General features: G+C 61.5%; 51 protein-coding genes and 1 tRNA gene (1 of these 52 only partly in view). 29 read left to right on the plus strand and 23 right to left on the minus strand.

What is annotated here, in order from left to right:
- The 3 genes from V7Q10_RS02665 to pdxH all read right to left on the minus strand — a co-directional run.
- Positions 1-110, minus strand: partial view of a DUF192 domain-containing protein gene (locus V7Q10_RS02665; RefSeq protein WP_333867493.1) — the start only. It extends 373 nt beyond the left edge of the window; only the first 110 of its 483 coding nucleotides appear in the window; it begins with the start codon at positions 108-110; the stop codon falls past the left edge of the window.
- Positions 86-613: a cold-shock protein gene (locus V7Q10_RS02670; protein ID WP_333867494.1), complete on the minus strand. Its 528-nt coding sequence runs from the start codon at positions 611-613 to the stop codon at positions 86-88. The genes V7Q10_RS02665 and V7Q10_RS02670 overlap by 25 nt, the downstream gene beginning before the upstream one ends.
- A 119-nt stretch (positions 614-732) precedes the next feature.
- On the minus strand, positions 733-1,335 hold the full coding sequence (pdxH, locus tag V7Q10_RS02675; protein ID WP_333867495.1) for a pyridoxamine 5'-phosphate oxidase: 603 nt from the start codon (positions 1,333-1,335) through the stop codon (positions 733-735).
- Between the two features lie 94 nt (positions 1,336-1,429).
- Here pdxH and fabI point away from each other — a divergent pair, with 94 nt between their 5' ends.
- The 5 genes from fabI to V7Q10_RS02700 all read left to right on the plus strand — a co-directional run bounded on the left by fabI (position 1,430) and on the right by V7Q10_RS02700 (position 5,139).
- Positions 1,430-2,251 carry an enoyl-ACP reductase FabI gene (gene fabI, locus V7Q10_RS02680; RefSeq protein ID WP_333867496.1) on the plus strand — a complete coding sequence of 274 codons (822 nt, stop codon included), beginning with the start codon at positions 1,430-1,432 and terminating at the stop codon, positions 2,249-2,251.
- On the plus strand, positions 2,248-2,862 hold the full coding sequence (locus V7Q10_RS02685) for a LysE family translocator (protein ID WP_333867497.1): 615 nt from the start codon (positions 2,248-2,250) through the stop codon (positions 2,860-2,862). Before fabI ends, V7Q10_RS02685 begins: the two co-directional genes overlap by 4 nt.
- 74 nt (positions 2,863-2,936) lie before the next feature.
- Positions 2,937-3,443 (plus strand): xanthine phosphoribosyltransferase, encoded by a 507-nt coding sequence (gene gpt / locus V7Q10_RS02690; protein WP_333867498.1) that lies wholly within the window; start codon positions 2,937-2,939, stop codon positions 3,441-3,443.
- 10 nt (positions 3,444-3,453) lie between these two features.
- Positions 3,454-3,951, plus strand: a complete 498-nt coding sequence (locus V7Q10_RS02695) for a DUF2127 domain-containing protein (RefSeq protein WP_333867499.1) — start codon at positions 3,454-3,456, stop codon at positions 3,949-3,951.
- A 9-nt stretch (positions 3,952-3,960) separates the two neighbouring features.
- Complete coding sequence (locus tag V7Q10_RS02700; RefSeq protein WP_333867500.1) at positions 3,961-5,139, plus strand: aminotransferase; 1,179 nt, start codon at positions 3,961-3,963, stop codon at positions 5,137-5,139.
- On the opposite strand, the gene V7Q10_RS02705 is transcribed toward V7Q10_RS02700, so the two are convergent.
- From V7Q10_RS02705 to iolC, 3 genes are read right to left on the minus strand one after another with little or no spacing between them, the layout of a single operon-like run.
- The gene (locus V7Q10_RS02705) at positions 5,136-5,963 is read right to left on the minus strand and encodes a class II fructose-bisphosphate aldolase (RefSeq protein ID WP_333867501.1); all 828 of its coding nucleotides are present in this window, start codon (positions 5,961-5,963) and stop codon (positions 5,136-5,138) included. The genes V7Q10_RS02700 and V7Q10_RS02705 overlap by 4 nt on opposite strands.
- Positions 5,960-6,802, minus strand: coding sequence for a 5-deoxy-glucuronate isomerase (locus V7Q10_RS02710; protein WP_333867502.1), 843 nt, complete (start codon positions 6,800-6,802; stop codon positions 5,960-5,962). The genes V7Q10_RS02705 and V7Q10_RS02710 overlap by 4 nt, the downstream gene beginning before the upstream one ends.
- An 8-nt stretch (positions 6,803-6,810) precedes the next feature.
- Positions 6,811-7,863 (minus strand): 5-dehydro-2-deoxygluconokinase, encoded by a 1,053-nt coding sequence (gene iolC / locus V7Q10_RS02715; RefSeq protein WP_333867503.1) that lies wholly within the window; start codon positions 7,861-7,863, stop codon positions 6,811-6,813.
- A 63-nt stretch (positions 7,864-7,926) separates the two neighbouring features.
- Here iolC and V7Q10_RS02720 point away from each other — a divergent pair, with 63 nt between their 5' ends.
- Genes V7Q10_RS02720 through V7Q10_RS02730 form a run of 3 tightly spaced genes read left to right on the plus strand, consistent with a single transcriptional unit; the run spans position 7,927 to position 11,096 of the window.
- Positions 7,927-9,027, plus strand: a complete 1,101-nt coding sequence (locus tag V7Q10_RS02720) for a Gfo/Idh/MocA family protein (RefSeq protein ID WP_333867504.1) — start codon at positions 7,927-7,929, stop codon at positions 9,025-9,027.
- A 13-nt stretch (positions 9,028-9,040) separates the two neighbouring features.
- Complete coding sequence (locus tag V7Q10_RS02725) at positions 9,041-9,925, plus strand: TIM barrel protein (protein WP_333867505.1); 885 nt, start codon at positions 9,041-9,043, stop codon at positions 9,923-9,925.
- Positions 9,926-9,938: 13 nt separating this feature from the next.
- Positions 9,939-11,096 carry a Gfo/Idh/MocA family protein gene (locus tag V7Q10_RS02730; protein WP_333867506.1) on the plus strand — a complete coding sequence of 386 codons (1,158 nt, stop codon included), beginning with the start codon at positions 9,939-9,941 and terminating at the stop codon, positions 11,094-11,096.
- Here V7Q10_RS02730 and V7Q10_RS02735 read toward each other — a convergent pair.
- Entirely contained in the window at positions 11,093-12,082 is a 990-nt protein-coding gene (locus V7Q10_RS02735) for a LacI family DNA-binding transcriptional regulator (RefSeq protein WP_333867507.1), read from the minus strand. The two genes, V7Q10_RS02730 and V7Q10_RS02735, sit on opposite strands and share 4 nt — an antisense overlap.
- 240 nt (positions 12,083-12,322) lie before the next feature.
- Between V7Q10_RS02735 and V7Q10_RS02740 the strand changes: the two genes are divergently transcribed.
- The 6 genes from V7Q10_RS02740 (at position 12,323) to lexA (ending at position 17,160) form a co-directional block, all read left to right on the plus strand.
- Positions 12,323-12,910 (plus strand): aminodeoxychorismate/anthranilate synthase component II, encoded by a 588-nt coding sequence (locus V7Q10_RS02740; protein ID WP_333867508.1) that lies wholly within the window; start codon positions 12,323-12,325, stop codon positions 12,908-12,910.
- Positions 12,907-13,920 (plus strand): anthranilate phosphoribosyltransferase, encoded by a 1,014-nt coding sequence (trpD, locus tag V7Q10_RS02745; RefSeq protein ID WP_333867509.1) that lies wholly within the window; start codon positions 12,907-12,909, stop codon positions 13,918-13,920. The genes V7Q10_RS02740 and trpD overlap by 4 nt, the downstream gene beginning before the upstream one ends.
- A 13-nt stretch (positions 13,921-13,933) precedes the next feature.
- Positions 13,934-14,746, plus strand: coding sequence for an indole-3-glycerol phosphate synthase TrpC (gene trpC / locus V7Q10_RS02750; RefSeq protein ID WP_333867510.1), 813 nt, complete (start codon positions 13,934-13,936; stop codon positions 14,744-14,746).
- The gene (gene moaC, locus V7Q10_RS02755) at positions 14,743-15,219 is read left to right on the plus strand and encodes a cyclic pyranopterin monophosphate synthase MoaC (protein WP_333867511.1); all 477 of its coding nucleotides are present in this window, start codon (positions 14,743-14,745) and stop codon (positions 15,217-15,219) included. Before trpC ends, moaC begins: the two co-directional genes overlap by 4 nt.
- Positions 15,216-16,394, plus strand: coding sequence for a molybdopterin molybdotransferase MoeA (locus V7Q10_RS02760; RefSeq protein ID WP_333867512.1), 1,179 nt, complete (start codon positions 15,216-15,218; stop codon positions 16,392-16,394). The genes moaC and V7Q10_RS02760 overlap by 4 nt, the downstream gene beginning before the upstream one ends.
- Before the next feature lie 79 nt (positions 16,395-16,473).
- Positions 16,474-17,160 (plus strand): transcriptional repressor LexA, encoded by a 687-nt coding sequence (lexA, locus tag V7Q10_RS02765; RefSeq protein ID WP_333867513.1) that lies wholly within the window; start codon positions 16,474-16,476, stop codon positions 17,158-17,160.
- Here the strand turns inward: lexA and V7Q10_RS02770 are convergent.
- On the minus strand, positions 17,134-19,215 hold the full coding sequence (locus V7Q10_RS02770; protein ID WP_333867514.1) for a ComEC/Rec2 family competence protein: 2,082 nt from the start codon (positions 19,213-19,215) through the stop codon (positions 17,134-17,136). The two genes, lexA and V7Q10_RS02770, sit on opposite strands and share 27 nt — an antisense overlap.
- Before the next feature lie 87 nt (positions 19,216-19,302).
- Here V7Q10_RS02770 and gltX point away from each other — a divergent pair, with 87 nt between their 5' ends.
- From gltX to V7Q10_RS02785, 3 genes are all read left to right on the plus strand, one after another.
- Complete coding sequence (gene gltX / locus V7Q10_RS02775; protein WP_333867515.1) at positions 19,303-20,697, plus strand: glutamate--tRNA ligase; 1,395 nt, start codon at positions 19,303-19,305, stop codon at positions 20,695-20,697.
- Positions 20,698-20,771: 74 nt separating this feature from the next.
- Positions 20,772-22,067 carry a citrate synthase gene (locus V7Q10_RS02780; RefSeq protein WP_333867516.1) on the plus strand — a complete coding sequence of 432 codons (1,296 nt, stop codon included), beginning with the start codon at positions 20,772-20,774 and terminating at the stop codon, positions 22,065-22,067.
- Positions 22,068-22,138: 71 nt separating this feature from the next.
- Positions 22,139-22,849: a heparan-alpha-glucosaminide N-acetyltransferase gene (locus V7Q10_RS02785; RefSeq protein ID WP_333867517.1), complete on the plus strand. Its 711-nt coding sequence runs from the start codon at positions 22,139-22,141 to the stop codon at positions 22,847-22,849.
- Here V7Q10_RS02785 and aguB read toward each other — a convergent pair.
- The 4 genes from aguB to V7Q10_RS02805 all read right to left on the minus strand — a co-directional run bounded on the left by aguB (position 22,833) and on the right by V7Q10_RS02805 (position 28,299).
- Positions 22,833-23,714: an N-carbamoylputrescine amidase gene (gene aguB, locus V7Q10_RS02790; protein ID WP_333867518.1), complete on the minus strand. Its 882-nt coding sequence runs from the start codon at positions 23,712-23,714 to the stop codon at positions 22,833-22,835. The genes V7Q10_RS02785 and aguB overlap by 17 nt on opposite strands.
- Positions 23,715-23,717: 3 nt before the next feature.
- Entirely contained in the window at positions 23,718-24,692 is a 975-nt protein-coding gene (locus V7Q10_RS02795) for a DUF2235 domain-containing protein (protein WP_333867519.1), read from the minus strand.
- 85 nt (positions 24,693-24,777) lie between these two features.
- Positions 24,778-27,063 (minus strand): xanthine dehydrogenase family protein molybdopterin-binding subunit, encoded by a 2,286-nt coding sequence (locus tag V7Q10_RS02800; protein WP_333867520.1) that lies wholly within the window; start codon positions 27,061-27,063, stop codon positions 24,778-24,780.
- Between the two features lie 90 nt (positions 27,064-27,153).
- A complete protein-coding gene (locus V7Q10_RS02805; protein WP_333867521.1) occupies positions 27,154-28,299 on the minus strand; it encodes a type III PLP-dependent enzyme in 1,146 nt (381 codons plus the stop codon).
- A 211-nt stretch (positions 28,300-28,510) separates the two neighbouring features.
- Between V7Q10_RS02805 and V7Q10_RS02810 the strand changes: the two genes are divergently transcribed.
- The 3 genes from V7Q10_RS02810 to V7Q10_RS02820 all read left to right on the plus strand — a co-directional run bounded on the left by V7Q10_RS02810 (position 28,511) and on the right by V7Q10_RS02820 (position 33,218).
- On the plus strand, positions 28,511-28,942 hold the full coding sequence (locus V7Q10_RS02810) for an Lrp/AsnC family transcriptional regulator (protein ID WP_333867522.1): 432 nt from the start codon (positions 28,511-28,513) through the stop codon (positions 28,940-28,942).
- A 132-nt stretch (positions 28,943-29,074) separates the two neighbouring features.
- Positions 29,075-31,918: a valine--tRNA ligase gene (locus tag V7Q10_RS02815; RefSeq protein WP_333867523.1), complete on the plus strand. Its 2,844-nt coding sequence runs from the start codon at positions 29,075-29,077 to the stop codon at positions 31,916-31,918.
- Positions 31,919-32,111: 193 nt separating this feature from the next.
- Positions 32,112-33,218 (plus strand): pyridoxal phosphate-dependent aminotransferase, encoded by a 1,107-nt coding sequence (locus V7Q10_RS02820; RefSeq protein WP_333867524.1) that lies wholly within the window; start codon positions 32,112-32,114, stop codon positions 33,216-33,218.
- Here the strand turns inward: V7Q10_RS02820 and V7Q10_RS02825 are convergent, their stop codons facing one another.
- Both V7Q10_RS02825 and gatB read right to left on the minus strand, forming a co-directional pair.
- Positions 33,219-33,620: a DUF4177 domain-containing protein gene (locus V7Q10_RS02825; protein ID WP_333867525.1), complete on the minus strand. Its 402-nt coding sequence runs from the start codon at positions 33,618-33,620 to the stop codon at positions 33,219-33,221.
- A gap of 67 nt (positions 33,621-33,687) precedes the next feature.
- Positions 33,688-35,199, minus strand: a complete 1,512-nt coding sequence (gene gatB, locus V7Q10_RS02830; RefSeq protein WP_333867526.1) for an Asp-tRNA(Asn)/Glu-tRNA(Gln) amidotransferase subunit GatB — start codon at positions 35,197-35,199, stop codon at positions 33,688-33,690.
- Positions 35,200-35,379: 180 nt separating this feature from the next.
- Between gatB and V7Q10_RS02835 the strand changes: the two genes are divergently transcribed.
- On the plus strand, positions 35,380-35,949 hold the full coding sequence (locus V7Q10_RS02835; protein WP_333867527.1) for a lytic transglycosylase domain-containing protein: 570 nt from the start codon (positions 35,380-35,382) through the stop codon (positions 35,947-35,949).
- Here V7Q10_RS02835 and pepN read toward each other — a convergent pair.
- Positions 35,946-38,510: an aminopeptidase N gene (pepN, locus tag V7Q10_RS02840; protein ID WP_333867528.1), complete on the minus strand. Its 2,565-nt coding sequence runs from the start codon at positions 38,508-38,510 to the stop codon at positions 35,946-35,948. The two genes, V7Q10_RS02835 and pepN, sit on opposite strands and share 4 nt — an antisense overlap.
- Before the next feature lie 220 nt (positions 38,511-38,730).
- On the opposite strand from pepN, the gene V7Q10_RS02845 reads away from it, so the two are divergent.
- Entirely contained in the window at positions 38,731-40,068 is a 1,338-nt protein-coding gene (locus V7Q10_RS02845) for an FAD-binding domain-containing protein (protein WP_333867529.1), read from the plus strand.
- On the opposite strand, the gene V7Q10_RS02850 is transcribed toward V7Q10_RS02845, so the two are convergent.
- Both V7Q10_RS02850 and V7Q10_RS02855 read right to left on the minus strand, forming a co-directional pair.
- Entirely contained in the window at positions 40,057-40,500 is a 444-nt protein-coding gene (locus V7Q10_RS02850) for an SRPBCC domain-containing protein (RefSeq protein ID WP_333867530.1), read from the minus strand. The genes V7Q10_RS02845 and V7Q10_RS02850 overlap by 12 nt on opposite strands.
- A complete protein-coding gene (locus V7Q10_RS02855; RefSeq protein WP_333867531.1) occupies positions 40,500-40,964 on the minus strand; it encodes an SRPBCC family protein in 465 nt (154 codons plus the stop codon). Before V7Q10_RS02855 ends, V7Q10_RS02850 begins: the two co-directional genes overlap by 1 nt.
- Before the next feature lie 195 nt (positions 40,965-41,159).
- On the opposite strand from V7Q10_RS02855, the gene V7Q10_RS02860 reads away from it, so the two are divergent.
- Complete coding sequence (locus V7Q10_RS02860) at positions 41,160-43,304, plus strand: malate synthase G (protein ID WP_333867532.1); 2,145 nt, start codon at positions 41,160-41,162, stop codon at positions 43,302-43,304.
- On the opposite strand, the gene V7Q10_RS02865 is transcribed toward V7Q10_RS02860, so the two are convergent.
- Positions 43,291-43,548 carry a BolA family protein gene (locus V7Q10_RS02865; RefSeq protein ID WP_333867533.1) on the minus strand — a complete coding sequence of 86 codons (258 nt, stop codon included), beginning with the start codon at positions 43,546-43,548 and terminating at the stop codon, positions 43,291-43,293. The genes V7Q10_RS02860 and V7Q10_RS02865 overlap by 14 nt on opposite strands.
- A gap of 73 nt (positions 43,549-43,621) precedes the next feature.
- Between V7Q10_RS02865 and V7Q10_RS02870 the strand changes: the two genes are divergently transcribed.
- The gene (locus tag V7Q10_RS02870; protein ID WP_333867534.1) at positions 43,622-44,254 is read left to right on the plus strand and encodes a DnaJ domain-containing protein; all 633 of its coding nucleotides are present in this window, start codon (positions 43,622-43,624) and stop codon (positions 44,252-44,254) included.
- A 1-nt stretch (position 44,255) separates the two neighbouring features.
- Here the strand turns inward: V7Q10_RS02870 and V7Q10_RS02875 are convergent, their stop codons facing one another.
- Complete coding sequence (locus V7Q10_RS02875; protein WP_333867535.1) at positions 44,256-45,902, minus strand: glycosyltransferase family 4 protein; 1,647 nt, start codon at positions 45,900-45,902, stop codon at positions 44,256-44,258.
- 309 nt (positions 45,903-46,211) lie between these two features.
- On the opposite strand from V7Q10_RS02875, the gene cobS reads away from it, so the two are divergent.
- From cobS to V7Q10_RS02890, 3 genes are all read left to right on the plus strand, one after another.
- Positions 46,212-47,186, plus strand: a complete 975-nt coding sequence (cobS, locus tag V7Q10_RS02880) for a cobaltochelatase subunit CobS (RefSeq protein WP_333867536.1) — start codon at positions 46,212-46,214, stop codon at positions 47,184-47,186.
- Between the two features lie 72 nt (positions 47,187-47,258).
- Positions 47,259-49,127 carry a cobaltochelatase subunit CobT gene (gene cobT / locus V7Q10_RS02885; RefSeq protein ID WP_333867537.1) on the plus strand — a complete coding sequence of 623 codons (1,869 nt, stop codon included), beginning with the start codon at positions 47,259-47,261 and terminating at the stop codon, positions 49,125-49,127.
- Between the two features lie 24 nt (positions 49,128-49,151).
- Positions 49,152-50,957, plus strand: a complete 1,806-nt coding sequence (locus tag V7Q10_RS02890; protein WP_333867538.1) for an aminopeptidase P family protein — start codon at positions 49,152-49,154, stop codon at positions 50,955-50,957.
- Here the strand turns inward: V7Q10_RS02890 and V7Q10_RS02895 are convergent.
- Positions 50,954-51,361: a SufE family protein gene (locus V7Q10_RS02895; RefSeq protein WP_333867539.1), complete on the minus strand. Its 408-nt coding sequence runs from the start codon at positions 51,359-51,361 to the stop codon at positions 50,954-50,956. The two genes, V7Q10_RS02890 and V7Q10_RS02895, sit on opposite strands and share 4 nt — an antisense overlap.
- A 120-nt stretch (positions 51,362-51,481) precedes the next feature.
- On the opposite strand from V7Q10_RS02895, the gene V7Q10_RS02900 reads away from it, so the two are divergent.
- Complete coding sequence (locus tag V7Q10_RS02900) at positions 51,482-51,937, plus strand: hypothetical protein (protein WP_333867540.1); 456 nt, start codon at positions 51,482-51,484, stop codon at positions 51,935-51,937.
- Positions 51,938-51,946: 9 nt separating this feature from the next.
- Here V7Q10_RS02900 and rnd read toward each other — a convergent pair whose 3' ends face one another.
- The 3 genes from rnd to purM all read right to left on the minus strand — a co-directional run bounded on the left by rnd (position 51,947) and on the right by purM (position 54,953).
- The gene (rnd, locus tag V7Q10_RS02905) at positions 51,947-53,104 is read right to left on the minus strand and encodes a ribonuclease D (RefSeq protein ID WP_333867541.1); all 1,158 of its coding nucleotides are present in this window, start codon (positions 53,102-53,104) and stop codon (positions 51,947-51,949) included.
- A gap of 215 nt (positions 53,105-53,319) precedes the next feature.
- Positions 53,320-53,910: a phosphoribosylglycinamide formyltransferase gene (gene purN, locus V7Q10_RS02910; RefSeq protein WP_333867542.1), complete on the minus strand. Its 591-nt coding sequence runs from the start codon at positions 53,908-53,910 to the stop codon at positions 53,320-53,322.
- Positions 53,907-54,953, minus strand: a complete 1,047-nt coding sequence (gene purM, locus V7Q10_RS02915; protein ID WP_333867546.1) for a phosphoribosylformylglycinamidine cyclo-ligase — start codon at positions 54,951-54,953, stop codon at positions 53,907-53,909. Before purM ends, purN begins: the two co-directional genes overlap by 4 nt.
- A gap of 127 nt (positions 54,954-55,080) precedes the next feature.
- Here purM and V7Q10_RS02920 point away from each other — a divergent pair.
- Positions 55,081-55,156: transfer RNA gene (locus tag V7Q10_RS02920), tRNA-Ile, on the plus strand.
- The last annotated feature ends 1 nt before the right edge of the window (position 55,157 follow it).

Genomic DNA, 55,157 nt, shown 5'->3' on the forward strand with positions numbered 1-55,157 from the left:
CCACTTGGGCCGCGCAGCTCGACCGTATCAGGGGCGCAAGCCGCTTGGCCCGCCCCCGCACTTATCATCATCAGCCAAATCGCAGCTATTTGCGAACGGACGTTTCCCATGATACCACCTGCACCGCCATGCGGCCCCGCTTGCCCTCGACAATGCGCAGGCAAATCGCTTCGCCCGCATCGAGGTCGGCAAATCCAGAATGCCGCAGCACCTCAACATGCACGAAAACGTCTTCAGGTCGACCAAAAACATTGGCAAAGCCAAAGCCCTTGCCCTTGTCAAACCATTTGACGCGGGCAGGTTCCAGCGCCAAAGCGGCAATCTCTTCGGGTGTCGCAAGCTGGTCTTCCTCGCCAAGCGGCAGCACGCTGCCTTCTGGCGGGTCAATCCGCAGCACTTCTACCGCCTGCACACCGCGTTCTGTGTGTTGCACCTTAACCAAAATGCCCGCGCCATCGGCAACCGAGCCCTGTCCAAAATTGCGCAACACATTTGCGTGTAAAAGGATATCGCCAGAGTGTTCCTCCGAAACGATAAAGCCAAAACCCTTTGCAGGATCAAACCATTTTACACGGCCCTGCAATGTTTGCAGTTCCATTTCCCCATCAGTCATCAAAGGACCATTTCCCCAGATTAAGCCCCTAACAGCCATAGTCATGCAGGCAAATGGTTAATGGATGCAACCCCAAACGGCGCGCCAATTTTGGCGTGTTATTTCACGCTTCGTGAAAATCAGGGATTTAGCCTTTTAATATTCCATTCATTTTCAATAGCTTGCCGAGACCAGCGAAATCTATCGTGTAAGCGGTATGCTCCATCGGCCCAGAACTCTACCTCTAAAGGAGTAACGCGGTATCCGCCCCAGAATGGCGGCCGCGGTGGGTTCGTGCCAAATTTCACCCCAAGCGCCGCGACATCGGCCATCAATTTCCCCCGCGAGGCCAAAGGCCGCGATTGTTCCGACGCCCAAGCCCCCAAACGCGAGGTCAAACTGCGCGACTGATAGTAGAGATCGGCCGCCTCGCCGTCTTCGCGCGTCACCAATCCGCGCACCCTGATCTGCCGCCGCAGGCTTTTCCAATGCAGCACAAAAGCCGCCTTGCCGCTTGCGTCCAGCTCCTGCCCTTTGGCAGAGCCATAATTGGTGTAAAATACAAAAGCCGCAGGTTCGATGTCTTTTAACAGCACCATGCGCACATTCGGCAAGCCATCGGCATCCACCGAAGCCAGCGCAATCGCATTGGGGTCGTTGACCTCGCTGACTTCCGCCTCGCCCAGCCAGCGCCGCGCAATCTCAAAGGGGTTATCGCCCGCAAAAATGCCCGTTCTGTCCATCGTTCCCTCTTCTGCGCCCACGGCGCGCCTTGATGCAGACAAATCTTTCGCCTACACAGCTATTCGATGAAATAGGGTGGGCGGGGAAGAGCGAATGTCAACCGGACTTATGGCAGGAAAACGCGGGCTGATCATGGGCCTTGCGAATGACAAATCCATCGCTTGGGGTATTGCCCAGGCCCTTGCTGCGCAAGGCGCGGAAATTGCCTTTTCATATCAAGGCGATGCGCTGAAGAAACGTGTGCTGCCGCTGATCCAGTCGATTGGCATGTCCGAAATGGTAGAATGCGATGTCGCCTCGGATGACAGCATCGACGCGCTGTTTGCACATTTGGCACAGACCTGGGGTAAGATCGACTTTCTGGTCCATGCCATCGGCTTTTCCGATAAAAACGAGCTGCGTGGCCGCTATGTCGATACCAGCCGCGCGAATTTCAGCATGACGATGGATATCTCGATCTATTCCTTCACCGCCGTCTGCCAACGTGCGGCGGCGATGATGCCCGAGGGGGGATCGATGCTGACGCTGACCTATTACGGCGCCGAAAAGGTGATGCCGCATTACAACGTCATGGGCATCGCCAAAGCCGGGCTCGAGGCAAGCGTGAAATATCTGGCCGAAGACCTTGGCAAAGACGGCATCCGCGTCAATGCGATCTCGGCAGGCCCGATCAAAACCCTTGCCGCCAGCGGCATCGGTGATTTCCGCTATATCATGAAGTGGAACGAGCTGAACTCGCCCCTGCGCCGCAATGTGACGCAAGAAGAGGTCGGCAAGGCCTCGCTTTACCTGCTCTCTGATCTCGGCTCGGGCACCACGGGCGAGAATTTGCACGTCGATGCAGGCTATCATGTCGTCGGTATGAAAGCCGTTGATGCGCCCGATATTGATGTGGTCACAGGCCGCAAAGAATGACCCTTGCCGCCTTCCTGACCGTAGCACTGCTGCATTTGATGGCAGCCATCAGCCCCGGCCCCGCCGTGCTGATGTCGGCGCGCACCGGCGTTACGGAAGGCCTGCGCACCGGCGCATTTCTGGCAATCGGCATCGGCGCAGGCGCCGTGGTCTGGGCCGCAGCCGCGCTCTTTGGTCTCGCGGTTTTGTTCCAAGCCGCCCCTGCCCTGCTTTGGGCGCTGAAAATCGCAGGCGGGCTTTACCTGATGCATATGGCTTGGGGCATGTGGCGCACAGCCGACACCCCGCTCGATATGTCGGCCACCAGCCGCACCCCGCGCAGCGCGGCCTCGGCCTTCCGGCTTGGTCTTGTCACCCAACTCTCCAACCCCAAACCCGCCGTGCTGTTCTCGGCCATCTTCATCGGCACCGTGCCCAAAGCCACCCCGCTTTGGGTGATCGCCGCCCTGCTGCTGGTGGTCTTTCTGAACGAGGCGATCTGGAACACCCTTGTCGCCCGCCTCTTCTCCTTCCACCGCTCCAAAGCCGCCTATATCGGCCTGAAATCCACCATCGACCGCAGCTTTGGCGGCCTGCTGGCGCTTTTGGGCGTCAAAATCGCCGTCACCTGACCTTCATCTGTCCCTAAATATCCCGGGGGTGCGGGGGCTGGCCCCCGCTGCGCCGCCAAACAAAGGAACCCGCCATGACCGATCGCCTGCCGCACGAAAAAGGTTTCCATGTCTCTTGGGACCAAATGCACCGCGACAGCCGCGCGCTGGCTTGGCGGCTTGATGGCAAGGGACCAGAAGAAGGCGGCGCTTGGCGCGCGGTTGTGGGCATCACCCGCGGCGGGCTGGTGCCTGCGATGATCGTGGCGCGCGAGCTTGATATCCGCACCGTCGATACCATTTCGATCAAAAGCTACAACCACCAGAACCAAGGCGCCGCCCAAGTGATCAAATCACCGCAGGCCGAGCTGATGGGCGACGGCAGCGGCATCTTGATCGTCGATGATCTGGTCGATTCGGGCAAAACTCTCGAAGTTGTGCGCAAACTTTACCCCCGCGCGCATTTTGCCACTGTATATGCAAAGCCATCGGGCAAACCGCAGGTCGACAGCTATATCACCGAGGTCAGCCAAGACACTTGGATCTTCTTCCCTTGGGATATGGCGCTGCAATATGTCCAACCTTTCCGCGGACAGGACTGAACCCAGGCTTATGAAAACCCTAGCACGTATCGGGCTTGCGCGCATTTTGCATTGGCTCTTCGAGATGAGCCTCGCGATCAAGGCCGTGCTAACCAGCGCCGAGGCCCTCACCGGCCTTGGCCTGTTGCTGACCCCCAATCCGCTGGTCGCACGCCTGCGCTATTTCATCACCCATTACGAGATTGCCGAAAACTCGACCGACACCATGGCGCAATGGACGCAGACCGCGATTTCGCAGTTTCCGCTCAGCACGCAGAATTTCTACGCCTATTATCTCATGTTCCACGGCGGGCTTAAGGTCTTGATGGTGGTGATGCTTTGGCTGCGGGTGCTTTGGGCCTATCCTGCCGCCATGGTGGTGCTGTCGGGCTTTGTCAGCTATCAGCTTTACGAATTTCACCTCACCGGCTCGCCTATGCTCTTGCTTTTGGCGTTTTTCGATCTGTTTATGATCGGATTGATCTGGCAGGAATACAAAGCCCTGAAAGCCCGGATCGCCCAAGCCTAAGGACCGCGCATGACCCAGCCGCTTAACCCGCATATGGCAGCCACCTTTCCGCCTCCGGTGATGGAGGCGCGGCGCTGGTTGGCAGGCGTCAGCTTTCCGCCCGAACGCCCGCTGATCAATATCTCGCAAGCCGCCCCCGTGGATCTGCCGCCCTTGGCGCTGCGTCAAGCGATTGCCGAGGCCGCAGTGAACAATCCCGAGGCGCATCTTTACGGCCCCGTGCTGGGCCTGCCTGCGCTGCGCGCCGAGATTGCGGCGCAGTGGTCTGCGCAATATGGCGGCCAAGTCACAGAGAGCCAAACCGCAATCACCCAAGGCTGCAACCAAGCCTTTTGCGCCGTGATGTCGACACTTGCTGCGGCGGGCGACGAGGTGATTTTGCCAACGCCATGGTATTTCAACCATAAAATGTGGCTTGATATGCAGGGCGTCAAAACCGTGCCACTGCCCGCAGGCGCTGGTCTGATCCCCGAGGCAGAGGCCGCTCGCGCCCTGATCACACCGCGCACGCGGGCGATTGTTCTGGTCTCGCCCAACAACCCCGGTGGGGCGGAATATCCCTCGCAGACCTTGGCCGCCTTCCGCGATCTGTGCCGCGCGCGCGGCCTTGCGCTGATCGTCGATGAAACCTACCGCGATTTTGACAGCCGCAGCGGCGCGCCGCATGATCTGTTCACCGATCCCGATTGGGACGACACGCTGATCCAGCTTTATTCCTTTTCCAAAGCCTACCGGCTGACCGGCCACCGCGTCGGCGCCGTTGTGGCCAGCCCCGCGCGGCTGTTTCAGATCGAGAAGTTTCTGGACAGCGTCGCGATCTGTCCCAACCAATTGGGCCAGATCGCAGCGCTTTGGGGCATGCAGAACCTTAGCCAATGGCTGGCGGGCGAGCGGGCCGAGATTTTGGCGCGACGGGCTGCGATGGTTTCGGGCTTTGCCGCCCTGCCCGATTGGAAACTTTTGGGCTGTGGCGCCTATTTCGCCTATGTCGAGCATCCCTTTGCCGAAGCCTCGGACGCGCTGTGCAAGCGGCTGGTGCGCGAGGCCGGGCTGTTGATGCTGCCGGGCACGATGTTTCAGCCCGAAGGCTCTGCCGCTGGCGCGCGTCAGATCCGCATTGCCTTTGCCAATATCGACGCCGCAGGCATTGCAGAAACCTTCCGCAGGCTGGCAGAGGTGCGCGCCTAACTTAGGCTGCGCATAGCTGCTCGCGCGGCAAGGGTCAGCGGCGCGATGGTTTCGGACAACAGCTGATTGCGGTCAAAGCGTTCGGGGGTTTGCAAAACCGCCGCGCGCAGGGCTTGGCCAAAGGCCATGCGCAGCTCGGTCCCGATATTGACCTTGCAGACAGATGTTTGCCGCACGATCTGGCGGCGCAGATCAGGCGCAAGCCCCGATCCGCCATGCAGCACCAAGGCCAGATCGGGGGCCGCCGCCTGAATGGCGGCCAAGCGCGCCCAATCCACCTCTGCACCGCTTTGCGTCATCAGATGGCTGTTGCCAACCGAAACCGCCAGCGCATCTACCCCCGTTTCGGCCCAGAACTGCGCCACCTCTTCGGCCTTGGTGCCAACCGAGGCCGCGCCCTGATGATAGCCGACATAGCCAAGCTCTGCCTCGACCGAGACCCCCTGCGCCTGCGCGCGTTTGGCGATTTCGGCGGTGCGGGCGATGTTTTCCGCCAAAGGCAGGGCAGATCCGTCATACATCACCGAGGTAAAGCCCGCATCGATCGCGCGCAGGCAAACCGCCAAATCTTCGCCGTGATCCAGATGCGCCACCACCGGAACGCTTGCAGCCTGCCCCAGACTGCGAAACATCGCGCCCAAAACCTCCAGCGGCATATGCGCGCGACAGCCGGGGCCTGCTTGCAAGATCACCGGTCGCGCCTCGGCTTCGGCGGCGGCGACAAAGGCGCGCGCATCCTCCCAGCCCAGCACCACCAGCCCCGCCACCGCCGTGCCATCGCGCAGGCAGGGCCGCAACACCTCGCTCAGCGTGGCCAGCGTCATTTGAACTTGGCGATCATATCCTTGATCCCCGGAATGGTTTCGATCTGATCGGCGTGGCTTGGCTGGAAATATTGCACCAAGGACCGCTGGGTTTCTCCGGCCAGAATGGTGAAGTAATACATCTCATAGCCCGGCAGCACGCAGCAGGGATGATAGCCGCGGTCAATCACCATGGTCGAGCCATCGACCAGATGATAGGCATCGCCCGACAGCCCATCTTCGCGCTGCAACATCTGCAAGCCCGAGCCATGCGGCGGGTTAAAGCGGAAGTTATAGACCTCGTCATGGCGCGATTCGAGCGGCAGGCGGTTGGTGTCATGCTTGTGGCTGGGAAACCCCGACCAGCCGCCAGCCCCCACGGTGTAAAGCTCTGACACCAGCAGACGGCTGACCCGCCCGTGGTATTTGGTGCCAAGGATATGCTTGATCTTGCGATGGGTCTTGGTGTCATCCGATCCGTATTGCACCGGATCAATCTCGCTTGCCACAATTGCAAAGGCGGGAAAGACCTCGTCGGTCAGCGCGCCTGCGACAAAAACCTCGGCCTGTTCGCTGTCGCAGATCAACACCGCCTCGGCGCCGGTGGGGACATAAACGCCCTCGGGATCGGCATCCCAAACGCTGGCCGTGCGATTGCCGATCGGGCCAAAGTCTTGGCCGCCCACCTGCACATGGATGCGCCCCGTGGCGGGCACGATGCAGGTCTCATATCCCGCCACCTGCGAGACAAAGCTTTGCCCGCGCGTCAGTTTGATGATGTTGAAATAGACCAGCGGCACCAGCGCATGGCCCGCCGCAATGATCGGCTGATTTTCGTTGTCATAGGGGGCAATATGCATCGGAACCTCTAGGAATAAGACTGTAAAAAGGCGTCAAGCGCCGCCGTGTCGGGCGAGGCAGGCGCGCAGCCCACCCCTGCCACAATGATCGCCGCAGTGGCCGCCCCGCGTGCGACCGCCGCTTCAAGCGCATGGCCGCGCGCAAGCCCCGCCAGAAACCCGCCCATAAAGCCATCGCCCGCGCCCATCGGCTTTTGCGCCGTGACCTTGAAAATGCCGGTCTCAAAGGCGCCCTCGGCGGTATAGCTGACCGCGCCTTCGCTGCCGCGCTTATAGATCGACACCAGCGCGCCATCTGTGGTCAAAGCCTGCGCCAGCGCTTGGCCCTTAGCGTAATCCCCCGCCATCAGGCCAAATTCGTCGTCATTGCCGATGACGATATCGGCACTTGCGGCGGCGTCGCGGTAAAGCGCGCCGGCTTGGGCATCGGAAGTCCAAGAATAGGCGCGATGGTCAATATCCAGCACCACAATCGCCCCCGCAGCCCGTGCCGCCGCGATTGCCGCAAAGCTGGCCGCGCGCGACGGCTCGCGCGCAAGTGCTGTGCCGGTGACAACCAAAGCCGCAACCGCGCTGAAATCCACCGCCGCCACATCCGCCTCGGTCAGCGCGAAATCGGCGGCATCATTGCGGTAAAGCACCGTCTGCGGGCCTTCGGCGATCGTCTCGACCACGGCAAGCGAGGTGCGGGCCTCGGCCCTTGCAAAGCCGACATGGCCCGTCGCCACGCCGTAACGACCCAGTTCGGCCAAGCAATACCGCCCCACCGCATCCTGCGACACCCGCGTCAGCAAAGCCACCTTTGCGCCCTGTCGCGCCAAGGCCACCGCGATATTGCCCGCCGAGCCGCCAATCGCCGCCGTAAAGCGGCCTGCCGCCTCGATCTGCGTGCCCGGCGGGTCGGCGTAAAGATCCATCCCCACCCGCCCCAAGACCACAAAGCTGTTCAAAGCCATGCGCGCAGAAAGCCGTTGCAGGCTCATAAAGCCGCCGGTGACTGAGGGGTTTTCAAAGCGCGCATCGCATTCCTTTCCTGCCGGTGCTGAAATCGGATTGACCATATCTTGCGCCTTAGGTTACCTATTTTGCAACCGGTTGCAAACACAAACCAAGGAAGCCAGCCTATGCAAGATATCGGCATCGGACTTATCGGCGGCGGCTATATGGGCAAGGCCCATGCGGTGGCCATGGCGGCGGTGGGGGCGGTGTTTGACACAGCGCTGCGGCCAAGGCTCGAGATGATCTGCGCCAGCTCTGACGCCTCGGCCGAGGGCTATCGCGCCGCCTTTGGCTTTGCGCGCGCCACCGCAGATTGGCGGGTGCTGGTGGCTGACCCCAAGGTGCAGGCGGTGGTGATCGCCTCGCCGCAAGAAACCCACCGCGCGATTGCCGAGGCGGCCTTTGCGCTGGGCAAGCCGGTGTTTTGCGAAAAGCCGCTTGGGGCCAGCTATGAAGACAGCCTTGCGATGGTGGCGGCGGCGAAAGCTTCGGGCTGCGTCAATATGGTGGGGTTTAACTATATCCGCACGCCAGCCTCGCGCTTTGCTCGCGATCTGGTGGCGCGCGGCGAGATTGGCGAGATCACCTGGTTTCGCGGCGAACATACCGAAGATTTCGACGCCGATGCCAGCAAGCCTGCAACCTGGCGCAACTTTGGCGCGGCAAACGGCACAATGGGCGATCTGGCCCCGCATATGATCAACGCAGCCCTTGCGCTGATCGGCCCGATTGCGCGGCTGAGTGCCGATATCACCACCGTGCACAGCAACCGCCCCGGCACGCAGGGCCGCGCGGTGAATGACGACATCGGCCAATTCATCTGCCGCTTTGACAATGGCGCGATGGGGCATCTGTCGTTCAGCCGCATCGCCATGGGGCGAAAAATGGGCTATGCCTATGAAATCACAGGCACAAAAGGTGCCATCCGCTTTGACCAAGAAGACCAGAATGCGCTTTGGCTCTATCGTGCCGAAGACCCGCCCGCGCTGCGCGGGTTTCGCAAGATCCTGATGGGGCCAGAGCATCCCGATTACCTGCCCTTCTGCCAAGGCCCCGGCCACGGCACCGGCTATCAAGACCAAATCATCATCGAGGCCCGCGATTTCCTGCGCGCCATTGAAACCAACACCAGCCTTTGGCCCAGCTTTCACGACGGGATGGAGGTGAACCGCATCATAGCGGCCGCCCATAGCTCGGCGCAGGCTGGCGCTTGGGTCGATCTGTAAAGGACGCAAAAACATGATCAAGATCGGCAATGCCCCCTGCTCTTGGGGCGTCGAATTCGCCAGCGATCCGCGCAATCCTGCATGGCGGCGGGTGCTGTCTGATTGCGCGCAGGCAGGCTATAAGGGGATCGAGCTTGGCCCGATTGGCTTTATGCCCGAAGACCCCGCGATTTTGGCCGATGCGCTGGCCGAGCATGATCTGACGCTGATCGGCGGCGTGGTGTTTCGCCCCTTTCACGACCCAGCCGCTTGGGACGATGTCTGGGATGCCACCCAGCGCACCTGCACCGCGCTTGTCGCCCATGGCGCGCAGCATTTGGTGCTGATCGACAGCATTTCGCCGCGCCGCGCCCCCACCGCCGGGCGCGCCAGCGAGGCCGAGCAGATGCCGCCTGCCGAATGGAAAAGCTTTGTTGACCGCATTCGCCGCGCCGCCCAACTGGGCGCAGACCACGGGCTGACCGTGGGCATTCACGCCCATGCCGCAGGCTTTGTCGATTTCGAACCCGAGCTGGAGCGGCTGTTGTCCGAGATCGACCCCGATCTGTTGAAAATCTGCTTTGACACCGGCCATCATTCCTATGCGGGCTTTGATCCGATCAGCTTTATGCGCCGCCATATCGACCGCATCTCCTATATGCACTTCAAAGATATTGATCCCGTGGTCAAAGCCCGCGCCGTGGCCAATCGCACCGGGTTTTATGACGCCTGCGGCCAGGGTATTTTCTGCAATCTGGGCAAGGGCGATGTGGATTTCGTCAGCGTTCGTCAGCTGCTGCTTGACGCGGGCTTTGCCGGATGGTGCACAGTTGAACAAGATTGCGATCCGGCGGGGGGCACATCGCCCATAGATGACGCCCGCGCCAACCGCGCCTATCTTTCCTCTATCGGTTTCTAAAAGGGGCCTAAGCATGAAAAAACTGAATTGGGGTATGATTGGCGGCGGCAAAGGCAGCCAGATCGGCCCAGCGCATCGGCTTGCAGCTGGCCTTGACGGGCTTTACAGCTTTGCCGCAGGCGCGCTGGACCACGACCCCGCTGCGGGCCGCGCCTTTGGCCAAGAGCTGGGCCTTGCGCCCGAGCGCGCCTATGGCGATTGGCGCGAGATGCTGGCAGGCGAAAGCAGCCGCGCCGACCGGGTTGATCTGGTCACGGTGGCGACGCCAAACGCCACCCATTACGAGATTTCCAAGGCGTTCTTGCAGGCGGGTTTTAACGTGCTGTGCGAAAAGCCGATGACCGTAACCGAGGCCGAGGCCGAAGATCTGGTGCTGACCGCGCGCAAGGCGGGGCGGATTTGTGCGGTGAATTACGGCTACACCGGCTATGCGCTGGTGCGCCACATGCGGGCCATGGTGGCGCGCGGCGATATTGGCGGCGTGCGGCTGGTGGTGGCGGAATTTGCCCATGGCCACCACGCCAATGCCGCCGATATGGACAATCCGCGCGTGCGCTGGCGCTATGATCCGGCACAGGCGGGGGTTTCGGCGCAATTTGCCGATTGCGGCATCCATGCGCTGCATATGGCCAGCTTTGTCACCGGCCAAGAGGTCAGCACGCTTTCGGCGGACTTCGCCTCGTGCCTGCCGGCGCGGGTGCTGGAAGACGACGCCATGGTGAATTTCCGCATGAGCGGCGGCACCGTCGGGCGGCTTTGGACCTCGTCTGTCGCGATCGGGCGGCAGCACGGTCTGACGATTCAGGTCTTTGGCGAAACCGGCGGGCTGCGCTGGTCGCAAGAGCAGCCGAACCAGCTTTTCTACATGCCGCTGGGCCAGCGCTTGCAGGTGATCGAGCGCGGCGAGGGCAATCTTTCGCCCGAAGCCGACCGCGCCAGCCGCGTCACCGTCGGCCATGCCGAGGGCATGCCACTGGCCTTTGGCAATATCTACCGCGATCTGGGCGAAACCATTCTGGCGCTACAGGCAGGCCGCACGCCAGACCCTGCCGCCGCGCTGTTTCCGACGGCCGAGGATGGGTTGCGCTCGATTGCCGCGATCCATTCGGCGGTGGCTTCGGCTGCGGGGCAAGGCACTTGGGTTGATGCCCGGCCGGGACTGTTTCGCTAGCCGCGCAGCGTCGCCCGGCTGACAAGGTGGCAGGGATAAATCCGAACCTCGGGGGCAGCCTCGGGGTTCGCAAAGCGCGCAATCAGCAGATCGACCGCGCCGCGCACAATCGCCTCGAACGGCTGATGGATGGTCGAAAGGTTGACATTGGCCCAAGCCGCCATCGCCATATCGTTCAGCCCAAGAATGCCCAGATCCTGCGGCACCCGCACCGCTGCCGCTTGGGCGGCGGCAAGCGCGCCCAGTGCCAGCACATCATCGCCCAGAAAATACGCCTCGCAGGGGGAGTGCGCCAAAAGCCGCGCCATCTCGGCCCGCCCTGCCTCAAAGCTATAGGCGGCGGCAAAGCTGACACTGGCATGCGCGCCGCAGTGCTTGGCCTCGGCCAAAAACCCCGCCATGCGGTCTTGGGTGGTCGAGGCCTGCTCTGGCCCGCCCAGAAATCCGATGCGGGCATAGCCGCGCGCGATCAGCGCCTGCGCCGCCATCCGCCCCGCGGCCACATTGTCAATCGCTGCGACCGAAACATCCGGCACCGCAGCCGCGCGGCCAAAGGCATGCACCACCGCGATGCCCGCCTGTTGGAACGCCCGCGCAAAGCCCTGCGGCAGATGCGACGAGGCCACGATCACCCCATCCACCGAATATTGTCGCAGCATCTGCAAACAGCGCTCGGGGTCGGTTTCATCTGACAGGTTCACCAACAGCGGGCGCAGACCCTGTTCTTGCAGCGCGCGGGTGAACAGATCAAAAATCTGCAAAAACACCGGATTTTGAAAGTTGTTCGACACCAGCCCCACCAGCTGCGTCTTGCGCGTGGTCAGGCTGCGCGCCAGCATATTCGGGCTATAGCCCAAGGCGGCGGCGGCTTGTTCGACCTTGGCGCGGGTCTTGGCCGAAACCGAAGCCCCCGGGGTAAAGCTGCGCGAGGCGGCCGCATGCGACACCCCTGCCCGCGCCGCCACATCCTTAAGGGTAATCGCCATCGGCCTCTTCCAGTAGTTGCCCGCAAAGCCTAGCCCAGCCCGCGCGCCTTGTCACCGCGCCTGCACGTCTTGCCGCAAGTCTGCCCGCAGCGCTAGGTTTACACCGCAGGTCGGATCGGCGATAAGTCGGATGAAAGCTTCGACCAGTCGCGCAGGGTTGCAGGGGTTTCTTGCCAAACAGCAGGCAACCAGCGGACCTTCAGACAAAGAAGCGAAACAAAACAAACGGTTGTGCCCGCCATGCTGCTTTTGATCGATAACTACGACAGCTTTACCTACAATCTTGTGCATTATCTGGGCGAGTTGGGGGCCGATGTTAAGGTGGTGCGCAACGACGCGATGTCAGTGCAAGACGCGCTGGCGCTGCGCCCCGAGCTGATCGTGCTGTCGCCGGGGCCTTGTGATCCGGCACAGGCGGGCATCTGCGTGCCGCTGACACGCGCGGCGGCGGCGGCTGATGTGCCCTTGCTGGGCGTTTGTCTGGGGCATCAAACCATTGGCGAGGCTTTTGGCGGCCGTGTCATTCGTTGCCACGAGATTGTGCACGGCAAAATGGGCATGATGCACCACAAGGGCCAGGGCATGTTCCGCGACCTGCCCTCGCCCTTTGCCGCCACCCGCTATCATTCTTTGGTGGTGGAAAAAGACAGCCTGCCCGAGTGTCTTGAGGTCACCGCTTGGCTGGAAGACGGCACCATCATGGGCCTGCGCCACCGCGAAAAACTGATCGAAGGCGTGCAGTTTCACCCCGAATCCATTGCCTCGGAACATGGCCACCAGTTGTTGCGCAACTTTCTTGAGGCCGCGCGGGCAAAGGTGGCGGCATGAGCGACATTCTACGCCCGCTGATCGGCATTGCCGCCACCCGCGCGCTGACCCGCTCCGAGGCAGAGGCGGCGTTTTCGGCGCTGTTTGAGGGGGCTGCGACACCGGCGCAAATGGGCGGCTTTTTGATGGCGCTGCGCACGCGTGGCGAGACGGTGGACGAATACGCCGCAGCCGCCAGCGTGATGCGCGCCAAATGCAACCCCGTGCGCGCGCCCGAAGGCGCGATGGACATCGTCGGCACCGGTGGCGATGGCAAGGGCACGCTGAATATCTCGACCGCGACCGCCTTTGTGGTGGCCGGTGCCGGGGTGGTGGTCGCCAAACACGGCAACCGCAATCTGTCGTCAAAATCAGGCGCTGCCGATGCGCTGACCGAGATGGGCCTGAACGTCATGGTCGGCCCTGCGGTGGTTGAACGCTGTCTGGCCGAGGCGGGCATCGGCTTTATGATGGCGCCGATGCACCATCCGGCCACCCGCCATGTCATGCCGGTGCGCGCCGAACTTGGCACCCGCACGATCTTTAACATCCTTGGCCCGCTGACCAATCCCGCAGGCGTGAAACGCCAGCTGACCGGCGCGTTTTCGCCAGCCCTGATCCGGCCTATGGCCGAGATCTTGCAGCTGCTGGGGTCAGAAAAAGCCTGGCTTGTGCATGGGGGTGACGGCACGGATGAAATCTCGATCGCAGAGCCGACCGATGTTGCAGCGCTTGAAGCCGGCGCGATCCGCGAATTTCAGATCCATCCCGAAGACGCAGGCCTGCCCGCGCATCCCTTCAGCGCCATCATGGGCGGCACGCCTGCCGAAAACGCCGTGGCGTTTCGCGCGCTTCTGGGCGGGGCCAAGGGCGCGTTTCGCGATGCGGTTTTGCTGAATTCGGCGGCGGCGCTTTTGGTCGCAGACCATGCCACCAGCCTGCGCGAAGGCGTTGAAATTGCGGCGCATTCCTTGGATTCCGGCGCTGCCAAGGCGAAAATCGAGGCGCTTGCCCGTCTGACCCACCTTTAAGAAGGCTGCCGCTATGCCCACGATCCTAGACCGCATCAAAGCCTATAAGCTGGAAGAAATCGCCGCCCGCAAAGCCGCGCGCAGCCTGTCTGATCTGGCCGAGGCCGCAGCCCATGCCCCCGCCCCGCGCGGCTTTGCCAAGGCCTTGTCCGAAGCCGCCGCCGCAGGCTATGGCTTGATCGCCGAGATCAAAAAGGCCAGCCCCTCCAAAGGCTTGATCCGTGCAGACTTTCACCCTGCCGATCTGGCGCGGGCCTATCAGACAGGTGGCGCGACCTGCCTTTCGGTGCTGACCGATGCGCCCTCGTTCCAAGGCGACGACAGCTTTTTGACCGCAGCACATGGCGCCACCAAACTGCCCTGCCTGCGCAAAGATTTCCTTTATGACACCTATCAGGTGGTCGAGGCCCGCGCGCTGCATGCCGATTGCATCTTGATCATCATGGCGTCTTTGTCCGATGCCCAAGCCGCCGAACTGGAAGCGGCCGCCGTCGAGCTGGGGATGGATGTGCTGATCGAAGTGCATGACCGCGCCGAATTGGACCGCGCCTGTGCGCTGAAATCGCCGCTGATGGGGATCAACAACCGCAATCTGCACAGCTTTGAGGTGACGCTGGATACCACCCGCGCGCTTGCCCGCCATGTGCCCGAAGACCGGCTGATCGTCTCGGAATCGGGCCTGTTCACCCCTGCCGATCTGGCCGATATCGCCGCCTATGGCGCGCGCTGCTTCCTGATTGGCGAGGCTTTGATGCGCCAAGACGATGTCGCCGCAGCCACCCGCGCGATTTTGGCCAATCCGCTGACCGCAGGGGGGCGGGCATGAGCCTGACGCATTTCGACGATCAGGGCCATGCGCATATGGTCGATGTCTCGGACAAACCGGTGACCGCGCGGATCGCAACCGCGGTGGGCGCTGTGCGCATGGGGGCCGAAACTTTGGCGCTGATCACCGAAGGCCGCGCGAAAAAGGGCGATGTTTTGGGGGTTGCGCGGCTTGCGGGCATCATGGCGGCCAAGAAAACCGCCGATCTGATCCCGCTGTGCCATCCGCTGCCGATCACCAAGGTAACGCTTGATCTGACCCCCGATCCCAGCCTGCCCGGCATTCGCGTTGCGGCCACCGTCAAGACCGGCGGGCAAACTGGCGTCGAGATGGAGGCGCTGACTGCCGTCTCGGTTGCTTGTCTGACGATCTTTGACATGGTCAAGGCGGTCGAGAAATCCATGGTGATCGAGGCCATTCATGTGACCCTGAAAGACGGCGGCAAATCTGGTCGCTTTGAGGCCGCGCCATGATCTCGGTTGCCGAAGCGCTGGCGCGCTGCCTTGCCTTGGCCGCCCCGCTTGGGCTTGAAACCCTGCCGCTGCGCGCCGCAAATGGCCGTGTGATGGCAACGCCTGCGGTGGCAAAACTGACCCAGCCGCCCTTTGCGGCCTCGGCGATGGATGGCTATGCCTTGGGGGCCGAGGCCGCGATTGGCGACAGCTTTACCGTGATCGGCGAGGCGGGCGCGGGCCACGGCTTTGCAGGCGCGCTGACCGCCAAACAGGCCACCCGCATCTTTACCGGCGCGCCCTTGCCACAAGGGGCTGTGACGATTGCTATTCAAGAAGACATCAGCGCAACAGGCGATCAGATCACCCTGAACGCAGCCGCGCGGGCGGGCGACAATATCCGCCCGAAAGGCCAAGATTTCGCCCTTGGTGACAGCTTGCAGCCCAGGCTTTTGCGGCCCAATGACCTTGCCCTGCTGGCTGCGATGAATGTGGCCAAGGTGCAGGTGCGCAGGCGTCCCATCGTGGCGCTGATCGCTTCGGGCGATGAATTGGTGATGCCGGGCGAAGACCCCGGCCCGGATCAGATTATTGCCTCAAACACCTTCGCACTTGCCGCCATGGTCGAGGCCGCGGGCGGCGAGGCGCGGATGCTGCCGATCGCGCGCGACACCGAAGCCAGCCTGCGCGCGGTCTTTGCGCTGAGCGAAGGTGCGGATCTGATCGTCACCGTTGGCGGTGCTTCGGTTGGCGACCATGATCTGGTCGGAAAAGTCGCCGCCGATCTTGGGCTTGAGCGGGCGTTTTGGAAAATTGCCATGCGTCCGGGCAAGCCGCTGATGGCGGGCAGGGTGCTGGGCATTCCGATGCTGGGCCTGCCGGGCAATCCGGTTTCGGCCATCGTCTGCGGCCATCTGTTTATGGTGCCGATGCTGAAGGCGATGCTGGGTCTGCCCGACCCCGCGCCGCAAACCCTGCGCGCCACATTGGGCCGCGATCTGCCCGCCAATGGCCCGCGCAGCCATTACATGCGCGCGCGGATCTCTACGCCCAATGGCACGCCCACCGTTACCGCCTTTGAACGCCAAGACAGCGCTTTGCTGACGATTTTGACCCAAGCCGATGCGCTGATCATCCTGCCGCCCGACAGCCCGGCTCTGCCTGCGGGCAGTCTGGTGGATTATATCGCGATTTGAGGCGAAATTCGCAAAACAGTTGACACAAAGCAAGAACACGGGCAGAACATAGCGACAACAACCGCCACGGGGGCCCGCCATGTTGACGCGAAAGCAGTTGGAACTTCTGGATTTCATCAAGACGCGGATGGACATTGACGGCGTGCCCCCCTCGTTTGACGAGATGAAAGACGCGCTGGATCTGCGCTCGAAATCCGGCATCCACCGGCTGATCACCGCCTTGGAAGAACGCGGCTTTATCCGCCGACTTGCTCACCGCGCTCGGGCGTTGGAAATCGTCAAACTGCCCGAATCGATGGAACGCGCGGGCTTTACGCCCAAGGTTATTCAGGGCGATAAGGTATCGCCCCCCGCCGCTGCAATCCCGATTGAAGCGGTCTATGCCACCGAACTGCCGGTGATGGGCCGCATCGCCGCCGGTGTGCCGATCGAAGCGATTAGCCATGTTTCGCATCATGTCGCGGTGCCCGGCTCGATGCTCTCGGCCAATGGGCAACACTATGCGCTTGAAGTCAAAGGCGATTCGATGATCGACGCTGGCATTAACGACGGCGATATCGTGATCATCCGCGAACAAAGCACGGCCGAAAATGGCGAGATTGTCGTCGCCCTGGTCGAAGACGCCGAAGCAACGCTGAAACGCTTTCGCCGCAGGGGCAATATGATCGCGCTGGAGGCTGCGAACCCAGCCTATGAGACCCGCATGATCCCAGATCATATGGTCAAGGTGCAGGGCCGCTTAGTCGGGCTCATTCGCAGCTATTGATCGCTGCGGTTTGGCGATGCGCAGATCGCGCAGCGCGGGCCGTGGCGACATCCAGATCCGCGCGCCAAAGCGGGATGGGGTAATCTGCAGATAGTCTGGGTGCAGCGTCAAGGCCAGCGCGCCGGTGGCATCAAGCATCTTGCGCCCGATTAAAACGCAGCCTTGCGGTGGCGCAGCAGGCGGCGGGGCAGCTGCGGGTAAGATCACCAGATCAGCCTCGGCGCAGGCACTTTGCATCAAAGCCGCTGCCGTCTTACCTCGCAGCGCAATACCGCGCCAGCCTGCAATCTGAAAGCGGCGCGCGCTGGGTGGGCCGTCAAACCCCTGCCGCGCCGCAGCGCTCTGCTGATCAGCCAAATCGCCATCGCCCTGTAGCCAGTTTTGCGCGACAAAGCCGCCGCCCTTGGCAACCGACAGCGCACGCCCCTGCCCGCCCATCAGCCCCACCAGCCCACCATCTGAAGCGATAAGCAGTTGCGGTCGCGCCGCCAAGCTCCAGCCGCCAAAGGCCAGAACCAGCGGCAAAACCGCCAGCCAACGCCAAATGCCGCGCCAGACCAACAGCCAAATCCCTGCCAGCGCAATCACCGGCATCACCCAATCTTGCGGCTGGATGATCGGTGTGACGGCCCCCTGCAACCCCGCAACCCAATGCGCCACAAACAAAATCCAGCGCGCGGCCAGCTCCATTACCCAAAGCGCAGGCCCCGCCACACCCAAAGGCGCCAGAAGCGCCGCCATCGCCCCCGCCGCCATCAGCACCGACATCGACGGCGCGGTCAAAACATTGGCGAGCAGGCCATAATCGGTAAAGCGGTTAAAGGTCGCCGCCGCAAACGGCGCCGTCGCCGCCCCCGCCAGAACCGAGGTCAGCACCATCGTGAACACCGGAACAAGCCAGCGTGGCAGCTTTTCACGCAAAATCGCGCGATCCAGCGCCGCAAAGCCCGCAATCAGCACAATCGTTGCGGCGAAAGACAACTGAAACCCCGGCTCGCCCAAAGCCTCGGGTTCGTGCAGCAGCAAGATGACCGCCGAAAGCGCCACTGACCGCATCGTCAGCGCCCGCCTATCCAACAAAATAGCCCCCAACATGACGCAGACCATCAAGAACGCCCGCTCGGTCGCCACATTCGCGCCCGACAGCAGCAGATAGAAAAACGCCACGCCCAAAGCCACCCCTGCCGCCAGCTTTTTCGAATTCACCCGCAGTGCCAAAGCGGGCAGCAAAGCCACGCCATAGCGCAGCAGCATAAAGACAAATCCGGTCAGAAACGCCATATTCATCCCCGAAATCGCCAGCAAATGCGCAAGATTGCTGTCGCGCAGCGCCTGCACGGTCGAGAGGCCAATGCCCGAGCGATCCCCCGTCATCGCCCCTGTCGCAAAAGCACCCGCCTCGGAAGGGACCGCCGCCATCATTTTTGCGGCCAGAAAGCTGCGCAGCCGGTCAATCAGCTGCGTGCCGTCCTCGGGCTCCGACCAAAGCAGCACCGGCGCGCGGCTATAGCCAACCGCCCCCAACTGGCGGAAAAACGCCATGCGGCGAAAATCAAATCCCCCCGGCTCGGCAGGGCCATCGGGCGCCGACAGAAACCCGGTCAGCAAGATCACCTGCCCCGGAGTTGCGCTAAACTCCTGATCATGCAGGGAAACCCGAACCCGTAGCGGCGTGCGCGCCGGTGCCACATCTGACAGGACAACGCGGTCAAGCGTCAGACGCAGCGCGTCTGATTGCGAACGGTCGATCTCGACAATCCGGCCCTGCACCGGCCCATAATAGCGAAAATCTAGCATCGGTGCGGCCACCTGATGCGCCCGCAGTCCCGCCGCACCGAAGCCCAAGGCGACACAGGCCAAGGCCATCGCCAAAGGCCGCAACGCCCCCAGCGGCACCAGTGCTGCACAAATCCCAAGCCCCGCAACCGCCAGATAAAGCAGCAGCGCGGGCTCGAACGGCAGCGCAAACCACAGCGCGATGCCGATCGCGATAAAGACCGGAACCCAGACAAACAGCTGCCCCCGCGCAGCCTCCAGCGCATCCAAGATGGCCAATGGCCCCCGCACCTTGTTTTGCCCTCCGCATTTGCCTAAAGCTGCGCCCAGACTATCTCTGTCATGGTTTCCGAAAGGTTAACGTCAATGTCCCGTCCAGTCGTCACCCGCTTTGCGCCCTCGCCCACGGGCTATCTTCATATTGGCGGTGGCCGTACAGCGCTGTTTAACTGGCTTTACGCGCGCGGACGGGGCGGCAAATTCCTGCTGCGAATCGAAGACACTGACCGCGAGCGGTCCACCCCAGAGGCCACGGCCGCCATTTTGCGCGGCCTGACTTGGCTGGGTCTGGATTGGGACGGCGAGCCGATCAGCCAGTTTGAGCGCCGCGATCGCCATGCCGAGGTCGCCCACGAGATGCTGCGCCGCGGCACCGCCTATAAGTGCTTTTCCAGCCAAGAAGAAATCGCTGCGTTCCGCGAAGCCTCGAGCGCAAGCTATGCGGTGTTCCGCAGCCCTTGGCGCGATGTAGCAGCCGAAGATCACCCCGATCTGCCCTATGTCATTCGGATGAAGGCGCCGCAAATCGGTCAAAGTTTCATAAAAGACGAAGTGCAAGGCAGCGTCACCATCCAGAATGACACTTTGGATGATATGATTTGTTTACGCTCTGATGGTACACCGACCTATATGCTCGCGGTTGTGGTCGATGATCATGACATGGGCGTCACTCATGTCATTCGGGGGGATGATCACCTGAACAATGCCGCGCGCCAGCAGATGATTTATGATGCCATGGGCTGGGAAGTTCCGGTTTGGGCACATATTCCGCTGATCCACGGCCCAGATGGCAAGAAATTGTCCAAACGCCATGGCGCGACGGGCGTCGAAGAATATCAGGCCATGGGCTATCCGGCTGCGGGTATGCGTAACTACCTGACCCGTCTGGGTTGGGCACATGGCGATGCCGAGATTTTCAGCACCACCGAAGCGCTTGCGATGTTTGATCTGGCGGGAATCGGGCGTGCGCCTGCGCGGCTTGATTTCAAAAAGCTGGAAAACACCTGCGGCCATCATATGGCAGCGATGCCGGATGCTGCACTGCTGCATGAATTGATCGCATTTATGCAAGCGGCGGGCCTGCCAGCTCTGACAGAGACACAGAAAGACCTAATGGCGCGCGGGCTTTACTGTGTCAAAGATCGTGCGAAAACCTTTCATGAACTGCTTGAAAAAGCTCACTTTATGCTGGTTTCGCGCCCCATTTCTGCCGATGAGGCATCGGCAAAGTCGCTTGATTCGGTATCCCGTGGTATACTGAATTCATTGACGCCGCAGTTGCAAAATGCTAGCTGGACAAAGGCGGAATTGGAGACGATCCTAACCAATGCAGCTGCAGAAAACGGAATTGGCTTTGGCAAACTGGCCGCCCCGCTCCGCGCAGCACTGGCAGGGCGCAGCACGACGCCAAGCGTGTATGACATGATGCTTGTCATCGGTCAGACTGAGACGATCACACGGCTGAACGACGCAACTGTGTAAGCTGCGACTTTCGCCAATCCGGAAACGACCCTGCCCGCATTTGGCGGCGCAGCGCACCATACTGGGGATGTTAGATGGCCGACACGACCAAAACCGCGACGCTGAGCCTTGATGGAAAAACCTATGACCTGCCGGTGATGTCGCCGACGCTTGGTCCTGATGTGCTTGATATCCGCAAGCTTTATGCCCAAGCGGATGTCTTCACCTTTGATCCGGGCTTCACCTCTACAGCCGCCTGCGAAAGCGCGATCACCTTCATCGACGGCGACAAGGGCGAGTTGCTGTATCGCGGCTATCCGATCGAACAATTGGCCGAAGAGTCCAGCTTTATCGAGGTTTGCTATCTGCTGCTTTATGGTGAGCTGCCAAACGCCAGCCAGTTGCAGGATTTCGAGCATCGTGTGACGCGCCACACCATGGTGCACGAACAGATGCACAACTTCTTCCGCGGTTTCCGCCGCGATGCGCATCCGATGGCGACAATGGTCGGCGTCGTCGGCGCGATGTCGGCGTTTTATCACGACAGTCTGGATATCAACGACGAATGGCAGCGCGAGGTTGCAGCCATCCGCATGATCGCCAAGCTGCCAACGATTGCCGCGATGGCCTATAAATATTCGGCTGGACAACCCTTTGTTTATCCAAAGAATTCCCTGTCGTTCGCGGGCAACTTCCTGAATATGTGCTTTGCGGTTCCGGCCGAAGATTACGAGGTGAACCCGATCCTGTCCAAGGCGATGGACCGGATCATGCTGCTGCATGCCGATCACGAGCAAAACGCCTCGACCTCGACCGTGCGTCTGGCGGGCTCTTCGGGTGCGAATCCCTTTGCTTGTATTGCGGCCGGCATTGCTTGCCTTTGGGGCCCTGCCCATGGCGGCGCAAACCAAGCCTGCCTTGAAATGCTGCGTGAAATTGGCACCGTTGACCGGATTCCGGAATATATCGCCAAGGCCAAAGACAAAAACTCGGGCTTCCGCCTGATGGGCTTTGGCCACCGCGTCTATAAAAACTTTGACCCGCGCGCCAAAGTGATGAAAGAATCGGCAGACGAGGTGCTGGAGCTTTTGGGCATCCACAACAACCCAACCCTGCAAGTCGCCAAAGAGCTGGAGCGGATCGCTTTGGAAGACGATTATTTCGTCTCGAAAAAGCTTTATCCAAACGTCGATTTCTACTCGGGCATCATTCTGGATGCGATGGGCTTCCCGACCTCGATGTTCACGCCGATTTTCGCGATTTCGCGCACTGTCGGCTGGATCTCGCAGTGGAAAGAGATGATCGCCGAAAAGAACCAAAAGATCGGTCGTCCGCGTCAGCTTTATGTCGGCGAGACGCATCGCGATTATACGGACGTCACCAAGCGCTAAACTTTTACGGCGGCTCGAAAGGGCCGCCGTTTTCATCTCGCGCGGGTCGATCCCTGCGCAAAAGGCCAGCCGTGCAGCAAAGCCGTATTGATCTGCTTGACCTGATCCGCAGCCTTGCCCTGCTGGGCATGGCCAGCTTCCATTTTAGCTTTGATCTGGTGATGTTTGGCCTGATTGCACCCGAATATGCCTCTAGCGCCATGTTTTACTATCACGCGCGCCTTGTTGCCGGCTGCTTTTTGGTGCTGACGGGGATTGCGCTTTACCTGTCGCATGGGGCTGAGATCCGCTGGCCTGCCTTCTGGCGGCGTTTTGGCAAAATCGCGGCAGCAGCGGCGCTTGTCACCTTGGCGACGCGGGTCGCGATGCCCGAATATTACATCTATTTCGGCATCCTGCATGCCATTGCGCTTTACAGCCTAATGGGGCTGGTGGTGCTGCGCCTGCCCAGTGCTGTCACCGCACTGCTGGCGGCGGCGGTTGTGGCGGGGGCCTATCTGCTGCCCTCACCCGCCTTTGACGCCGCGGTGCTGCGCTTTATCGGCCTTTCCACCCTGCCCAGTTATACGCTTGATTTTGAACCGATTTTTCCATGGTTTGGCGCGGTTTTGGCGGGCATCAGTCTGGGGCAATTCGGCACCAGCCTTGGGCTTTGGCGCGGGCTGTCGCAGATCACTTTGCCCGCTTGGTCAACATGGGCGGGGCGCCACAGCCTGCCGATCTATCTGATTCATCAGCCAATTTTGCTTGGGCTGGTCTGGGCCTTCAGCCAAGTGCTTTAGACCCGTCAAGCCCGGCCAGCGCACCATAGGTTTCCGGGCGGCGGTCGCGAAACAGGCCCCAACTGCGGCGCAAATCGGCAATCGCTGCCAGATCGAATTGCGCCTGCACCACGCCTTCTTCGGCGCGCCCCAGTTCGGCAACAACGCCGCCCTGATGATCGGCGATAAAGCTTGATCCGTAAAACGTCACCTCGCGGCCATCAGGGGCCGTCTCGCGCCCGATGCGGTTTGCGGCCACCACCGGCAGGATATTGGCCGCCGCATGGCCGCGCATGCAGATCTGCCAATGCGGCTGGCTGTCATAGTCGGGTGCGGGAGGTTCCGAGCCGATGGCGGTGGGATAAAGCAAAATCTCGGCCCCCATCAGCGCCATGGCGCGGGCGCATTCGGGAAACCATTGATCCCAGCAAATCCCGACGCCGATGCGGCCAAAGGCGGTGTCCCAAACCCGGTAGCCACTGTCGCCGGGCGAGAAGTAGTATTTCTCTTCATAGCCCGGACCCTGTGGAATATGGGTCTTGCGATAGCAGCCCAAGACCCGCCCATCGGCATCAATCATCGCCACCGAATTGAAATGCGCCTGACCTGCGCGTTCAAAAAACGACAGCGGCACAACCACGCCCAGTGCGCGCGCAAGGGCGGCAAAACGGGTAATCAGCGGGTGATCTGCCATCGGCTGGGCCAGATCAAAATACTGCGGATGCTGTTCGATGCAGAAATAGGGCGTGGCAAAAAGCTCTTGGATCAGAACAACTTGCGCGCCGTCCGCCGCCGCGCGCCGCAGCAAAGCCTCGGCCTTATCGGCATTGGCGGCCAAATCCCAACTGCAGGCAAATTGCGTCGCAGCCACAGTCACCTTACGCATCTGTCATCCCCTTTTTGTCAAAGCCGAAAGCCAACCGCCTGCCACGCGTGCCTGCTGCGCGCTTGGATGCACCGCCTCGGATCGGTCGCGCAGCATCCGCCGTTTGCGCCGAAGCAAGAACAGCGCGCCCCAGCCGCGCAGCGTGCCCACCATGGGCGCAGCCGGATCACAAGGAAAGCGCGCGTGCCAATTTTCGGGCAGATCAAGCCCCAAGCCCTGCGCCTGATCCAGCATCCAAACCAAGGGGATATTGGCCAAAGGTCGGGCGGCGGCGTCATCGCCGATCATGCCGCCAATATCGCCATGCGCGCCGCGAAACCACATCTGTTGCACATGGCGCGCCCCCGTCTCGGCGCTGTCCCAAAGCACCGGTTCAAACACCGCCCGCGTCTCGTGGATCGCCAGAGCCTGAAAGCCATGGCGGATGCTTTTGCCCAAGTGATGGCTGTGAAAGGCATGTTTGCGCACCGTGCCAAAGCCAAACAGCGGCAGGCCCAGCGATTTGACCGTATCCCAAACCCCGATCATCTCGATCCTGGGTTTGGCGTGACAAAAGCGGCGGGCAAAGGCGGCGGCGGCCACCGTATCGGGGCCGTTTTGATAGTGGCGATAGGCCAGCTGCACGCCGCGTTCGGTGGCATGTTCGCGCCGCAGCAGGCCAACACGGTCGATCACGCCGGCCAGACTGCGCACCGCATAAGCGCCGCGCGAATAGCCAAACAGGAAAATCCGGTCGCCCTCGCGGTAGTGGCTGGCAAGCCAGCCGTAGGCGCGGCGGATCTGCCGGTTCAGCCCGCGCCCCTCGACAATCGCCATCACCTGTTTCCAGCCCTGCCATTGCAGCCCCTGCTCGTAGTATACCGTGCGATGGGTTTTCTGGCCGTCTTCGATCAACAGCTTGTAAAGCAGGCCACAATTGCCTTCTTGGCCCGGCGTCAGGGTCGAGAGCGTGCCATCCAGAATGATGATATGATCCACAGCGCCGCGCGCCCGCCCCGGTTCAGGCGGTGCGGCAGGGGCGGTTTGGGCGCGGGCTTTGCCGCGCCACCACGCGCGAAGACGGTTAAGCAGAGACAGCCTGTGCCTCCTGCAACCACGCCCAGATCCGCGAGGGCGTGAAGGGCATATCCACCGATGTCACGCCGCGCGGCGCCAGCGCATCCAGCACCGCGTTGGAAATCGCGCCACAAGAGCCGACGGTGCCCGCCTCGCCGCAGCCCTTCATGCCTAAGGGGTTGGTCTGGGTGATCGTGGGGGCGTGGTGAATGTCGAAATAGGGCAGATCGGTCGCGCGTGGCAGGGCGTAATCCATAAAGCTGCCGGTCAAAGGCTGGCCCTGATCGTCATAGACCGCCAGCTCCATCACCGCTTGGCCAAAGCCTTGGGCAATGCCGCCATGCACCTGCCCTGCTACCAATTCGGGCGAGATCAGCGTGCCGAAATCATCCACAACCGTGTAGCGGTCCATCACCATCGCGCCGGTTTCTGGGTCAATCTCGACCTCGACCAGATGGCAGCCGTTGGGATAGGATCCGGCTTGCAGTTTAATGGTCTGGGCGACATCCAGCAGATCGTCGCGCCCCTTTTCGCGCGCCCATTCCGCAGCCTCGGCCATGGTTAGGCTCATGTTGGAATTGGGGGCCGAAAACGCTGTGCCGTCAAAACTGACCTCTTTCACCCCGACATCGCTTTGCAAAAAGTCGATCATGCCAGCCACAAGCGCGCCCACGGCCGCCTTTGTCGCCGTGCCCTGCACCGTGACCGAGCGCGAGCCCCCCGTGCCGCCACCGGTTGGAATGGCATCGCTGTCGCCCTGCACAATGCGGATCAATGCGACATCAATGCCGGTTTGCTCGGACAGCATGCGGGCGTAAACCGTCTCGTGGCCCTGCCCGTTGGACTGGGTGCCGACATAAAGCGTCGCGCCGCCGTCAGGCTGCAACACCACCCGCGCGGTTTCAACCGGCGAGCCCAAGATCGCCTCGAGGTAGCTTGCCACCCCCAGCCCGCGCAGCTTGCCGCGCGCCGCGCTGGCGGCCTTGCGTTCGGGATAGCCCGCCACATCGCCCCGCGCGCGCGCAACCGCCAGCACATTGGCGAAATCGCCGCAATCGACCTGCGCGCCCGACAACAGCGGATAGGGGAAGTCCTTGATCACATTGCGCATCCGCAGATCAAAGCCGTCCACGCCCAGCACGCGGGCGGCGTGATCCATCACCCGCTCGATGGTCAAATTCGCCTCGGGCCGCCCCGCGCCGCGATAGGCATCAACCGGCGTGGTGTTGGTATAGACCCCCAGCACGCCCATATGGGCGGTTTTGATGTCATAGATGCCGGTCAGCACCTTGGAATAAAGCTCGGTCTGGATCATCTGCGCGAATTGCGAGTTATAGGCGCCAAGGTTCGAGACGATATGCACCCGCAGGCCGGTGATTTTCAGATCGGCGTCAAAGCCAAGCTCTGCCCGCGCCAGCAAATCACGGCCAGCGTTATCGGTCAGCATCGCTTCGGATCGGTCCGACATCCAGCGCACCGGCCGCCCCAAGGCCCGCGCCGCTGCCGCGATGACGATATATTCGGGATAGGCCATGCCCTTCATGCCAAAGCCGCCGCCGACATCGGGGTTGGTCACCCGCACCGCCGCAGGGTCCAGCCGCAATTGCCGCGCAAGCTCGGCCTTTTGCACCCAGACGCCCTGCCCGTTCACCGCCAGATGCAGCCGCCCGTCCTGCCATTCGGCAAAACAGCCGCGCGGCTCCATCGAGGCCACGATAATGCGGTTGTGCACCACATCCAAAGCCACCCGATGTGCCGAGCCCTCCAAGGCAGCCGCCACCGCCGCCTCGTCGCCAAGGCTGTAGTCAAAGGCCAGATTGCCGGGGGCTTGCGGATGAATGGCCTCGCCGCCGGGCACCAAAGCGGTGATCACCGGGCGCTCTTCGACATCAAGCCCGATCAGCTCTGCCGCGTCGCGCGCTTGGCTCAGGCTATCGGCCACCACCAAGGCCACCGCCTCGCCGGCATAGCGCACCGCATCGCGCGCCAGCACCGGGCGTTCGGGGCCAGCGCCCTTGCCGCCCTGACGCGTGCGCACCTGCGCGCCGGTCATGCCCAAGATCACGCCCATCGCCTCTAGATCGGCCGCCGCAAGCACCAGATGCACGCCATCAGCCGCGCGCGCCGCCGCCAGATCCAGCGCGGTGATGCCCGCATGCGCCATCTGCGCGCGTAGGAAATAGCCGTGAAGGGCTGTTTTGGGGGTGATATCATCGACATAGCGCCCCTCGCCCGTCAGCAGCCGGATATCTTCCAGCCGCCCCACACCCTGCGCTGCGCCAAATTTCGACATGCCACCCTCCAAGATCGCCATGTCAAAATAACTACGCCCTTGGCTGGTTTTGTCCAGCCAAGGGCGCATGAAGTTTTTGTTTCGGCGAAATTAAACCGTTTGGGTCAGCACCGTCACCATGCTCAGCTCGCCAAAGCCGTTAAAGCGGCTGTTGGTGACTGTGGAATAGGCACCCATGCCATGCCAGATCACGAAATCCCCCTCGGCGATGTCAGAGGGGAAAGGCACATCGCCGGGCAAGCGGTCGACCGAATCGCAGGTTGGGCCAAAGCAGATCCGCGGCAGGCTTTCACCATGGCGCGGCACGCCTTCGGCCGAGATCACGTCGATGCGGTCGATGATGCCGATCTGGCCCATCTCGAACAGCGCGCCGTAAAGCCCGTCGTTCAAAAACACATGCATGTCATCGCGCACGGCTTTTACGCGCGAGGCCAGCGTGAAGGCATCGCCGCACATGCCGCGACCGGGTTCGCAGACAAGCGCCGGGCGCGCGTCGCCAAAGGCCTCGGCCGTGACCGCGTCGATGATGTCAAAGGTGGCTTGCAACTGTGGCATCACCCCAACCGCGCGGTGGTTGGGAAAGCCGCCGCCGACGTTCAGACGCGCGATCTTGACGCCCGCTTTTTGCGCAATCACCGCAGCTTCGCGGATATAAGACGCCCAAGCAGCAGGATCGGTGCATTGCGTGCCCGGATGGAAGGTGATCGAGGGGATATAGCCCGCAGCGGCCACCGTGCGCAGCAAGTCCACCGCATCTTCTGCCGTGGCGCCAAATTTCGCCCCAAAGTTATAGGCAGCCCCCGCAACCGGCAGCTTGAAGCGCACCGAAATCTCGCAAGCCTCGGACGGCACCATTTCGATCAGCTTTGCCAATTCTGTTTTGGAATCAACAGAATAGCTTTTGACCGCATGTTTGACCGCAAAGGCGATTTCTGTGCGCGAGCGCACGGGGTTATGGTAATGGATTGCCGCATCGGGCGCCAAGCGCCGGATCAGGTCAATCTCGAAGGGCGAGGCGCAGTCAAAGCCTTTGACCCCTGCCGCGATCAGGTTTTCGATCACTTCTTCCGAAGGATTCGATTTGACCGCATAGGTCACCAAACCCGGAAACCCGTTCAGGAATGTGCGCGCCAAGGCCTGCACCGCTTGCGGTGCGAAAAACAGCACCGGATTCTCCGGCTGCTGTGTGCGCAAATACTCGGTCGGATTGGTCCAGATTGTCTTGGACAGTCCCATCGGCGTGATCCTTTCTGCCAACAAGATGCAAGTCCCTCCGCTGCCTTTTGGGGGCTCGGCACCTGCATGGTTTTTCCAACCAGGCCAGGTGCGTATGAGCCGCCCTTTTCCTGCAACTTAGGATGCCGCATATGGGCTACAATTTCACCGAACAAAACTATATAAATGCCGGAATTCTTCGTTATAATAACCAAAAAAGGATACATTTTGTATGGATGAGCTGGATCGCAACATCTTGGCACTGCTGGGGGCGGATGCACGCATGTCTGTGGCGACTTTGGCGCGGCGTTTGAAGGTGGCGCGCTCGACCATTCAGGCACGGCTGGAGCGGTTGGAGACCAGCGGCGTGATCGCGGGCTATACGCTGAAACTGGGCGAGGCCGCGCGGCAAGGCCGGCTGCGGGCCTCGGTTTTGTTGACCATCGAGCCGCGGTCGCAAGCGGGGATCCTGAGCCGGCTGAAGGCGGTGGCCGAGGTCGAGCGGGTGTTTACCACCTCGGGGCGGTTTGATCTGTTGTTGCAGATTGCAGCGGCGGATACGCAGGTGCTGGACGGGGTGCTGGATCAGATCGGCGGGCTGACGGGGGTGAAATCGAGCGAAAGCCTGATCCATCTGTCGACGCGGCTGGACCGGGCGGTTTGATCCGGCACGCGCCGCGCGGGCTGAAAGCTGCGCCTCCGGCGGGGATATTTTTGCCAAGATGAAAGGGAAGTCGCGCTTGGCCTTTTGACGGCAATTGGGTATTGCAAGCCAACAGTTGCAAGGAAGCCCGCGATGCCGATGGAAAAGACCTTTAACGCTGCCGAAGCCGAAGCCCGGATTTCGGCGCAATGGATTGATCAAAAGGTGGGGCGTGCGGGGGCGAATGCGCGGGCGGGGGCCGAGGCGTTTTCGATCATGATCCCGCCGCCGAATGTCACCGGGTCTTTGCATATGGGGCATGCCTTTAACAACACGCTGCAGGATATTTTGATCCGCTGGCACCGGATGCGCGGGCATGATGTGCTGTGGCAGGTTGGCACCGATCACGCCGGCATTGCGACGCAGATGGTGGTCGAGCGTGAATTGGCCAAGGCCAAAGCGCCTTCGCGCCGCGAGATGGGCCGCGAGGCTTTTCTGGACAAGGTTTGGCAGTGGAAGGCGCAATCGGGCGGCACCATCATCAACCAGTTGCAGCGGCTTGGGGCCTCTTGTGATTGGGACCGCGAGGCTTTCACCATGTCGGGCAATTTCCCAGACGCGGTGGTCAAGGTTTTTGTGGATATGTACACCAAGGGGCTGATCTATCGCGGCAAGCGTTTGGTCAATTGGGACCCGCATTTTGAAACCGCCATTTCCGATCTTGAGGTCGAGAATGTCGAAGTGGCCGGTCATATGTGGCATTTCAAATACCGGCTCGCGAATGGTGAGACCTATGAATACATTGAGAAAGACGAAGACGGCGCGGTGATCTTGCGCGAAAAGCGCGATTATATCTCGATTGCCACCACCCGGCCCGAGACCATGCTGGGCGATGGCGCGGTTGCGGTGCATCCGTCTGATGCGCGCTATAAGGCGATTATCGGCAAGATGGTGCATCTGCCGCTTTGTGATCGCTTGATCCCGATCATTGCCGATGAATATCCTGATCCGACCTTTGGTTCGGGGGCGGTGAAGATCACCGGCGCGCATGATTTCAACGACTATCAGGTGGCCAAGCGCAACACTCTGCCCTGCTACCGTTTGATGGACACCCGCGCGCAGATGCGCAGCGATGGCGCGCCCTATGCCGATTGTGTTGCCCGCGCGCGCGAGATCGCGGCAGGGGCTGCCACCAGCGAGGCCGAGGTCGACAGCCTGAACCTGGTGCCCGAGAAATATCGCGGGCTCGACCGCTTTGAGGCCCGCAAGGCGGTAATCGCCGATATCAACGCGCTGGGGCTTTGCGTCTCGACGCTGATGAGTGAGATCGACCCCGAGACCGGCTCCGAGCATCTAACCCGCGAGCCTTTTGTCGAGGCGAAAAAGATCATGCAGCCGTTTGGCGACCGATCAAAGGTGGTGATCGAGCCGATGCTGACCGATCAGTGGTTTGTGGACACCGCCAAGATCGTCGAGCCTGCGCTGGAGGCCGTGCGTTCGGGCGCGACCAAGATCATGCCAGAGTCGGGCGAGAAGACCTATTTCCATTGGCTGGAGAATATCGAGCCTTGGTGCATCTCGCGCCAGCTGTGGTGGGGGCATCAGATCCCTGTTTGGTATGATGCCGACGGCAATCATTATTGTGCGGCCACCGAGGCAGAGGCGCAGGCTTTGGCCAAGGGCCAGCCGCTGACCCGCGACCCGGACGTTCTTGACACCTGGTTCTCCTCGGGGCTCTGGCCGATTGGCACCTTGGGCTGGCCCGAGCAAACCGATGAATTGGCGCGCTATTTCCCCACCTCGACGCTGATCACCGGCGCCGATATCATCTTTTTCTGGGTCGCCCGCATGATGATGATGCAGCTGGCAGTGGTGGATCAGGTGCCGTTCAAGACGGTCTATCTGCACGGGCTGGTGCGCGACGCCAAGGGCAAGAAGATGTCGAAATCCTTGGGTAATGTCATTGATCCGCTTGAGATCATTGACGAATTCGGCGCGGATGCGCTGCGCTTTGCCAATGCGGCGATGGCAAGCCTTGGCGGGACGCTTAAGCTCGATACCCAGCGGATCGCGGGCTACCGCAACTTTGGCACCAAGCTGTGGAACGCCTGCCGCTTTGCCGAGATGAATGGCGTTTGGGAAGGCCATGCGACGCAAAGCGCGCCGCCCGAGGCAACGGCTACGGCGAACAAATGGATCATCGGCGAGACCGCCAAAACCCTTGCCGAGGTTGACGCAGCCCTGAGCGACTACCGCTTTGATACCGCGGCAGATGCGCTTTACAAATTCGTCTGGGGCAAGGTCTGCGATTGGTATGTCGAATTTGCCAAACCGCTGTTTGATGGCGCAGATGCTGCAGAGACCCGTGCCACCATGGCTTGGGTGCTCGATCAGTCGATGATCTTACTGCACCCGATGATGCCCTTCATCACCGAAGAGCTTTGGGCCACCACCGGCACACGCGCCAAATTGCTGGTCCATACCGATTGGCCAAATCACAGCCTAAACCTTGTCGACGCCGAGGCGGATCTCGAGATGAATTGGGCGATCAAGCTGATCGACGAGATCCGTTCGGCACGCGCACAGGTGCATGTGCCCGTTGGGCTGAAATGCGATCTGGTGGCAACTGAATTGTCTGCCGCCGCCCGCATCGCATGGGATCGCAACGAATCGCTGATCAAACGCCTTGCAAGGGTCGAGACTCTAACCGAAGGCACATCGCCCAAAGGCTCGATCGCGCTGGCGCTGGAAGGTGCGGCCTTTGCCATCCCGCTGGCCGGACTAATTGATATTGCCGAAGAAAAATCCCGCCTGACCAAGGCGATGGAGAAGCTTGGCAAAGAAATCGGTGGGCTGAAGGGGCGGTTGAACAACCCCAACTTTGCGGTCTCAGCACCCGAAGAGGTGGTCGAGGAAGCCCGCGCCAACCTAGAGGCCCGCGAAGACGAGGCCAGCAAACTGCAAGCGGCGCTGAACCGTTTGGCTGAAATCGGCTGATCGCGCGCGGGCTTTTGCCGCAGAAGCCTCCGGCGGGGATATTTAAGCCAAGATGAAAGCGCTTTCATCTTGGTCGAAATATCCTCGGGGGGAGAGGCGAAGCCTCGAGGGGCAGACAGCCCCCTTTTTTTTGTGCAAGGCTTGGGTTGAAATTTCGCTTGATCGTGCGGCGTGTTTCGGCCCAAATCATGGGATGAAAACACCCTGCCTCACCACGCTTGCAGCCTCTTTGCCCTCGACCGTGCCTTTTGTGGGGCCAGAAACCACGGAACGGCTGCAAGGCAGGGGATTTTTGGCGCGATTGGGCGCGAATGAGAGCCTGTTTGGGCCTTCGCCGCGGGCAATTGCGGCGATGGCTGCGGCTGCATCTGAGGCTTGGATGTATGGCGATCCCGAGATCCACGATCTGAAGGCGGCGCTTGCGGCGCATCACGGTTGCAGGCCGCAGAACATCGTGGTGGGCGAGGGTATCGACGGGCTTTTGGGCTATCTGGTGCGGCTGATGGTGGCCGAGGGCGATGCGGTGGTCACCTCGCGCGGGGCCTATCCGACATTTAATTTCCATGTCGCAGGCTTTGGCGGCCAATTGCAGACAGCGCCCTATCGCGACGATTTTGAGGACCCGCAGGCGCTGTTGGATCTGGCGTTGCGTAGCCACGCCAAGCTTTTGTATATCGCCAATCCTGACAATCCGATGGGCAGTCATCACCCTGCGGCTGTGATCAGCGATCTGTTGGCGCAGCTGCCCGCCACCACGCTGATGCTGCTGGATGAGGCCTATATCGAATTTGCCCCCGAAGGCACGGCACCGCAGATTGACCCCGAGACGCCGAACCTGATCCGCTTTCGTACCTTTTCCAAGGCGCATGGTTTGGCGGGCTTGCGGGTGGGCTATGCGATCACCAATGCCAGTTTAGCCCGCAGTTTTGACAAGGTGCGCAATCACTTTGGCTTGGGGCGACTGGCGCAGGCCGGGGCTTTGGCGGCGCTGCAGGATCAGGCGCATCTTGCGCGGGTGCGCGGCCTTGTGGAGGCGGCGCGTTTGCGGGTCAACGGCATCGCGCGTGACAATGGTTTGCGGCCTTTGGCCTCGGCCACTAATTTCGTCAGCATTGATCTGGGACGCGATGGCGATTTTGCCCGTGCCACGCTGCGGGCTTTGACAGAGCGCGGCATTTTCGTGCGCATGCCGGGGGTGGCACCGCTGGACCGCTGTTTGCGGGTCAGTTTGGGCGATGAGACCGCACTTGCGGCTTTTGAAGCCGCCCTGCCCTTGGCGCTGCGCGAGGCGGCGGGCTGATCACTCGGGCTTCGCACCGCCAACTGCGGGGGCTGTGCCGGTGTCAGCAGGCTCTGCCGCCCCCAGTTTGCGGGTCAGCGTCGGCGTTACGGCATCGGCCATCAGCGACGCGCGAGCAGGGGCTGGGGCTGCTGGCGCGGCTGGGGCTGCTGGCGCTGGCGCTGCTGCCTCGATGACGCGGCGAAACACCAGGAGCAGATGCTGCGTGGTTTTGGTGCCGGTAAAGCCTGCGCGTTCGTCGACCGGAAAGCTGTCGGCGCGCAGATAGTCCCAGCCATCGCGGCCCAGATCATTCATCAAAGTGGTAAGCGCCAGCGCAAAGCGGTCTTCGGTGGTTTTGACGCCACGCGCCTTTTCACCGCGCCGCGGCGCTGGAACAACTTTGAATTCATAATGTGGCATCGCGATCCCCCTGACAGATTGCGCGCAGCTTACGGGAAGTTGCGCGCCAAGGCCAAACCAATAGCAGTTATAGCCCCAGCTTTTGCGCCACCATCGCGCCCACCACGGCCGGATTGGCCTTGCCTCCGGTGGATTTCAGCACTTGGCCGGTGAACCAACCGGCAAGCTTGGCATTAACGCGGGCCTTTTCGACCTGATCGGGGTTGGCAGCAATCAGCGCATCAAGTGCGGCTTCGATCGCACCGGTATCGGTGACGGCCTTCATACCGCGCTCAGCGGCCACCTCGGCCGGATCGCCGCCTTCGGTCCAGACGATCTCGAACAGATCCTTGGCCATTTTGCCGGTGATCTCGCCCTTGGCAATCAGATCCAGCACGCCGCCCAGCTGTGCGGCTGACATCGGGCTGTCGGTAATCGCAAGACCCTGTTTGTTCAGACGGCCAAACAGCTCGTTGATCACCCAATTTGCCGCCTGCTTGCCGTCGCGGCCCTGCGCCACGGCCTCGAAGAAGGCGGCGTTTTCCAGATCGGCGGTCAGCACATTGGCGTCATAATCGGTCAGGCCGAAATCCCCCATAAAGCGCGCCTTTTTGGCGCCGGGCAGCTCTGGCATCGAAGCCGCGATGTCATCGACCCAAGCCTGTTCAATTTCCAGCGGCAGCAGATCGGGGCAAGGGAAATAGCGGTAATCATGCGCCTCTTCCTTGCTGCGCATCGAGCGGGTTTCATTCTTGTCAGGATCGTAAAGCCGGGTCTCTTGGGTGACCGTGCCGCCATCTTCCAAAATCGCGATCTGGCGGCGGGCTTCGACGTCAATCGCCAATTGGATGAACTTCATCGAGTTCATATTCTTCAGCTCGCACCGCGTGCCCAGATGGCTAAAGTCTTGCGTGGCTTGGTATTTCTCATACTGACCCGCGCGGCAGACCGAAACGTTGACATCGGCACGCAGATTGCCGTTTTGCATATTGCCGTCACAGGTGCCCAGATAGCGCAGGATCTGGCGCAGTTTGACGACATAGGCCGCGGCCTCTTCGGGGCTGCGAATGTCAGGCCGGCTGACGATTTCCATCAGCGCCACGCCAGTGCGGTTGAAATCGACGAAAGACATTGTCGGGTCCATGTCGTGAATGGATTTGCCGGCGTCTTGTTCCAGGTGAATGCGTTCCACCCGCACCAGACGCGCCACGCCGGGGCCCATCTCGACCAGCACTTCGCCCTCGCCCACGATGGGGTGGTAAAGCTGGCTGATCTGATAGCCCTGCGGCAGATCGGGGTAGAAATAGTTCTTGCGATCAAAGGCCGAGCGCAGGTTGATCTGCGCCTTCAGACCCAGACCCGAGCGCACCGCTTGTTCGATGCAATATTCGTTGATCACCGGCAACATGCCCGGCATCGCCGCATCCACAAAGGCGACGTTTGAATTCGGCTCGGCCCCAACTTGGGTCGAGGCGCCAGAAAACAGCTTGGCGTTTGACGAGACCTGCGCGTGGATTTCCATCCCGATCACCAGTTCCCAATCGTGCTTGAGCCCCGCAATCACTTTGGGTTTCGGCATCTCATAGGTCAGATCAAGCATCATAGGCCTCCGTCAGGTTCTTCAGCCTGTTTAGGCAGGACGCGCGGCTTCGGCAAGGGTGGCTCTGGCGGAAAGCTGCCCAAGCGGGGCGGCAAAGCGGTGGAAAGCTTGCCCGGTTGCGGTTTTGTCGCGATAGCGGTCAGGCCGCGACCGGATCGCGGTGTTGCTCAAAGCGTGTCGATGCGGTTTTCCCTTTGCCTTGCCCTCGTGTTTTCGGTCCTTGCCAACGGCTTTGCCGCAGAGGCAGAGGCTCTGCCCAAAATGCGCTGGGATGGTCACCGCGAGGCCGCCAATTGGACCAGTGCCGCCCTGCAAGAGGTGGCACTTTTTGACAGCAAGCTCGCAAGCCGGGTTCCCGAGGATATCGCCGCATGGTGCCCAGGCTATGCCACCGCGTCAAAGCCAGACCGCAACGCCTTTTGGGTCGCGGTCTTGGCGGGGCTGGCGAAATATGAAAGCGGCTTTAACCCCAAGGCAGCGGGAGGCGGGCGCTATTTCGGTTTGATGCAGGTCTCGCCCAAAACCGCCGCTGCCTATCGCTGCGAAGCACGCTCGGCCAGCGCGCTGAAAGACGGCAGCGCCAATCTGGCCTGCGCGGTGAAGATCATCGCGCGGCAAGTTGGCCGCGACGGCGTGGTTGCAGGCCAAGGCACCAAGGGCGTGGCGCGCGATTGGGGCCCAATGCGCAAGGCCCGCGTGCGCGCCGAGATCGCCGCCTGGACTGCCAAACAGGCCTATTGCAAGGCCTAACGCGCCAACATCCGCGCAGCCATTTCCCCCAGATCGCGGCTTAGGCCTTTGCTCGCCAGTATCCTCTCAAGCGCTGCGCGCATCATTTCCTGCCGGTCAATGTCATAGCGCGGCCAGCTTTCGAACCCCGTCGACATCCGCGCCGCGGTTTGCGGGTTCAAAAGGTCCAGCTTGATCAGCCAATCGGCCAGCAGATCATAGCCCGCGCCATCGGCCTCGTGAAAGCCTGCATGATTGGCGGCCATCGCGCCAAAGACCGCGCGGAACCGGTTGGGGTTTTTAATGTCAAAGCCGCGATGCTGGGTCAGATCACGCACCACATCGGCCATGGCTTCGGGCTTGGCGCAGGCGACTTGCACCGCGAACCATTTGTCCATCACCAAGCGGTCGTCTTGGAATTTCTCTTCAAAATCAGCCAGAACCGTGCTGCCTTCGCCGATTTCCAGCAAAATCGCCAGCGCGCCAAAGCTTTCGGTCATGTTGCTGGCGTCATAATAGGCCTCGCGCGCGGCCGATCCGCCATCCAGCCGTGCAAGCAAGCCCAGCACGCCAAGCCGCAGGGCGCGTTTGCCCGCAGAGGCAGCATCGGGGCTATAGGCCCCCGGCACATGCATCGCCGATTCCAAAGCCGCAAGCCTTGGCCGCATCTGCTGCGCCATCGCCAGATGCAGCGCGTCGCGGGCGGCGTGAATTGCCGCAGGATCAGGCACATGGCCTGCTGCAAACAGCGTGGCGGCCATGTCATCTTCCGACGGCAACCGCAGCGCAAGCGCGCGGTAGGCAGGCTCGAGTGTGTCATCAAAGGCCAAAGCCTCCATTGCCGCCAGAAACTCGGGCAAAGGCTCGGCGGCTTCGGTGATCATCCGCGCCAGCAGCTCTTTGCCCAGCGTCCGCCCAGCCTCCCAGCGGTTGAACGCATCGCTGTCATGCGCCAGCAAAAACGCGCGATCCTCGATCGAGACGCTGCGCTCCACAATCACCGGCGCCGAAAATCCGCGCAGGATCGAGGCCACAGGCCGCGCCCCCAAACCGTCGTAGACATAGCTGTGCTTGGCCTCGCCAAATTCCAGCAGCTGCGTCGGCACCACCTCGTCACCATTCGGGCCAATCAGACCAATCGCCACCGGAATAAGCTTGGGCGCTTTTTCGGGCTGGCCGGGGGTTGGCGGATTTTCCTGTTCCAGCGTCAGGGTATAGCGGCCATCGGCCCAATCTTCGCTGACCTTCAGCACAGGCGTGCCGGCCTGAGTATACCACAGCTTAAACTGGGTCAGATCGCGGCCAGAGACTTCGGCAAACACCGCCAGCCAATCTTCGATCGTCGCCGCCTGCCCGTCGTGACGCGCAAAATAAAGATCAAGCGCGCGGGCGTAATCGGCATCGCCCACCAGCCTGCGCAACATGCCGATCACCTCGGCACCCTTCTCGTAGACGGTCGCGGTGTAGAAATTGTTGATCTCGATATAATGATCGGGGCGCACCGGATGCGCCAAAGGCCCGCCATCTTCGCGAAACTGCCGCGCGCGCAGGGCCAAAACGTCTTGGATGCGTTTCACCGGCGCCGAGCGCAGATCCGAGGAAAACTGCTGATCGCGGTAGACCGTCAGCCCCTCTTTCAAACACAGCTGAAACCAATCGCGGCAGGTGATGCGGTTGCCGGTCCAGTTGTGAAAATACTCATGCGCGATGATCGATTCCACGCGGGCGAAATCATCATCCGTCGCGGTATCCGCCGAGGCAAGCACCGCCTTAGAGTTGAAAATGTTCAACCCTTTGTTCTCCATCGCGCCCATATTAAAGTCATCAACCGCAACAATGTTGAAAATGTCCAAGTCGTATTCGCGCCCGTAGACCTGTTCATCCCAAAGCATCGCGGCCTTCAACGAGGCCATGCCCCAAGCGCAGCGCCCTTCGTCTCCCGGCCGCACCCAGATGTTCAGCGCAACCTCGCGGCCCGACATCGTGGTGAAGTGATCGGGAAAATTCACCAGATCGCCCGCCACCAGCGCGAACAAATAGGCAGGCTTGGGCCAAGGATCATCCCATTCTGCCCAATCAGCACCTTGGGCGACCGGATTGCCGTTCGACAACAGCACCGGCAAATCGCCCTCGATCCGCACCTTGAAACGGGTCATCACATCGGGTCGGTCGGGGTAAAAGGTGATCTTGCGAAAGCCCTCGGCCTCGCATTGGGTGCAATACATGCCGTTCGACATATAAAGCCCCTCCAGCGCGGTATTGTCTTCGGGCGCGATCTCGACCTCGGTTTCCAGCACAAAGGCCCCCGAGGGCAGACGCGCCGCCGCAATCGACAGGCCCGTGGCATCGGGCACCACGTTCAGCGCCTCGCCATTCACCGCGCAAGAAATCAGCTTCAGCCCCTCGCCATCCAGCCGCACATCTTGCTTGCCGGGGCGCAGCGGATTGGGGGCCATATGCAGCCGCGCCTTCACCCGCGTCGCCGCAGGATCCAGATGAAAGCATAGCTCCACCTGCTCCAGCAGATGGCTGTAGGGCTGATAATCGCTCAGATAGATCGTGCGCGGATCGGCTGCGGTCATGGCGGTCTCCTGATTTGCCGCCAAACTTTCCCAGATGCGGCCAAGACGCAAGCAGCGAATCAAGCGCGCGCAAGATTGGGCAAGATTACGCAAAGCGCTGTGGCAAAAGCGCAAAAGCTGTGGCTATATCTGGTTTGATCTCAAAGTCTTGCCGCAAAATCGGGTATAATCCCCACGCCAGATCTTTACAGAACCGCAGGCTTTGCTAAAGCTGTGTTCCATGAATGTTCTCATGTGGTTCCGACAAGATCTTCGCATCCATGACCATGCCGCCCTGACCCTTGCGGCGGGCTTGGGCGCGGTGGTGCCTGTGTATATTTTTGATCCCGAGCAATGGGCGCGCAGCGACACCTCGGCGCGGCAGTTTCAGTTTATTGCCGAATCTGTCGAGGATTTGCGCGCCGATCTGGCCAGCCTTGGCGCAGCCTTGCTGATCCGCACGGGGCCGGTGGCACAGGTGCTGGCGCGGCTTTGCGCGCGCCATGCCATCACCACCATCGTCACCCAAGGCAGCGCGCCGCGCGCTTTGACCGATTGGGCGGCGGCATCAGGGATTGCTTGGCTGGAGACCGAACAGCCTTTGCAGGGCGAGCCCTTGCCGCCCCCCGCGCTGCGCTGCGTGGCCGATCTGATCTCGACCCCGCTGCCGGTGCCGCAACTGCTGCGGCTGGGCCCTGATGCTTGTGCGCACCGCCAACGCGGCGGGCGCGGGCAAGCGCTTGATCTGCTGAACACCTTTCTGACCACACGCGGCGAAAGCTATCACCGCGCCCAAGCGCAACCCCATAGCGCAGAGCGCGCCTCGTCGCGGCTGTCGCCGCATCTGGCGCAGGGCACGGTGTCGCTGCGCGAGCTGGACCAAGCCATAACCGCGCGGCTGGCCGAACGGCCCTCGGGGCGCTGGGCCTCGGCCTTGGGCGGTTTTGGCCGCAAACTGGCCGCGCGCGCGGTGCTGCCGCCCTGCCCCGCGCCAGATTTGGCCGCAATCGCTGCCACCTCGGCCCTGAACGCCTGGCTGCTGGGGCAAACCGGATTGCCGTTTCTGGATGCGCTGATGCGGTATCTGGCGGCGACAGGCTGGCTGAACGAGCCGCTGCGCGCACTGGTGCTAAGCCTTGGCGTGCATCATCTGGGGCTGGACCCGATGCAGGCCAGCGCCGGCCTTGCCCGCCGTCTGACCGATTACGACCCCGCGCTGTTTTGGCCGCAAGCCCTGCGCATCGCAGGCCTGACAGCCGAAGCGCCACGGCTGTTTCACCCGATAAAACAAGCGCTTGATCTGGACCCAGACGGCCAGTTCACCCGCCATTGGTTGCCAGAATTGGCCGCCGTTCCCGACAGCTGCCTGCAAAGCCCGTGGAAATGGGCCGGGGCCGCGCGGCTGTTGGGGCGGCGCTATCCCGAACCGATGATCGACATCGCCACCGCGCATCGGGCCGCGCAAGAGGCGATCTGGGCGCGCTTTGGCCGGCCCTTGCGGGTGGTTGCACAGCCGAGCCCCACGCTGATCGAAAACCCCGCGCAACCGCTGCGAGGCCAATTGCGGTTAGAGTTTTAGCGCCGCGGCCTCTAACTTGGCCAAGGTGGTCTGCCCCAGACGATCAGCGCCAAACTGCAGCGCGCCCTGACACATCTCGCGGCTGGGAAAGGTCATGGTCTGGGTGATTTGGCTGCCCCCGACTGCGGGCGCAAACTCGACCACGATCTGCATCGGATCAGGGCCATCTGCCCCGTCGTCCAACAAAAACGCAAGCCGCTGCAGCGGCACAAACAGGGTGTATCGGTGCCGGTTTGGCCAAACCTTGCCATCCGGCCCGATCATATCAAAGCACCACTGCCCGCCTTGGCGCAGGTCTATCTCTTTGGTGATACAGTGATATCCCTCGGGCCCGAACCACTGCGGCAAGATCGCAGGATCGCTCCAACAGCGCCAAACATCCGCCACAGGCGCGGCCATCAGGCGGTGCAATATGATCTGACGGTCTTGCATCACAGGCCCCTCGCATAGGCTTCCAACTGATCTACCACCGTGCCCCAGCCCTGATAGAACCCCATTTGCCGATGCGTCTCGGCAGCCTCGGCGCTGCGGTGGCGGGCAATCGCGGTATAGCGGCTGCGATTGTCGCCCAGATCATCCAGCGTGATGATCGCGGTCATAAACGGCTCGGGCGCGGGTTTCCAACCTTCGGTATAGGCATCTGTAAACACAAGCTTTTTATCCGGCACAATCTCCAGCCAGACGCCGTTGTTCTGCATCACTGCGCCGTCGACATCAAAGCTGGTGTTAAAGGCGCCGCCGACACGCAGGTCGATATGGCAGGCCACAACCCGGTGCGGTTTGGGCACAAAAAACTGCGGGATATGCTGGCTTTGGGTCCAGCAGGCAAAAAGCACCGCAGGCGGCAGGGCAATCTCGCGCGTCAGGCTTAGGTCAAGGGCGGGATCTAGGATCATCGGAAGGCTCCAACTGGGAAACACCGCTTCACGCTACCACAGCGCCACCATTGCGCCAGATCTGTTATTCTCAAAGCGCTTTCAAAAATCGCAGGCAAGTGTTTTCAGCATTGCCCTGAAAATAGCGCCCGCGTGAACTTGCCGTTGGGGGGCATTGTGCTAGGTTGCGGCCAAATATTCGTCCAGGAGGAACCTATGACCCAACGTGTCACCCGTGCCGGCTTGCAAGTGGATAAAATCCTTGCAGATTTCATCGAAACAAAGGCGCTGATCGGCAGTGGTGTCGGCGCAGATGACTTCTGGGCAGGCTTCAGCGATATGGCGGTGACCCAAGGGGCAAAGAACCGCGCACTGCTGGCAAAACGGGATGCGCTGCAGACCCAGATTGACAACTGGCACATCGCCCACCGCAATGCTCCGCATGATCCGGCTGCCTATAAGGCGTTTTTGCAAGAGATCGGCTATCTGCTGCCCGAGGGCGAGGATTTCCAGATCGACACCGCCAATGTTGACCCCGAAATCGCCAGCATCCCCGGCCCGCAGCTGGTGGTGCCGATCACCAATGCCCGCTATGCGTTGAACGCGGCCAATGCGCGTTGGGGCAGCCTTTATGACGCGTTTTATGGCACCGATGCCATGGGCAGTGCCGCCCCCGCAGGCGGCTATGACAAGGGCCGTGGTGCCCGTGTTGTCGCTCGCGCCCGGGTGTTTCTGGACGAGGCCTTTCCAATTGCCGGCGCAAGCCATGCCGATGTGCGCCGCTATCATGTGCAAAACGGCGCGCTTTTGATCGACGATCTGCCGCTGGTCACGCCTGCAAAATTCGCAGGCTATCGCGGCAACCCCAAAGCGCCAGACGCAGTGCTGCTGGTTAACAACGGCCTGCATGTCGAGCTGATCTTTGACCGCGCCCATATGATCGGCAGCCGCGATCAGGCCTGTCTTGCCGATATCGTGCTGGAAAGCGCTGTCTCGGCGATCATGGACTGCGAAGATTCCGTGGCCTGCGTTGACGGTGCCGACAAGACCCAAGCCTATGAGAACTGGCTGGGCCTGATGCAAGGCAGCCTGAGTGCAGATCTGTCGAAAGGCGGGCGGCAGATCACCCGCAAGCTTTCGGCAGACCGCAGCTTTATCGCGGCCGATGGCAGCACGCTGACGCTGAAAGGCCGCGCGCTGTTGTGGATCCGCAATGTTGGCCATCTGATGACCAACCCTGCGATTTTGCTGCCCGACGGCTCGGAAATCTTTGAAGGTCTGATGGATGCGCTGATCACCACCCTGATCGCCAAGCATGACCTGCAAAAGACCGAAGGCCTGCGCAATTCGCACCATGGCTCGGTCTATGTGGTTAAGCCCAAAATGCACGGCCCCGAAGAAGTGGCCTTTGCCGCCGAAACCTTTGACCGGGTTGAAGACATCCTTGGCCTGCCGCGCAACACCGTCAAAATCGGCATCATGGACGAAGAGCGCCGCACCTCGGTCAACCTGAAATCCTGTATCCGTGCGGCGAAATCGCGTGTGGCCTTTATCAACACCGGCTTTCTGGACCGCACCGGCGACGAGATCCACACCTCGATGGAGGCAGGGCCGTTCTCGCGCAAGGATTTCATCAAACGCAAATCCTGGATCGGCGGCTATGAAAACCAGAACGTCGATATCGGTCTGGAATGTGGCCTGTCGGGGCGCGCGCAGATCGGCAAGGGCATGTGGGCGGCACCCGATCTGATGGCGGCAATGCTGGAGCAAAAGATCGACCATCCCAAAGCCGGTGCCAACTGCGCTTGGGTGCCCTCGCCCACCGCGGCCACGCTGCACGCCTTGCATTATCACAAGGTCGATGTCTTTGCGGTGCAAAAGCGGCTGAAGGCTGGCGGTCGTCGCGCCTATGTCGAGACCATTTTGGAAATTCCATTGGCCTCGTATCAAAAATGGACCACTGCGCAGATCATGGCCGAGGTGGAAAACAACGCCCAAGGCATCTTGGGCTATGTGGTGCGCTGGATTGATCAGGGTGTTGGCTGCTCGAAAGTGCCCGATATGCATGACGTCGGCCTGATGGAAGACCGCGCCACCTGCCGGATTTCTGCCCAGCATATCGCCAATTGGCTGCATCACGCCATCGTCTCGCCTGATGAGGTCGAGGCGGCTTTGCGCAAAATGGCCGCAGTGGTGGACCGTCAGAACGCAGGCGATCCCGCCTATACCCCGATGGCCCCCGGCTTTGACGGCATCGCCTATAAAGCCACGCAAGACCTTGTTTTCAAAGGCCGCGTGCAGCCATCGGGCTATACCGAACCCGTGCTGCACGCCCGCCGGCTTGAACTTAAGGCGCGCTGATATCCAAGGCCAGCGCGTGAATGCGCTGGTTTAAATCACCAATCGCTGCATGAACGGCCCGGTGTCGCGCCACCCGCGACATCGGGCCAAAATCTTTCGCGCGGATCAGCACGGTGAAATGGCTCTCTCCGGTGCCATCATCGCCCATATGGCCCGCGTGTTTATGGCTGTCATTGACCACCTCTAGGCGTTCGGGCGCAAAAGCTGCTGTCAATCGCTGTGTCAACTCGTTCTCGATGCTCATTTTTTCGTGCAACCCCCTTCAATCTGCCGCTCAAAAGGCTAAACTCTTGCCTCCGAGTCGGAAAGGCCAGAACATGACAAACCGTCCCCCCTTTGAGTTCGACATCCGCGTTTCGTCGGATAAAGCCAAGCGCAAAACCACGCGCCGTGGCATGTCGGGGGCGTTTGAAACCTCGAACAAGGCCTGCGATTTCCCCAATTGCAAAGAAAAGGGCGCCTATCGCGCGCCCAAAAGCCCCGATCATCTGGACGAATACTTTTGGTTCTGCCGCGATCACATCCGCGAATATAACCTGAAGTGGAACTTCTTTGGCACCGCCACCGACGAGGAATTCCAAAAGCTGTTGGAAAAAGACCGTCTGTGGGAGCGCGAGACCAAACCGTTTTCGCGCAAGGATGATGGCAACGCTTGGCACCGCATTGGCGTTGATGATCCGATGTCTTTGCTGGGCAACAACGCCACGCGCAATCCGGCCAAGCCCACCTCGAACGCCACCCGCAAACTGCCCGCAACCGAGCGCAAGGCGATCGAGATTCTGGACGCGCGCGACACCTGGACCAAGACCGATATCCGCAAGCAATACAAAGGCTTGGTCAAAGACCTGCACCCCGATATGAACGGCGGCGACCGGTCAGACGAAGACCGTCTGCAAGAGGTGGTCTGGGCTTGGGATCAGATCAAAGACAGCCGCTATTTCAAAGAATAACTCAGGCGCGGCGCAGCAGGTTGTATTTCAACAGCCAGATCACCACCCGCGCCGCTTGTAGGCTGGTAAGCCCGCAGGCAGTCTCGATGGTGGCAAGATCGCAGCCGCCCTTGGCCTGCACCACCGCCAAGACCGAGCCAATCTGGGCGGGTGGGGCAAACATCCGTTTGGTGGCAGTGTAGTTGCGAATGCGCAGCAGGGCCTGCAAATCTGGCCCGCCGTCCACCGCGACAAAAAGCTGGTCTTTCAGTGTCACCTGCTCGGTCGGATAGGCGGCAAAATAATGCGTCGGCGATGGCGCAATCGGCAAGGAATCGGAGCGATAGCGCAGGGGTTTGGCCGCAACGCGCATCGCCTCTTGCTCGGCCCAAAGCGCCTGCATCTGCGGCACGATCACCGACCAATCATAATGCGCGCGCACATGCGCCTGCGCCGCCCGCCCCATCCGCCGCCGCAAATCGCCATCGCGGGCCAGCGTCAGGATCCGGTCAACCAATTCCGGCTGATCAATTTCGGTCAAGGCCGAAGTCGCCGCGCAATATTGCAGATAACTGTCGGTTCCGCCCTGATACCGCATCGCCTCTGACGCTAGATAGGAGCCGGGCAAGGTGCGGCTGGTGACGCGAAAGCCCACCTCTGGCGGCACGGTGTCTTTCATGCCATCCCAATCTGACACCAACAGCGGCAGGCCTGCCGCCATGCCTTCCAGCGGTGCGATGCCAAAGGTTTCCTGAATGTTATCAATCAGGAACATAAACACATCCGCCCCCGAGAGCGCCGCTTTCCGCTCTGCCGCCAGCGCGCCATCCAAGACCGCAAAGCCCACATCCGGCATCAGCGCCCTTGCACCGTTTTCAAACACCTTGCGCGAGAACTCATCGCGAAACTGACCACACAGCACCACATGCAACTTGCGGTCGTGCAGCTGGGCCTGCGCTGCCTGCATCGCCATATAGATCGGCAGCGGGTCAAATTTCTCATGCGGGGTCAACCGCGCGATGGTGCTAAACACCACATCCTGAGGCCCTGCCCCCAGCCTTTGCCGCAGCAAGGCCCCCGCCGCCGCATCAGGGGCAAAGTCATCGCAATGCACGCCCAGCGGAATCACGGGCAGCATCGGGCGGGGCGGCGGTGTGGCGCGCAAATGGCTCCGAATATGCTCATCAGCGCGATCCATCAGATAAGTGACCGAGGCCAGCACCGAACGCGAGGTGCAGATCACCGCATCCCAAGGCTGCACCGGCGCCATGCGCAAATCGAAAAACCCCTGCATCACCGCGGCGGTCGAGGTGGTATGCGTGATGCCGCAAATCGACCAAGCCTGCGTGCCATAGGGCGCGCGCCGCCAAGCTTCGGCGCTGAAATTCGGGCTGGGGAAGAACAGTGTAGAGACCGGCGCGATTTTTTGCGGATGCAGCAAGCCCACCGCGCGCAGAGCCAGTTGGGGGCGCAGCTCTTGCGCCAAGGCCCGTACCGGCTGGGCCGCGGCCTCGCCGCCATGCAGTGCCAGCACAACTTCATCGACATCGGCATGGCGCAAAAACCCGCGCAGAAACGAGTCGCCCGCCACTCTGCGCCCGTTAATGCCCTTTTTTACCGGATCAAACCCGTCTGGCGCATACCAGATCGCTGCATTGGCCCTCGTCATGGCCGTACACCTGTTCTTGCGGCAAGGCGGGCTGGGAAGACATCTGGCAGCGGCATGGGCAAAACGACACCTCGACACAAAGCGGGCCAAAAACGCCCTTGCTTTATCGGTAGCTCTCAGCTGTGCCGCTGTCCAGTCGCGCGGGCAAATCCAAAGGCGACTTTCACGCCATCGCCGCGAAAAAGCAGCAACTTCGCCCGCCGATCGCCACGAGAGCCGCCCCGCCCCTTGCAGCCCTGCGCAGAATGTTCCACTACTTGGCGCATGATCGCGGGCCAGATGCCCGCCAGTTTGATATGGGCATGGGCAATGGCAGATACAGTGATGAAACCCACCGAAGAAATCTCGGTCCGAGAGGTTTTCGGGATCGATACCGATATGAAGGTTAAGGGGTTTGCTGAAGCCACCGACCGCGTGCCGGCGATTGATCCAACCTATAAATTCGACCCTGACACCACTTTGGCGATCCTTGCAGGCTATGCCTACAACCGCCGCGTGATGATCCAAGGCTATCACGGCACCGGCAAATCCACCCATATCGAGCAGGTCGGCGCGCGGCTGAACTGGCCCACCGTGCGCGTCAACCTTGACAGCCACATCAGCCGGATCGACCTGATCGGCAAAGACGCGATCAAGCTGCGCGACGGCAAGCAAGTCACCGAATTTCACGAAGGCATCCTGCCTTGGGCGCTGCGCAATCCGGTTGCGATTGTGTTTGATGAATATGACGCGGGCCGCGCCGATGTGATGTTCGTGATCCAGCGCGTGCTGGAAACCGACGGCAAGCTGACGCTGCTGGATCAAAACGAGATCATCACCCCGCACCCGTCTTTCCGCCTGTTTGCCACGGCCAACACCGTGGGCCTTGGCGATACCACCGGGCTTTATCACGGCACCCAGCAGATCAACCAAGCCCAGATGGACCGTTGGTCGCTGGTCGCCACCTTGAACTATCTTAGCCATGACGCGGAATCCGCCATCGTTCTGGCCAAGCGCCCGAACTATAACAACGAAAAGGGCCGCAAGACCATTTCGCAGATGGTCACCGTCGCCGATCTGACCCGCACCGCCTTTATGAACGGCGATCTCTCGACCGTGATGTCGCCGCGCACCGTGCTGAACTGGGCCGAAAACGCCGAGATCTTCCGCAATGTGGGCTACGCCTTCCGGCTGTCGTTCCTGAACAAATGCGACGAGCTGGAGCGCCAGACCGTGGCCGAATTCTACCAGCGCTGCTTTGCCGAAGAGCTGCCAGAATCCGCGGCAAGCATGGCAATGAAATAATGTAGGGTGGGGGTCCTCCCCCACCTTCCACAGCGGTGGGGGAAAACCCCCACCCTACGTTTTGGACGGACCATGACCAAACCAACCGACAACCCAGCCGATCCGTTCAAAAAGGCCCTCGCCGAGGCCACGAAAACCATGGCCAATGACCCCGAGATGACGGTGACCTATTCGGTCGACCCTGCGGGGATGAACAAAGACGGCATTCGTCTGCCACAGGTCAGCCGCCGCATGACCCGTGACGAGGTTTTGCTTGCACGCGGCACCGCTGACGCCTTTGCGCTGCGCCGCAAGTTTCACAACGACGCCACCGCCCAGAAATACGCCCCCACCGGCCCGCTTGCCCGCGAGATTTACGACGCGATGGAAACCGCGCGCTGCGAGGCCGTGGGCGCGCGCGCCATGCCCGGCACCGCAGGCAATATCGACGCCAAAATCGCCCATGAGGCAGAGCGCAAGGGCTATTCTGGCATCGTCAAACGCGAAGACGCCTCGCTTTCGGTGGCGGCGGGCTATCTGGTGCGCCATCTGGCCACCGGGCGCGATCTGCCCAAGGGGGCTGCCAATGTCATGGAGATGTGGCGCGACTTTATCGAAGGCCAAGCGGCGGGCAGCTTTGAGACGCTGGACGACGCGCTTGCCGATCAGGCGGCTTTTGCGCGGCTGACGCGCAGGGTGATCGCCGATCTTGGCTATGGCGATCAGCTGGGCGATGACCCCGACGCGCCCGAAGATCTGGACGGCGACGAGGGCGCCGAAGAAGACCAAGACGCCCCCGATTCCGAAGGATCAGAAGAAGAGCAAGGCGACGACAGCGAAGCCTCGCCCGAGCAAAGCCAAGAAGAGCAACAAGACGAATCGCAAGCTCAGGTCACCATGGATGACCAAGCCGATATGGAACAGGGCGACGAGGCCGAACTGCCAGAAGGCGAGGCTCCGTTAGAGCCGCCACCGCCGCCCGCCTATTCCGATGCGGACCCGAACTATACCGTCTATAGCACGGATTTTGATGAAGAAATCAAAGCCGAAGATCTGGCCGAACCCGCCGAATTGGAACGCCTGCGCGCCTATCTGGACCAACAATTGGAACCGCTGAAGGGTGCCGTTTCGCGGCTGGCCAATAAGCTGCAGCGCCGCTTGCAGGCGCAGCAAAATCGGTCGTGGCTGTTTGATCTGGAAGAGGGCACGCTGGACGCGGGCCGGCTTGCGCGGGTGATCGCCAATCCGACCACGCCTTTGTCGTTCAAACAGGAAAAAGACACCGAGTTTCGCGACACCTGCGTCACGCTGCTGATCGACAATTCGGGGTCGATGCGCGGGCGTCCGATCTCGATCGCGGCGATCTGTGCCGATGTTTTGGCCCGCACGCTGGAACGCTGCTCGGTCAAGGTTGAAATCCTTGGCTTTACCACCCGCGCCTGGAAGGGCGGCCAATCGCGCGAGCGCTGGCTGGCCCAAGGGCGCGCGCAGCAACCTGGCCGTCTGAACGATCTGCGCCACATCATCTATAAATCCGCCGATGCGCCTTGGCGTCGGGTGCGGCCCAATCTGGGGCTGATGATGAAAGAGGGGCTGCTAAAGGAAAACATTGACGGCGAGGCGCTGGAATGGGCGCACCGCCGCATGATGGCCCGCCCCGAGGCGCGGCGGATTTTGATGGTGATCTCGGATGGCGCGCCGGTGGACGATTCGACGCTTTCGGTCAATCCGGCCAGCTTTTTGGAAAAGCACCTGCGCGATGTCATCGCCATGGTGGAACGCAAAAAAGCGGTCGAGCTGATTGCCATCGGCATCGGCCATGATGTCACCCGCTATTATCAGCGCGCGGTGACGATTACCGATGTTGAACAACTGGCCGGTGCGATGACCGAACAGCTTGCCGGTCTGTTTGACACCGATCCCAAAAAGCGCGCCAAAGCCTTGATGCGCAAAACCGGCTGACCGGCCCGAGCGAAAGAGCACGCCATGTTTCAGACCTTTGACGTTCAGGCAAATCCGGCAACGGGGGCGCAGCGTCTGGCTGATTTGCGCGCGCATCTGGCCCAGCAGGGGCTGGCGGGCTTTATCGTGCCGCGCGCCGATCTGCATCAGGGCGAATATGTCGCCGCCCGCGACGAACGCTTGCAGTGGCTGACAGGCTTTACTGGCTCGGCTGGGTTTTGCGTGGTGCTGCCCGAGGCGGCCGGCGTGTTCATCGACGGGCGCTACCGGACGCAGGTCAAAGGTCAGGTCGATCTGGCGCAGTTCACCCCCGTGCCTTGGCCCGAGGTGATGCCCGGGCCTTGGATCCGCCAGCATTTTGGTGCGGGCGTGCTGGGCTTTGACCCATGGCTGCACAGCGCCGAGGAAATCGCCAAGCTGCAAGAGGCGCTTGCGGGCAGCGAGATCAGCCTGCGCGCCTGCGCCAATGCCGTCGATGCGATCTGGCCCGATCAGCCCGCCGCCCCCTTGGGCCGTGCCTTCGCGCATCCCGATGCGCTGGCAGGCGCCAGCAGTGGCGAAAAACGCGCGCGTCTGGCCGCGGCTTTGCGCGCCTCAGGCCAGCGCGCCGCCGTGATCACCCTGCCCGACAGCCTGTGCTGGCTTTTGAACATCCGCGGCGCCGATGTCCCGCGCAATCCGGTGCTGCATGGCTTGGCGATTTTGCACGATGATGGAGGCTTGGCGCTGTTTGCCGATGCCGCCAAGTTTGACGAAAGCACGCTTGCACATCTGGGGGCCGAGGTTGCCCTGCATCCGCTGCCCAGCTTCACCGCAGCCCTGCAAGCCCTGCAAGACCCCGTGCGGGTCGATCGCGGCACAGCCCCGCTTGCGGTCTCGACCCTGCTGGCCGAGGCGGGCCTCGCCGTGGCTTGGGGCGATGACCCCTGCCGCCTGCCCAAGGCCTGCAAGACCGAGGCCGAGGTGCAGGGCATGCGCGAGGCGCATCTGCGCGATGGCGCTGCCATGGTGGAATTTCTGTGCTGGCTGGATGCGCGCGCGCCGCAACCTGGCCTGACCGAGATCGAGGCCGTGCGCGCGCTGGAAGGCTACCGCCGCGCCACCAATGCGCTGCATGACATCAGTTTTGACACCATCTGCGGGGCGGGGCCAAACGGCGCGATCATGCATTACCGCGTCACCGAGCAAAGCAACCGCATTGTCGGGCAAGACACCCTGCTGTTGGTGGATTCGGGCGCGCAATATCTGGACGGCACCACCGATATCACCCGCACCATGGCGATTGGCGATCCGGGCGATTATGCGCGGGCCTGCTATACCCGCGTGCTGCAAGGCGTGATTGCGATCAGCCGCGCGCGCTGGCCCAAGGGCCTTGCCGGCCGCGATCTGGACCCGCTGGCACGGGCAGCGCTTTGGATGGCGGGGCAAGATTTCAACCACGGCACCGGCCACGGCGTCGGTGCCTTCCTGTCGGTGCATGAGGGGCCGCAGCGGTTAAGCCGGGTGTCCGATGTGCCGTTTGAAGTCGGCATGATCTTGTCGAATGAACCGGGCTATTACCGCGAGGGCGAATTTGGCATCCGGCTGGAAAACCTGATCGTGGTGCAACCTGCACCGCATCTGCAAGGGGGCGACCCCGAGCGCAGCCAGCTGATGTTTGAAACCCTGACCTTCGCGCCCTTTGACCGCCGCTTGATCGTCACGACGCTGTTGTCGCCTGCGGAAATCGGCTGGATCAACGCCTATCACGCCGAGGTTCTGGTCAAGCTTGAAGACCGTCTTTCGCCCACAGCCCGCGCTTGGTGCAAGGCCGCCTGCGCGCCGCTTTAGGCTTGGGCTGCGACCTTGCGGATCCGCTCGACCATCGCGCGCACGCCGTTCGAGCGTTGCGCCGACAAGTGGTCGTTCAAACCCAGCCGCGCCAATTCGGCATGGGCGTCAATCGCGCCCACCTGCGCCATCGGCACACCGGCATAAAGCGCATGCAGCACCGCAATCAGGCCGCGCACGATCATCGCATCGGAATCGCCCTGAAACTGAAACAGCCCCGCCTCTGGCACCGGACGCAGCCAAACTTGGCTGGCACAGCCCTCGACCTTCAGCGCGGGCACCTTAAAGCTTGGCTCTAATTCCGGCATCGCACGGCCCAGATCAATGACATGGCGATAGCGGTCTTCCCAATCGTCAAGGAATTCAAAGGTCTCGGCAATCTCTTCAAAGGCAGGCGTGGCCATTTTGGTCTCCATCTCTGCCCTCTTAGCTAGTGCGGCACTGGCCAAAGGTCCAGCCCATCCGACCTTTTCAAAAGCCGCGCAATCGGCTACCCAAGGAACAGCCAGCAAGGGGATTAACCGATGCGCCTGTTCCGTTCCGCCGTTCTTGTCAGTCTGATCACGCTGACCGCCTGTGCAAGCGTGGGGAAATCCAAGCTGAACCCGTTCAATTGGTTTGGCGGCTCGAAAGAGGTGATGGCGATCCCGCTTGCGGCCGCCGCCCCCGATGATCGGCTGTTGATCGAGACTGTGCTGGATCTGAAGATCGACAAATTCCCCGGCGGGGCAATTGTGCGCGCCACCGGTCTGCCGCCAACCCAAGGCTATTGGGACGCGGAATTGGTCGCACAGCCTGTTGATGACAAAGGCCGCTTGGTGCTGGATTTCCGCATTTTCCCGCCAATCAGCGCCGCAGGCGTGGTCAACCAGCAATCGCGCGAGGTGCTGGTCGGCCTGCGCCTAAGCAATATCAAGCTGCAAGACGTCCGCCAGATCATCGTCCAAGGTGCCAAAAACGCCCGCAGCAGCAGCCGCTAAGGCGTTTGGTTACAGCTTAACCACCACCACGGCGTTGCCCTTGGCCGAAAGCGCGATCTCGCCCCGGCAAAGCCGCAGCGCGTCGTCGCCAAAGGCCTCGGCGCGCCATCCGGCCAGCGCCTCCAGATTGCGCTCGCCCGCCGCAATCATATCCAGATCCGAGGCCGAAGCGATCAGCCGCGGCGCCACGCCCAGACTTTCCGACTTGGCCTTTAGCAGGACCCGCAGCAGATCGGCCAGCGCAGGGTTGACCTGCAACTGATCCTTGCTCAGATCGGGTTTGGGCAGATCTTCCTGCCGCATCTCCATGCCTGCCTTGACCGCCGCCAGAATGCCCTCGGCAATCTCGGGCTTGCGCCCCTCGCGCATCAACAGCCGTGAGCGGCCCAGCTCTTCCACCGTCACCGGCCGGGTCGAGGCCAGCTCGAGCAGCGCGTCATCCTTCATCACCCGGCTGCGCGGCACATTGTTGCCCTGCGCATATTCTTCGCGAAACTTCGCCAAAGTCTTGACCAGCCCCAAGAACCGCCCCGAGGTGGTGCGCGTCTTGACCCGCAGCCAAGCCTCGTCTGGCCGGGTGGTATAGGTCTCGGGATCGGTCAGCACCGCAAGCTCTTCTTCCACCCAAGCCTGACGGCCATTCTTGGCCAGCTGAGCTGCTAGAAATTCATAAATCCCGCGCAGATGGGTGACATCAGCCAAGGCATAGGCGCTTTGCGCAGGCGTCAAAGGCCGGCGCGACCAATCGGTAAAGCGCGAGGTCTTGTCCAAATCGGCCTTGACGATGCGCTTGACCAAAGTCTCATAGCCGACCTGCTCGCCAAAGCCGCAGACCATCGCCGCGACTTGGGTGTCGAACAGGGGCACCGGAAAGCAATTGCCCTCGACAAAGAAAATCTCCAGATCTTGGCGGGCGGCGTGAAACACCTTCACCGTCGCCTCGTGGCGAAACAGATCATACAAAGGCTCAAGGCTCATCGCCGCACCTTCGATCGGGTCCACCAGCACCGCATCGCCGGTCTTGCCGGGCAGCGCCATCTGGATCAGGCACAGCTTTGACCAATAGGTCCGCTCGCGCAGAAACTCGGTGTCGATGGTGACATAGGGCTCTTTTTTGGCAGCTTCACAAAAGGCGGCAAGGTCTTGGGTGGTGGTGATGGTCCGCATGTCTCGCCTTTCAAAAGCGCAGGGGGGCATCCCCTTTGCTCTGCTATAGGCAGCATTTCAGGCCAAGAAAACCCCTGCTACGCTTTCAGACCCGCCAAAGCTTGGGGAAAAGCCCTCCAAGGGGCCAAGGCCAAGACCGCCGCGGCAATCCTCTGCGCGCGGCAGCAGCTTTTGTGGCGGGGTCGATCCCCGCTGCAAAAGCCCCCGCGTGGCGGTTAAGTCAGATCAATCCGGCCGCGCTCGCCCGCCGCAAAGCGGCGCAGCACCGCCGGATAAAGCCTGTGCTCTTGGATCAGCACCCTTGCGGCAAGGCTGGCCTCGTCATCTGTGGCCAAAACCGGCACGCGGGCTTGGCCCAGGATCGGGCCGTCATCCAGCACCGCCGTGACTTCATGCACCGTGCAGCCGGCCTCTGTATCGCCCGCCGCAAGCGCGCGGGCATGGGTGTGCAGGCCGGGATATTTCGGCAAAAGCGAGGGGTGAATGTTCAGCATCCGCCCTTCAAACTGCGCCACAAAAGCCGGCGTCAGCACCCGCATAAACCCCGCAAGGCACAAGATATCGGGCTTTGCCGCCAAAATCGGTGCCAGCAAGGCCGCCTCAAAGCCGGCGCGGTCGCGGCCAAAGCGGCGATGATCCACCGCCGCCGTCGCAATCCCCAAAGCCGCCGCACGCGCCAATCCCGCAGCCTCTGGGTCGTTCGAGGCCACCAGCACCGCGCGCGCCGGATGATCGCCCGCCATATCCTCGACCAGCCGCAGCATGTTCGAGCCGCCCCCCGAAATCAGGAGGACAACCCGCTTCACAGCAGCTGACCCTTATAGATAACCCCCTCGCCCGCCACAACGCGGCCCATCTGCACCACCGTCTCGCCCTCGGCGCGCAGCAGCGCCGTCAGCGCCTCGGCCTGATCGGCTGCGACCACCAGCATCATGCCAATGCCGCAGTTAAAGGTCTTCAACAGTTCCGGCTGGCTCATCTGCGCGGTCGCAGCCAACCAGCGAAACACTGGCGGCAACTGCCAGCTAGACAGATCAATCTCGCAAGCCAGCCCCTCGGGGATTACCCGTGGCGGGTTTTCGGTCAGACCGCCGCCGGTGATATGGGCCAGCGCATGCACGCCGCCTGCCCGCACCGCGGCAAGCGCTTGTTTGACGTAAAGCCGTGTCGGCGCAAGCAAGGCCTCGCCCAGAGTGCCGTCGGAAAACGGCGAGGCCGCCTCCCAGCCCAGACCCGAGATCTCGACCACTTTGCGCACGAAAGAATAGCCGTTCGAATGCACCCCGTTCGAGCCAAGACCCAACAGCACATCGCCCGCAACCACGCCCGCAGGCAGATCAGCGCCGCGCTCCATCGCGCCCACCGCAAAGCCTGCCAGATCGAAATCACCCTTGTGATACATCCCCGGCATCTCGGCGGTCTCGCCGCCGATCAGCGCGCAGCCCGAAGCTTCGCAGCCCGCCGCAATGCCGTTGATGATGCGGGTTGCCTCATCGACATTCAGCTTGCCCGTCGCAAAGTAATCCAGAAAAAACAACGGCTCTGCGCCTTGGCAGACCAGATCATTGACGCACATCGCCACCAGATCAATGCCGATGGTGTCCACATTGCCGGTATCAATCGCGATGCGCAGCTTGGTGCCAACCCCGTCGGTGGCCGCGACCAAAATCGGGTCGTTATAGCCCGCCCCCTTCAGATCAAACAAAGCGCCAAAGCCGCCCAAGCCCGACATTGTGCCCGAACGCTGCGTGCGTTTGGCCGCCGGCTTGATCCGCTCGACAAGCGCGTTGCCTGCATCAATATCGACGCCGGCATCGGCATAGGTCAGGCCATTTTTTCCCGTGGTCATCTGCATCGTCCCCAAGCTGAAAGGCATTTGCGCCCCCTTAATCCATCCAAGCCCCGCGCGCAACGCAAGCCTTACAATAACAGCCATCTTGACCCGCGCGCCTGATCTGTTAGGCACAACACCGCGTGGGCCTGTAGCTCAATGGTTAGAGCAGGGCGCTCATAACGCCTTGGCTGGGGGTTCGAGTCCCTCCGGGCCTACCAC

Source organism: Cypionkella sp., assembly GCF_036782355.1.
Lineage (GTDB): Bacteria > Pseudomonadota > Alphaproteobacteria > Rhodobacterales > Rhodobacteraceae > Cypionkella.

Coding starts and splice junctions, on each gene's coding strand:
- V7Q10_RS02670 (WP_333867494.1), bottom strand. CDS start 613: ATGACTGATGGGGAAATGGAACTGCAAACATTGCAGGGCCGTGTAAAA.
- pdxH (WP_333867495.1), bottom strand. CDS start 1,335: ATGGACAGAACGGGCATTTTTGCGGGCGATAACCCCTTTGAGATTGCG.
- fabI (WP_333867496.1), top strand. CDS start 1,430: ATGTCAACCGGACTTATGGCAGGAAAACGCGGGCTGATCATGGGCCTT.
- V7Q10_RS02685 (WP_333867497.1), top strand. CDS start 2,248: ATGACCCTTGCCGCCTTCCTGACCGTAGCACTGCTGCATTTGATGGCA.
- gpt (WP_333867498.1), top strand. CDS start 2,937: ATGACCGATCGCCTGCCGCACGAAAAAGGTTTCCATGTCTCTTGGGAC.
- V7Q10_RS02695 (WP_333867499.1), top strand. CDS start 3,454: ATGAAAACCCTAGCACGTATCGGGCTTGCGCGCATTTTGCATTGGCTC.
- V7Q10_RS02700 (WP_333867500.1), top strand. CDS start 3,961: ATGACCCAGCCGCTTAACCCGCATATGGCAGCCACCTTTCCGCCTCCG.
- V7Q10_RS02705 (WP_333867501.1), bottom strand. CDS start 5,963: ATGACGCTGGCCACGCTGAGCGAGGTGTTGCGGCCCTGCCTGCGCGAT.
- V7Q10_RS02710 (WP_333867502.1), bottom strand. CDS start 6,802: ATGCATATTGCCCCCTATGACAACGAAAATCAGCCGATCATTGCGGCG.
- iolC (WP_333867503.1), bottom strand. CDS start 7,863: ATGGTCAATCCGATTTCAGCACCGGCAGGAAAGGAATGCGATGCGCGC.
- V7Q10_RS02720 (WP_333867504.1), top strand. CDS start 7,927: ATGCAAGATATCGGCATCGGACTTATCGGCGGCGGCTATATGGGCAAG.
- V7Q10_RS02725 (WP_333867505.1), top strand. CDS start 9,041: ATGATCAAGATCGGCAATGCCCCCTGCTCTTGGGGCGTCGAATTCGCC.
- V7Q10_RS02730 (WP_333867506.1), top strand. CDS start 9,939: ATGAAAAAACTGAATTGGGGTATGATTGGCGGCGGCAAAGGCAGCCAG.
- V7Q10_RS02735 (WP_333867507.1), bottom strand. CDS start 12,082: ATGGCGATTACCCTTAAGGATGTGGCGGCGCGGGCAGGGGTGTCGCAT.
- V7Q10_RS02740 (WP_333867508.1), top strand. CDS start 12,323: ATGCTGCTTTTGATCGATAACTACGACAGCTTTACCTACAATCTTGTG.
- trpD (WP_333867509.1), top strand. CDS start 12,907: ATGAGCGACATTCTACGCCCGCTGATCGGCATTGCCGCCACCCGCGCG.
- trpC (WP_333867510.1), top strand. CDS start 13,934: ATGCCCACGATCCTAGACCGCATCAAAGCCTATAAGCTGGAAGAAATC.
- moaC (WP_333867511.1), top strand. CDS start 14,743: ATGAGCCTGACGCATTTCGACGATCAGGGCCATGCGCATATGGTCGAT.
- V7Q10_RS02760 (WP_333867512.1), top strand. CDS start 15,216: ATGATCTCGGTTGCCGAAGCGCTGGCGCGCTGCCTTGCCTTGGCCGCC.
- lexA (WP_333867513.1), top strand. CDS start 16,474: ATGTTGACGCGAAAGCAGTTGGAACTTCTGGATTTCATCAAGACGCGG.
- gltX (WP_333867515.1), top strand. CDS start 19,303: ATGTCCCGTCCAGTCGTCACCCGCTTTGCGCCCTCGCCCACGGGCTAT.
- V7Q10_RS02780 (WP_333867516.1), top strand. CDS start 20,772: ATGGCCGACACGACCAAAACCGCGACGCTGAGCCTTGATGGAAAAACC.
- aguB (WP_333867518.1), bottom strand. CDS start 23,714: ATGCGTAAGGTGACTGTGGCTGCGACGCAATTTGCCTGCAGTTGGGAT.
- V7Q10_RS02800 (WP_333867520.1), bottom strand. CDS start 27,063: ATGTCGAAATTTGGCGCAGCGCAGGGTGTGGGGCGGCTGGAAGATATC.
- V7Q10_RS02805 (WP_333867521.1), bottom strand. CDS start 28,299: ATGGGACTGTCCAAGACAATCTGGACCAATCCGACCGAGTATTTGCGC.
- V7Q10_RS02810 (WP_333867522.1), top strand. CDS start 28,511: ATGGATGAGCTGGATCGCAACATCTTGGCACTGCTGGGGGCGGATGCA.
- V7Q10_RS02815 (WP_333867523.1), top strand. CDS start 29,075: ATGCCGATGGAAAAGACCTTTAACGCTGCCGAAGCCGAAGCCCGGATT.
- V7Q10_RS02820 (WP_333867524.1), top strand. CDS start 32,112: ATGAAAACACCCTGCCTCACCACGCTTGCAGCCTCTTTGCCCTCGACC.
- V7Q10_RS02825 (WP_333867525.1), bottom strand. CDS start 33,620: ATGCCACATTATGAATTCAAAGTTGTTCCAGCGCCGCGGCGCGGTGAA.
- gatB (WP_333867526.1), bottom strand. CDS start 35,199: ATGCTTGATCTGACCTATGAGATGCCGAAACCCAAAGTGATTGCGGGG.
- V7Q10_RS02835 (WP_333867527.1), top strand. CDS start 35,380: ATGCGGTTTTCCCTTTGCCTTGCCCTCGTGTTTTCGGTCCTTGCCAAC.
- pepN (WP_333867528.1), bottom strand. CDS start 38,510: ATGACCGCAGCCGATCCGCGCACGATCTATCTGAGCGATTATCAGCCC.
- V7Q10_RS02845 (WP_333867529.1), top strand. CDS start 38,731: ATGAATGTTCTCATGTGGTTCCGACAAGATCTTCGCATCCATGACCAT.
- V7Q10_RS02850 (WP_333867530.1), bottom strand. CDS start 40,500: ATGCAAGACCGTCAGATCATATTGCACCGCCTGATGGCCGCGCCTGTG.
- V7Q10_RS02855 (WP_333867531.1), bottom strand. CDS start 40,964: ATGATCCTAGATCCCGCCCTTGACCTAAGCCTGACGCGCGAGATTGCC.
- V7Q10_RS02860 (WP_333867532.1), top strand. CDS start 41,160: ATGACCCAACGTGTCACCCGTGCCGGCTTGCAAGTGGATAAAATCCTT.
- V7Q10_RS02865 (WP_333867533.1), bottom strand. CDS start 43,548: ATGAGCATCGAGAACGAGTTGACACAGCGATTGACAGCAGCTTTTGCG.
- V7Q10_RS02870 (WP_333867534.1), top strand. CDS start 43,622: ATGACAAACCGTCCCCCCTTTGAGTTCGACATCCGCGTTTCGTCGGAT.
- V7Q10_RS02875 (WP_333867535.1), bottom strand. CDS start 45,902: ATGACGAGGGCCAATGCAGCGATCTGGTATGCGCCAGACGGGTTTGAT.
- cobS (WP_333867536.1), top strand. CDS start 46,212: ATGGCAGATACAGTGATGAAACCCACCGAAGAAATCTCGGTCCGAGAG.
- cobT (WP_333867537.1), top strand. CDS start 47,259: ATGACCAAACCAACCGACAACCCAGCCGATCCGTTCAAAAAGGCCCTC.
- V7Q10_RS02890 (WP_333867538.1), top strand. CDS start 49,152: ATGTTTCAGACCTTTGACGTTCAGGCAAATCCGGCAACGGGGGCGCAG.
- V7Q10_RS02895 (WP_333867539.1), bottom strand. CDS start 51,361: ATGGCCACGCCTGCCTTTGAAGAGATTGCCGAGACCTTTGAATTCCTT.
- V7Q10_RS02900 (WP_333867540.1), top strand. CDS start 51,482: ATGCGCCTGTTCCGTTCCGCCGTTCTTGTCAGTCTGATCACGCTGACC.
- rnd (WP_333867541.1), bottom strand. CDS start 53,104: ATGCGGACCATCACCACCACCCAAGACCTTGCCGCCTTTTGTGAAGCT.
- purM (WP_333867546.1), bottom strand. CDS start 54,953: ATGACCACGGGAAAAAATGGCCTGACCTATGCCGATGCCGGCGTCGAT.